Genomic DNA, 57252 nt, shown 5'->3' with positions numbered 1-57252 from the left:
AATTCTCCCTGGGGCGATCGCCTCTTTTGCTACCATGCCTCCTTTCAGGAATTTGTTGCTGAAATGGACGAGCGTTATGACCTCATCATTTCGAACCCACCGTTTTATTCTGAAGCTTATACCTCCAAGCAACCCAGTCGGGATCTGGCGCGATTCGCGGAGGCGCTTCCGTTTCCCGAATTACTAAAAGGAGTTTCCAAACTGCTATCGCCCGACGGACAGTTTGCGACCGTTCTTCCCTCTTCTTCCTTTGATTCGTTTGTAAAACTCGCTGAAGCACACTTACTTTTTCCGAAGCGCATCTGCTATGTAAAGGGTAACGCCAAGGCCGATGTGAAACGCTGTTTATTGGAGCTTTCCTTTCAGAAGGCAACTCCTACGATAGAACATCTTACTATTGAAATAGAACGCCACCACTACACCCCTGCATACATCGCCCTGGTCAAAGATTTTTATTTGAAAATGTAGTGAAGTGCCAAGCTGTTTGGTAACGGCTATCTCACCATGAGTTTTGTTATCTGGGTGGCCTTGGCGGTATGCATCTGCACAAAATAGATTCCTGAAGACAGCGATGTTATGTCATACGAGGATGCCCGCTCCTGAAAGGTTTTGACCACCGTACCGTTAAGGTCATACACGGTTATGGTTTCTATAGCAGCCTCTCCTATTACTGAAAAATAGCTGTTGGCGGGATTGGGGAACAATTGGAGGTTTTGGCGGGTGTTATCATTAACGGCCAGATCCTTACACTCGGCTTCGGTAGCCACAAAGGTGGTGGCAGGGTCTACATCAGTCCAATTAGCAGTGCTGTACGTAGGATCATCTACAAACACACAGCGAAGCTCAGGATTCCCCCGGGTGTCATATACCGTAACATTCTCATTATTGCCGTTTCGCATATCTAAAAAACTCAAGTTTGCATTTTGTGCTCTAAGTCTCACAAGCTGTATTGCATTACTTAAATTTAAAGAATCCACTAGGGTTGTGCTACATTCAAGCCATTCGAGCTGTGTATTCCCAGTCAGGTCTAAAGCAGAAATGGGATTGTCACTTAACGTCAAATTTCGTAATTCTACATTATTGGAGATATCAAGTTCGGAAAAAGCGCACCTTGGCAAGAATAAATTAGTAATATTTGGGCATTGGGTGATATCCAAGCTCTCTAAAAAGGGACTATCGAGAAATTGTACAAAGACCAAATCGGGCTTGGCCCCTAAATCAATACTGCTACCTCTAAAATTTCCGATCCCCAGATATTCCAAAGCGATAAAATCTTCTATCCCGCTAAGATCCGCAATATTATGGCCGGTACCGTTAGGGTCTACCCGGTCGACCATCTGGGCATCGGCGGTAAGTATTTGGCCGTCTAAAACCCCTTCACTATCATGGCTTGCATCAATAAGAAACTGCTCAAAATTAGGGTCGGGTATTGCGGTGTATTGGGCAATTAGTGAACATTGACACCCCAACATTAAGAATATTAGAAGCGCGCGCAGCTTGAAAATGCAACAGAAAGAATTCGATGATTGGTACACTGGTTCAAAATACAAAAATTACGGTCAAGTATAACCTTCCTATTTCTTCCGGGATTGTTTTTACGCTGTGGTGCTCCTAAATGTACAGACTTGGTCTATCATTTCCGATAGCCAAAAAACAATAAATATAGAAGCGAAGCCTATAAGAATTTTTGACGAAAATAGTACCTTTGCACACAAACCAAACTCCTATGAAGCCCGATCTTTTTGAAGCGCCCGATTACTACCAATTAGACGACCTCCTAACCGAAGAGCACAAGCTTATTCGTGATGCGGCTCGCAGTTGGGTAAAGCGTGATGTGTCACCAATTATTGAAGAATACGCCCAAAAAGCGGAATTCCCTGAACAAATCATTGGCGGCCTCGCCGAGATTGGTGCGTTTGGCCCTTATATTCCGGAAGAATACGGTGGTGCAGGGATGGATCAAATTGCCTACGGACTCATCATGCAGGAGATCGAACGCGGTGATAGCGGAGTGCGTTCTACGGCTTCGGTGCAATCGTCTTTGGTGATGTATCCCATTTGGAAATACGGTACCGAAGAACAACGTAAAAAATACCTTCCGAAACTAGCCAGTGGCGAATGGATGGGGTGTTTCGGGCTTACCGAGCCGGATCACGGAAGCAACCCGGGGGGCATGACCACCAACTTTAAAGACAAAGGCGATCATTACCTGCTCAATGGCGCCAAACTATGGATTAGTAATGCACCTTTTGCACAAGTAGCAGTGGTCTGGGCGAAGAACGAGGAAGGACGTATTCACGGACTAATCGTAGAACGCGGTATGGAAGGTTTTTCTACTCCGGAAACTCATAATAAATGGTCATTACGCGCTTCGGCTACGGGCGAATTGATCTTTGACAACGTAAAAGTTCCGAAGGAAAACTTATTACCGAACAAATCAGGCTTGGGTGCACCCCTTGGGTGTTTAGATTCGGCGCGCTTCGGAATTGCCTGGGGAGCGATTGGTGCCGCGATGGACTGTTATGATACGGCTTTGCGCTATTCCAAAGAACGCATGCAATTTGGAAAACCTATCGGAAGCTTCCAATTGCAACAGAAAAAATTAGCCGAAATGATCACGGAGATCACAAAAGCGCAACTTTTGGCATGGCGACTAGGCGTCCTTCGGAATGAAGGGAAAGCCACTAGCGCACAGATCTCGATGGCGAAACGAAACAATGTGGATATGGCGATCAACATCGCGCGAGAAGCACGACAAATTTTAGGCGGAATGGGCATCACCGGTGAGTACAGTATCATGCGTCACAGCATGAACTTAGAAAGCGTGATCACCTACGAGGGTACTCACGATATACATTTGTTGATCACCGGCTTGGATATCACCGGACTCAATGCTTTCAAATAAAAAATACCTTCGTATCGTAAATCCATACCCAAGGCTTCATCGTATATATGAAGCCTTTGATTTATAAAAAAAGACCATGATTGCACAGATCGAAAAAAAGATTGCACCCTACCGCGACACCTTATTACAACACCCATTATACTCTGAAATAAAAACACCTGAGCACTTACGGCTCTTTATGGAATACCATGTGTTTGCGGTTTGGGATTTTATGTCACTTCTGAAAGCCTTACAGCACAATTTAACGTGCACTCAAGTGCCGTGGAAACCTAAAGGCAATCCGGAAACCCGTTATTTGATCAATGAAATTGTCTTGGCAGAAGAAACCGACATCAATCGGTTCGGCCAGCGCCAAAGTCATTTTGAGATGTACCTTGATGCCATGCATAAGGCGGGTGCGGCTACCAAAGGCATCGAACAACTTCTTGAGCGACTGGAACGAAACGATATCGAAACCGCCATCAAAGAAGCACCCTTGCCCGAAGCAGTAAAAAAATTCCTATCGTTTACCTTCACCACCATTTCCGAAGGAAAAAACCACAAGATCGCAGCGGCCTTTACTTTTGGCAGGGAAGACCTTATCCCTGATATGTTTTCTGAAATCATTAAAAACATTCAGCAAAACTTTCCGCAGGAAGACCTTACTGACTTCAAATACTATTTTGACCGTCATATTGAGCTGGATGGCGATGAACACGGCCCTATGGCCTTGGCTATGATCGAACAGCTTTGTGGAAAGGATTCGGCGAAATGGCGAGAGGTAGAACAAACCGTAGTGGCTTCTTTAGAAGCTAGAGAACACTTATGGGAAGGCGTGCTTTCGGAAATTTTAGCCTCGCAACCCGCCTAAAAACACCGCTTATTGTATCTTTAGGGAAAGATTTTCCATGTCTTCCCAACGCAGGATCACAAAGGCTTACGAGACGGCACGCCGAATTCCGTTCAACGATCACTCGAAACTGATCATTTTTAGTGATTGTCATCGTGGAGACAATAGCTTTGCCGATGATTTTGCGAACAACCGAAACACCTATTTTCATGCCCTTCAACACTACTACAAAGAAGGTTTTACCTATTGCGAACTGGGCGACGGTGATGAGTTATGGGAGAATCTAAAGTTTTCATCGATCTTAGAAGCGCATAAAAATGTCTTCATGTTGATGAAGCGTTTTTTTGAAGAGCATCGCTTATATCGCGTGTTGGGAAATCACGACATGGTATACCGTGACGAACAGTATGTCGCAAAACATCTTCACACCTATTTCAATAAGGTTACCGGAAAAGAAGATCCTTTGTTTCCCTGTATCGAATTTTCAGAAGGACTCGTTTTTGAACATGAAGAAACAGGGCAAGAGATCTTTATGTTACATGGGCATCAAGCCGAGTGGATGAACTACCGCGGTTGGAAATGGAATCGCTTTATGGTACGGGCGCTTTGGCGACAATTACAGGTCTTTGGAATAGGCGATCCTACAAGTCCGGCGAAGAACTATCTAGAACTGCTAAAGGTAGAACGCCGATTTAAGAAGTGGATCCTGGAGCACCACAATATGTTGACGATTATTGGACATACACATCGGCCTCGATTTCCAGAACCCAACGAAATACCGTTGTTTAACGATGGTAGTTGTGTGCACCCCAGAAGCATTACCGGAATTGAAATTGAGAACGGCGCCATCTCGTTGATCAAATGGCAAATTGCCTCTACCGAAAATGGAATGCTTCAGATTATTAGAGTATTATTAGAAGGGCCGCAACCGCTTCACAAGTATCATCAGTAGCCCTAACAGAAGGTAGCTCGCTTAGCTTTCCGGAGCCAACTGAATTTGGAGTCCGTCTAAGGCCTCATGAATATGAATCTGACAGCCGAGTCGGCTATTCTCCTGCACGTGAAATGCTTCCGCTAACATGGCATCTTCATCGTAGCTCATTTCGGGTAATTCATGATCGCTTAGGACGTAACACTGACATGAGGCGCACATGGCCATACCACCGCACACCCCAATGGTTCCTTCCGGAGCCAATTCGTAGGAACGCACCAGTTCCATGAGATTCATATTCATATCGGTTGGAGCGTCTACCGTATGGGCATGTCCTTCCCTGTCGATGATGGTTATTTTAATATCCTGTTGCATTATTAGTTGATGGCTTTCACCACAGCTTTAGGTGCCTCTTTCTTGCTACCGTCGAATCCTTCTACCCCACCCACGGTGGTATATTTCATCACATAACGTTTATCGGGAAAGATTCGCTGGTAAGCACTTTGACACATTAAGGTGGCCTCGTGGAATCCGCAAAGAATGAGCTTTAGTTTACCGGGATAGGTATTCACATCGCCAATCGCGTAAATACCGGGAATGTTGGTTTGATAATCTAAGGTGTTATCGACTTTAATAGCGTTCTTTTCGATCTCCAGTCCCCAATCGGCTATAGGACCTAATTTTGGCGCCAATCCGAATAGGGGAATAAAATGATCGCAATCATGGTTAGACACCTCGGCTCCTCGCTTGATGGACACGCCTTCCAAACGACCTTCACCGTACACATCCACGACTTCGGCCGGAGTCACCAGCTTTATTTTTCCCTGATCTTTTAAATCCTGTACTTTTTCTACGCTGTCTAGGGCGCCACGGAACTCATTTCTGCGATGCACCAACGTGACACTTTTAGCAACGTCGGTTAAGAAAATAGACCAATCTAAGGCCGAATCGCCTCCACCGGCAATCACCACATCTTTGTCGCAGTACATTTCGGGCTCCCGAATCATGTATTCAACGCCGCGATCTTCAAAGTCTTTTATCGCCGTAATTGGTGGCTTTCGCGGCTCGAAACTTCCCAGTCCGCCTGCAATGGCAACCACCGGAGCCTGATGCCGTGTACCTTTGTTAGTGGTTACGATGAATCTTCCATCGTCTTGCTTTTCAATGGTCTCTGCCCGTTCTCCCAAGGTAAACCCAGGTTGAAAAGGTTCAATCTGCTTCATAAGATTATCCACAAGATCTCCTGCCAACACTTCTGGAAACGCGGGGATGTCGTAGATAGGTTTTTTTGGATAGATTTCCGCACATTGGCCACCTGGCTGCGGAAGCGCGTCGATGAGATGGCATTTTAGCTTTAATAATCCTGCTTCAAAAACGGTGAAAAGCCCCGTAGGGCCCGCTCCAATAATAAGTATATCTGTAGTAATCATGACTCTTTCTCTGTAGTTTCTATTGCAAATGTAAGAAGGGTAATGGTCTGAAAAACTGATCTTTGTCAGTTGCTAGGCTTCCACATTAATGACCTGTTCGATTTGTGGAGCATGTTTTTTTATGGTCATTTCAACGCCACTTTTTAGGGTCATTTGATTGACCGTACACCCCACGCAAGCACCCTGCAGTTGAACACGCACTACGGTACCGTTGTCGATAGACAATAACAAGATATCCCCTCCATCACTTTGAAGAAAAGGCCTGATCTCATCCAGTGCGATCATCACTTTTTGTTCTAATTCGTTTTCTGTCATATTATTTCTTTACAGCACTACAACCGGCCATTGTAGTAATTTTTATTGCTTCGGTAGGCGGTAAGTCTTCATTGCGACGTACCGTTTCCTCTACGACTCTCTTGGTCACTTCTTCGAACGCTTCCTCGGTAGGAGTAGCTGTTTGCAGGGCGGCAGGTCTTCCAACATCGCCTGCTTCCCGAATGCTCTGAACCAATGGAATTTCGCCTAGATAGGGTATTTCAAGATCTTCTGAAAGGTTTTTCGCACCTTCTTTTCCGAAGATATAATACTTGTTATCAGGCAATTCTTCCGGCGTAAAATACGCCATGTTCTCAATAACCCCTAACACAGGCACCTGAATGCTTTCCTGACGGAACATTGCCACTCCTTTGCGCGCATCCGCCAGCGCTACGGTTTGTGGCGTACTCACGATGACCGATCCGGTGATGGGCAGGGACTGCATTATACTCAAATGTATATCTCCCGTACCCGGAGGTAAATCGACCAACATAAAATCAAGTTCTCCCCAGTCGGCATCAAAGATCAATTGATTGAGCGCCTTCGCCGCCATAGGACCACGCCAAATTACCGCCTGATTAGGTTGGGTAAAGAACCCGATTGACAGCACTTTGACCCCGTAGTTCTCAATGGGCTTCATTTTGCTCTTACCATTGACGTTCACAGACAAGGGGCGTTCTGAAAAAACATCGAACATCATAGGAATGGAAGGCCCGTAGATATCGGCATCCAAGACTCCTACCTTAAAGCCCATCTTTGAAAGGGTTACCGCCATATTCGCCGTAACCGTAGATTTCCCTACGCCTCCTTTTCCAGAAGCAACGGCAATAATATTCTTGATGCCCGGAATGGGTTTTCCTTTGATAAGGTTTGCGGTATTCTTTTGAGGTGCCTCCACTTTAATATTTACTTCTACCTGTGCTTCGGCTGAAATTTTTTCTTGGATGGCCTGTTTGATATCTGCCTCCGCCCGCTTCTTAATATGCATCGCCGGCGTGCCGAGTACAACATCAACGATAATTTCATCGGCAAAGGTCACCACGTTCTTTATGGCACCACTTTCTACCATGTTCTTTCCTTCACCCGCTACCGAAATAGTCGCTAATGCCTCTAGTATCTCCTGCTTCTTAAACTTCATAAAACGCTGCCAAAATTTAGATTGATTCTAAAGTACAAATATAGCGGTTAATCTTCGGAAAACGAAGTCCCTCCATTGAAATGATAGATGTATTAATTGATAGAAATTATTTGAAACAATCTATTGAAATTCCTGGGGTAGCCCTTCCGAAGGATCCCAAAAGATGGTCTCAAAATCCTGAATCTGATGTTCGATCACAACGACTCCTTCACTTTCCAATAATTGCTGCATTAGGTTAGTACCCTCAAAGTGATGCTTTCCGGTGAGGAGGCCTTTTCGATTTACTACTCTATGCGCCGGAACATCCTCATGTTTTCCACTGGCGTTCATGGCCCAACCCACCATTCGGGCACTGCCTGCCTGTCCCAAAAATCGGGCGATCGCTCCATAACTGGTGACGCGACCATACGGAATCTCACGCGCTACCCGATACACACGATCAAAAAAAGACGGCTCTTGCTTCATCCAAAAATTTTAAAGGCTGTAATAACAGAAATGATGGCTGTGATCCCGCCAATAATATAGTTCATGTTGACGCCCCAGCGACTTTGATCTTCTTTTCTACGGAAAAACTGTACGTATAGCATCAACATGGCGAAGGTTCCAATTCCGGAAGCAATGACGGTGGCCCACAAGGCTGGCTGTTGAAAAGTAAACCAACCAAATCCAGCAAACGTAATGCTAATATACACCCAGTATGGCAAGGGAAGAAGGTTAAGGGCCCCCAATAGCATGCCGTTGAAAAACCGACTGGTTTTTGACTTTTCGAAGCCCTCTGGAATAGGACGACGCGTATCTTTCGCGATAAAGAAAAAATAGAGCGTGATACAGATAAAAATACCCAGCGCCACTTCTTGTAGGCGATCTACATACTCGGGATGTTGGTCTAACAAACGTGCGAAAAGCAGCGCGACATAGGTTTGAATACAGACCGTGACACACACTCCAATAGAAAAGAGGACGCCTTTCTTACGCCCTTCCTTCATGCTAATCTTCGCCGCAGACATATTGAGAAGTCCGGGAGGAATTACTCCCACGAAGGCTGCTAAAAATCCGATAACGAAATTGAGTACTACCGACATGAATACGTCTTAGAGGGTCATCACAAATGTACTTATTTGAAGCGAAACCGCAGATAGGTAATTTTTTTGTCGGTTTCCAAATACTGTTGTTCGTAAAAGGTTTGTATGCTGGTGACCGCTTTTGGGGAATGAGGATTGCCATACACATCGTGATGCGCATAGTCTATTTCGTACCCTTTCCCTTGTAGTAATCCTAAGGTGTACCCATGCATAAACTCACTGTCTGTCTTGAGGTGAACCGTACCGCCAGGAATCAACACATGCTCGTACTTTTCGAGAAACTCTGGGTTGGTTAATCGATGTTTGGTACGCTTGTACTTGATTTGTGGATCGGGAAAGGTGATCCAAATTTCACTCACTTCATTTTCAGCAAATAAATAGGGGAGCAATTCGATTTGTGTCCGTAAAAAACCCACGTTGTGAAGTCCTTCTTCCAGGGCCGTCTTCGCTCCGCGCCACAGCCGAGCTCCTTTGATATCAATTCCCAAGAAGTTCTTTTCGGGATAGGTCCTTGCCAGGCTCACCGTGTATTCGCCTTTGCCACATCCCAATTCTAAAACGATAGGGTGATCGTTCTTGAAGAATTGTTTCCCCCAATTTCCTTTCAGATCAAAGGTATTTTCGAATACTTCTTCACGCGTTGGCTGAATGACATTTTCAAAGGTCTCATTTTCGCGAAACCGCTTCAATTTATTCTTGCTTCCCACAGAAATAATAGGTTATTAAATTTTAGGTAAAAGTAAGGAAATATTCTAGCGACGCTAGTTTCCGTACCTTTGTTTTTACCCAACAAAAAACCTAACAAATCGCTTGAACACACCAAAAACCATACTCGTTGCTCCACTTCATTGGGGGCTGGGTCACGCCACGCGATGCATCCCTATTATCCGCGCGCTTCTGGAACGAAGGTATCGGGTTGTTTTGGCTTCCGATGGGGAAGCGTTGACCTTGCTTCGGAAGGAATTCCCCGAACTTAAAGCAATTGAATTACCGGCGTATAACATCTCGTATACGAAAAAGGGAGGTTGGTTTAAATTCAAAATGCTGCTGAAGCTACCCCATCTGCGCCGCACGATTAAAGCGGAACGAAAAGTGATCAAGCAGCTCATTTCTTCCGAAGGAATCAACGGCATCATAAGCGACAATAGATTGGGGGTTCGGGACAAACGAGTGCCATCGGTATTCATCACACATCAATTACAGGTGCTTTCCGGTAGTACTTCGTTCGCAACCACAAAAATCCATCAAAAATACATTCGTAAGTTCGATCAATGTTGGGTGCCGGATGCCGCCGGGCCATATAACCTCAGCGGAACCTTAGGACATGTAACAAATCCCTCGTTTCCGGTGATCTATATGGGGCCCTTAAGCCGAATGAAGGCCGAAAAACGCCCACAAAAATACGACTACATTGCGGTACTTTCGGGGCCCGAACCACAACGAACCCTTCTCGAAGAAAAATTGATATCGGTTTTTAAAGATACCGATCACTCGTTGTTGCTGGTGCAGGGAAAGGTAGCCCAGGAACAGGCATTACTCAAAAAGAGCAATATTCGCGTTGTCAATTATTTACAGACCCAAGCGCTCGAAAAGGCAATCAACGAAAGTGCCTGTGTAATTGCGCGTTCGGGCTATACTACCATCATGGATTTGGCATCCTTGCGAAAAGACGCCTTTCTCATTCCCACGCCGGGACAATACGAACAAAAATATCTGGCCAAACAGTTGCGTCAAAAAGGAATGGTTCCTTCCTGTTCTCAAGATAAGTTTTCTTTGAAACAATTGAATCAGGTTGCCGTGTACAAAGGTTTTCATCAGACTTTTCCCGACCCCGATTTCGATGTGTTATTTGGCCTTTTCAAGGGTAAATGAGAATTCGGAGCCAACTTCAAACTGACTTTCTACATAGATCTTTTCGTTATGCGCCTCAACGATGTGCTTTACAATCGACAATCCTAGTCCGCTGCCACCCACTTTACGCGATCCGCTTTTATCCACTCTAAAAAAGCGCTCGAACAGTCGCGGTATGTGTTCTTCTTTAATTCCTTCTCCATTGTCGGATATACGCACGATCACCTTATTTTTAATGAGGTCTTCAATGCTTACTTCAGTAGTGCCCCCGGTCACTCCATATTTGATGGAATTTTCCACCAGATTCGTGAGCACCTGCTGCATCCGCTCTCTATCGGCGTTCACAAAAATGCTGTCTTCATATTCGATGTCGAATGTCAAGGAAATGTTCTTTTTCGCCGCCTTCATTTCCAGGAGATCAAAAACATTTTGCACCAATTCGATAATATTAAAATCTTCTCGGTTGAGATGGAGACCGCCCGCTTCCAACTTGGTGATCATGTCCAGATCTTTGATGATGTAGATGAGGCGTTCTACTCCTTTATTAGCACGCTGTAAGTATTTCTTCCGAACCGCTTTGTCTTTATATGCCCCTTCCAGCAAGGTCAAAATATATCCTTGAACAGTAAAGAGCGGCGTCTTTAGTTCGTGCGAAACATTCCCAATAAATTCTTTTCGGTAGTTCTCCCGAATTTTAAGGGTTTCGATCTCCAGTTTCTTGTTTTCAGCAAAGCGCTCCACCTGCTTGGTAAGCGTTTCCATATCGGTCGTGATCTGTTGCGGAGAAAAGGTGGTGGCATCTAGCAGCTTTACATCGTTGTAGATTTTCTGAATGCGTTTGTAGATGAATTTCTCCACCCGATTCTGGATGATAAAAAAGGAGAAGATATAACTGATGCTAAAAAACAGAAACAGCCACCAATACGACATGGTTCCTTCCACGTAAAAAAAAACACCCATGATGAGTGTTAAGAATAGCGTGATATACGTAGAGGTATAAGCAGCGAACTTATACGTTTTCTTAAAACTTTTTTTGGCCATTTACACGACGAACTTGTATCCTACTCCTTTCACTGTTTTAAAACGGTCGTCTCCTAATTTTTCGCGTAGTTTTCGGATATGAACATCAATGGTTCTACCGCCTACAACGACTTCATTTCCCCAGACGCGATCTAAAATATCTTCACGTTTAAACACTTTTCCAGGCTTGGAGGCCAATAAAGATAGCAATTCAAATTCTTTTCTGGGCAGCACCATTTCTTCTTTTCCCATCACGATTTTGTATTCCTCGCGATTGATGGTTAGGTTGCCCAATTTTATCTTACTCTCTTGCGTATCGCTTTCTTTAAAACGTCGCAGCAATGCCTTCACTTTGCTAACGAGCACTTTTGGCTTGATAGGTTTGGTGATATAATCGTCGGCTCCGGCGTCAAAACCAGCTACTTGCGAGTAATCTTCGCCTCTTGCGGTTAGGAAGGTGATCACGGTTTCGGCAAGCTCAGGAACTTCTCTAATTTTCTCACAGGCTTCGATCCCGTCCATTTCGGGCATCATAACGTCGAGTATGATGAGATGCGGTTTGTGCTTCTTTGCTTTTGAGATCGCCTCCACACCATTGTCGGCTGTAATGACCTCATATCCTTCCGAAGACAGATTATAACCCACAATTTCCAAAATATCCGGTTCGTCATCCACTAAAAGAATCCGCGTGTCTTTTTTCTTCATAAGAACTACTTTTCATGCGAGTCTAAAGATACTATATAAATTCCTTTGGGGTCTGAATTACCTGTTATTGTTAACGATTCGGTAACATACTGGCACCCGATTAACAATCTTGGTACGATTGTGGATGTTATGTTTACGTTAAACACGCATTAGAGTTGATAAAACCTCAACTATTTTGTATTTTTGCACTTTCACAAAATTAAAAAAACAGGAATGAAAAAAATTACTCTTATAGCAGCCTTGTTCGTAAGTGTTGCTTCTTTTGCACAATTTGCAGGCACCAGTTTTGAGGAGCCTGGACTTTTCGGAGTTCAGTACGTGGATACTGGGGATCCTAGCGTGGCGCACGATTTGGTAAACAATACAGATGAGCCATTCGTAGATTTCGCCGCTACAGGTGATGAGATTGGATATGACGCAAGCTATGCGCCTTACGATACTCCCGATGTTGGATTGACCGACGGAGATTTTGTAGGGGTTACCGATTTTCAACCCACCGCTGATGATCCTTACACCGATGGTACACAAGGATACCAGATTAGTGATGTTGATGGAAACTATACGTTAGAATTTGATGTAGTTGACCTAACGGGTGCTACTTCAGCAACGGTTTCTATCGATTATTTCCTTTCGGAAACAGGTTATGAAGGTGATGGAACTGTAAACGAATCTGGCTCTGACCGTCTTCGTATCTATGTTCGCGACCTTACCAACAGCACTGAGATCGACATTTTAGATACCACCGGAAGTGATATCAACGACCTTGGGATCGAAGGAGCATGGATCACCGGAACGGCTACCGTGTTAGCGAACACTGAAGTACAGTTGGTAATCGAAGCGCGCACGAATGCTGGGTCTGAAGCTTTTTTCTTCGACAATGTAGTAGTAGATGCGTCTTTCGGAATCAACGATCAAACAGCAAACAACTTTTCAATTTATCCAAATCCTGCGACGAGCACCATCAACATCACTTCTGCACTTAGCGGTGATATGAACGTTGCAATTTTCGACGTATTAGGAAAGCAAGTAATGAACAACGTGGTTTCTGGTGAGCAGCGCGTGAACATCGAATCTTTAAATAGCGGTGTTTACATTGTACGTGTAACACAAGGAAACGTTACGGAAACTCAAAAATTAGTGGTTCGATAATCACTTTTTAGATACCGGTAAGGAAAAGCCTCTGTTGTTGCAGAGGCTTTTTTTATTTCCTTATTTTTGAAGGGTTCTCTCGATTTGTACCGAATGCAGTATCCTTCCATCTTTTCTATCAAGACCCCTCAACGATTTCAGGAGGCAGCCCTGCGTACGTTTCAGTTCCAGTTTGAACAGGTACCCGTGTACCGAAGATTTTGCGAACTTTTAGGCGTTAAAAAACAGGAGGTTAAAGATATCGATCACATCCCTTTTTTACCTATTGAGCTATTCAAATCGCACCGCATCCATATTGCTTCGGAAGCCCCTCAAATTATCTTCCGAAGCAGCGGAACAACAGGTTCGAGCCCTAGTGAGCATCTGGTAACCGATATTTCCCTTTATGAAGAGAGCTTCAGAACCGCCTTTGCTTCCTTTTACGGCGATCCATCACAATACACCATTCTTGCCCTATTACCCTCGTATTTAGAACGGGGAGACTCTTCCTTGATCTATATGGTTGACCATCTCATTGCAGCGAGTGCTTCGGAACACAGCGGATTTTATTTGAATGACCTTTCTGCCCTAATTGACAAATTAGAATGGTTGGAACGCCAACAAAAACCCACCATTCTCATTGGCGTATCGTATGCTTTACTAGATTTGATTGAACAGAAACAGTTTCAATTACAGCATACGATAGTTATGGAAACCGGCGGCATGAAAGGCCGACGGAAAGAATTGGTGCGAAAAGAGCTCCACGCCCTTTTGAAAAAAGGATTTGGCGTTACCACCATTCATAGTGAATACGGCATGACCGAATTGCTTTCTCAAGCCTATTCTAAAGGGGATGGCATCTTTACCACGCCCCCCTGGATGCGGGTTCGTACTCGAGAAACCGAAGATCCTTTTGCGTACCTTACGCAAAAAACGGGAGGCATTAATGTGATTGATTTAGCCAACCAGAACTCCTGTGCTTTCATTGCAACACAAGACCTGGGGCGGGTTTATGAAAACAACTCGTTTGAGGTTTTAGGGAGGTTTGACCACAGCGATGTGCGCGGTTGTAATTTAATGGTAATGTAATGACGAAACGCCCTAAAGATACTTCCTCAGGATGCATGTGGCCCTTGCTGGTCTGTATTTTTACCTTACTACTGTTTACCGCCTTCCGAGGATTTATCCAGCTCTCCTGGATGCTTGCATTGCCCTTGGCACTCGTATTATCGGTACTTCTCACCCGATTGCTTCTCGGCGCGCCAAGTACCCGCCGCCTTTTCGCGAATGCGGTCATTATTTTGATGGTTTTTGCGGGTGTTTATTGGGGATTTCAACAAATCTTGGGAATCCTGAGAACCTTACATGTTACTCAAAACGAAACCTTTAACGCAGAAGAGGCGGTAGCGCCTTCGCAACTCGTGATCGATAATGATACCATCGTCGTGTATGAGAGTCATCGGTATTGGACCGACAACTATGGAAATAACTATAATGGCTATTTACGCGTACGCGAAGCCGATTATCTGGCATTGAGAAATCATATTGCCAACTATCGTATTCCGCCGGGAAATTTTTGGGGAAACCTATACGATTATATCGATCGCACCGACAGCCCGAAACTAGATCTGTTACTGCAAACGTTTCAGGAAGTAGGAAACACCTACCGTCTCAACCCCAGAGAATTTGCAGAAATGGTGGTAAGCTGCGTACAGGATATTCCGTATTCTTTTGTGTTTGAAGAAGCCTGTTTGCCGCCGCAGCGATACGAATCATCCATTCGCAAAATCCTTTTAGAATGCCCCGAATGTTGCATTGGAAACATTCCCTACGGCATCCAAAATCCGGTTTCCTTTATACAGAATCTGAAAGGAGATTGCGACACGCGAACGGTATTAATTTATTCCATTCTGAAACATTTCAACTATGATGTCGCCATATTGAATAGCGACTTCTATCGGCATTCTATCATCGGTCTCAATCTTCCGGGGAGTGGAAAACATAAAGTTCACAACGGAAAACGCTACTATGTTTGGGAAACCACGGCTCCTTATTTCGAACTTGGTTCTTTACCTTATAATTTTAATGACATTACCCATTGGGATGTGATACTAACCAGTAAATAAAACCTTATGAATACGTCTCTTTTTGTGCTCGCCCTACTAGAAATAGTATTATCCTTGGTCGTTTCGGTGATCATCATCTTTGTATCCTACAAGATTATGAAACGGCTCTTTTTTGCTTCGGAAGATGTAAAAGGTCACAACATGGCCTTTAGTATTTTCACCAGCGGAGTCGTGTTATCGATCGGCATCATCCTCAGTGAAATTTTACCTACGATCACCAACGTAATTCGAGTCGCCACCACCCAACCGGAAGCTGTCGATAGCTTCCAGATCGTTCAATACTCTCTATTGTATTTGGGCATTGGCTTTCTTATAAGCATTTTGATCAATGCCTCGGTATTCTTATTATTCTCCATACTTACCCGAGGCATTAACGAATTTAAGGCCATTCAGCAGAACAATGTAGCGGTGGCCATTCTGGTCACAGCTATTTTGATTAGTATCACCCTGATAATAAAGGATGGCATTTCCTTGTTAATCAGTTCGTTAGTTCCTTATCCTGAAGTTTCAAATTTTCTGTAATATCCTGTAAGGATGAAGGTTGGTAACGGACTAACCCCACATGAAAACACTACAGTTTATTACGGTGGTTGTTAGCCTCGTGTTATCAACGCCCTTAGTTGCCCAAGAAGATCTTGTAAATACCGATGACGGATATGCCGCAGAAGGCTATGACGTGGTAGCGTATTTTGAAGGCGAAGCCGAAAAAGGCAAAAATGACTATAGCGTAACCCATGATGGTGTTAGCTATCGATTTGCGACCAAAGAACGTATGATGACCTTTAAAAAGGAACCTAAAAAATACATCCCTCAATACGGTGGATTTTGCGCCTATGCCATTGCTGATGGAAAGCGCGTGGGGATAAATCCCAAACGCTTTAAAATTCAGGATGGAAGGTTGTATTTGTTCTACGACAGTTGGGGCGCAAACACCTTAAAAAAATGGAATGAAGAAGGCCCTGAGATGCTTCAGAAAAAAGCCGATAAAAACTGGGAAGAAATTACACGAAAACAGAAAATGTAACGTTTCATAATTGGTTGGTTAGTTGATATCCCCCGCATCGTTCGCTTGAATGAGTGGGGGATATTTTATGTTACACCTTCCGAAGTAAGAAATAGTTCTTTTTACCGCGTTGTAAGAGTACATATTGGTCGTTCATCAAGTCTTTGGAAGTAATGGTATATCCTTCGGAAACCTTCTCTTTATTCACTGAAATTGAATTCTCTTTTAAAGCGCGTCTTGCTTCTCCATTCGACTTTAAAAATCCGGTATCTTCCGCTAGTGCCGCAATAATATCGAGTCCGTTTTCAATCGCTTCGGAAGCAATTTCCGCTTGCGGAACCCCATCAAAAACATCTAAAAACGTCGTTTCATCCAACTGTTTTAAGTCGGCTGCCGTCGATTTTCCGAAGAGAATACCCGACGCCTGCACCGCTTTTTCATACTCTTCAGCACCATGAACCGTAGTTGTAACTTCTTCTGCCAAACGCTTTTGAAGCACCCGCATATGTGGCGCTTCCTGATGTTCAGCGACGAGTCCTTCAATGGTTTCGCGATCTAAAAAGGTAAAGATCTTAATATACTTTTCGGCATCTTCATCACTGGTGTTCAACCAATATTGGTAGAATTTATAGGGAGAGGTACGCTTGGCATCCAGCCAGACGTTTCCACCCTCGCTCTTTCCGAATTTACTACCATCACTTTTCGTAATCAAGGGGCAGGTAAGCGCATAGCCTTTGCCGCCTTCGATACGCCGAATCAGTTCGGTTCCGGTGGTAATGTTCCCCCATTGGTCGCTTCCGCCCATTTGCAGCGTACAAGCGTAGTTTTTATACAAATGCATGAAGTCGTATCCTTGCACCAGTTGGTAGGTGAATTCGGTAAACGACATGCCGTCGGTATCCTCGCCTTGAATGCGGTTTTTTACCGAATCTTTGGCCATCATGTAATTGACGGTAATATGTTTTCCGACATCGCGGATAAAGCCCAGAAACGAAAACTCCTTCATCCAGTCGTAATTATTGACCATCACGGCTTGGTTCTCGGTTCCTGAGGAAAAGTCTAGAAATTGCGATAATTGATTGCGTACACATTCTTGGTTATGGCGTAGGGTTTCTTCATCCAACAAATTACGCTCAGAAGATTTCCCCGAAGGATCCCCAATCATTCCCGTGGCACCACCTACCAACGCCACCGGGCGATGCCCGTTGCGTTGAAAAAACGCCAACAACATGATAGGCACTAAATTCCCGATATGCAAGGAGTCGGCAGTAGGGTCAAAGCCCACATAGGCACTTCGCATGGTTTCGAGCAGGTGCTCTTCGGTATCGGGCATGAGGTCGTGGACCATCCCGCGCCATCGTAATTCTTCAACAAAATTGGTGGGCATATCGCTGTTTTTGGCAAAGATACTCAAAAGGAGGCAACCGCAAAAATATTGATGGAAAAAGTATGAAAACCCCTATCTTCACCACATGATATTAGTTACAGGCGCCACGGGTTTGGTGGGTTCTCATTTGTTATACCATCTCCTAGAGAAAGAAGCTTCGGTGATCGCTCTTTTCCGAGAGGGAAGTGATCGAGAACAGGTACGTCAAGTATTTCGGTATTATACGTCAGAAGCAGATGCCTATTTTGATCGTATAGAATGGCGCATGGCTGATATTAATGATGTACCGGCATTGGAAGCAGCGTTTCAGAAGGTGACTCAAGTGTATCATTGTGCAGCCTTGATCAGTTTTGATCCGAAGGATTACAATCTGTTGAAAAAAGTAAATGTCGAAGGCACGGCCAATGTGGTCAATCTTTGTTTGTCGCATCACATACAGAAGCTCTGTTACGTGAGTTCTATTGCCACTTTAGGAACCGCTGTTAAAGGCACTGCTATTTCCGAAGAAACCCATTGGAATTCCGAAGGGGAAAACAGTGTCTACGCCATCGCTAAATACGGCGCCGAAATGGAAGTGTGGCGTGGAAGTCAGGAAGGACTTCAAGTAGTCATCGTAAATCCGGGGGTGATTATCGGGGAAGGTCATTGGGACTCTGCAAGTGCAGCCGTGATTAAAACCGGAACCAGCGGGATCCCCATCTATACTTCGGGAACCCTAGCCCTTGTTGATGTTCAAGATGTGGTTCACGTCATGGTACAATTGATGCACCGCCCCATTTCTCAAGAGCGCTTTTTGCTGGTGGGTGCAACCCTACCCTACCAAGAGCTTCTGTCTTTTACCGCTCAATTGGCGGGCAAAAAACCGCCTCGAATATTTATCGCCCAATGGAAGATGCAACTTATAAGTGCCATCGAAGGCGTATTGCGCTTTATGTTCCGTTGGAAACGCAAACTATCGCCGGCCACGGTACGCAGCATGTATGCCCAAGAAGAATATGATGCTTCCAAAATTAAAGAAACGCTGTCGTTCCGCTTTACCCCTATAAACGAAACGCTACAACGGGTGGTGCGGCGGTATCAGGAATCATCCGATTCTACCGACTGAATCAATTGAACATTTTTTTCTGTAGGCTCTTCTGATTCATTAGTATTTTGTGGAGGTGTGTTTCTTCGACCTCGATTCTGAATGCTGTCTCGCTCGGCAATGTACACACTGTCGGCCACTACTTTCATCGCATTGAGTTTTTGCTCTACCGCCTCGGTAATTTCAATATAGGTATCCAACTGAGAACTGTAATAGGCATTGCTTTGTACGAATTGTGTACTGTCTACCTGATGCTTAGCATATAAAAAGGAATCGAGTTTAATCCCGTTTTGACGTACCTCTCGAATGGCAACACTTTGCGCCGCTGCGCCGAGATAGGTATCTACAAGGATGTCCACCATTTTTTCCTGCGGAATCAAATTGTCTGGTTTTTCGGGACGTTCCACATCCTGACAACCCCAAAGCAGCCAAATTCCTATGAGTATGATAACGCGTTTGATCATCGATTGAAAGTTAAGCGTTCGCCACGACATTCATTCGGAAACTTATGGTTGGCATAGGCCAGTACACCATTTACCCAGGTGTGGGTCACGCGCGACTTAAATACGGTGCCTTCAAACGGAGACCATTTGCATTTGTACAAGGTGTTTTCTCGTGTGACATTCCACGGTGCATTAGGGTCGATCAATACCAAGTCGGCTTTATACCCTCTTCGGATATAGCCACGATCTTTTACATCAAATAGTATAGCCGGGTTGTGAGCCGTTTTCTGAACGATCGTTTCCAAGGGAAGGTCTCCGCGTAAATGCATTTCAAACAAGGCCACCAACGCGTGCTGCACTAGCGGTCCGCCAGACGGGGCTTTGGTGTACACGTTTTCCTTTTCTTCTAAGGTATGCGGAGCATGATCGGTCGCGATCACGTCGATGCGATCGTCTAACAATGCTTTTAGAAGTCCTTTTCGATCTTTAGCTGTTTTTACGGCCGGGTTCCATTTAATTTTGCTTCCCTTCGTTTTATAATCTTCATCAGAGAACCATAGGTGATGGATACAAACCTCGGAGGTGATTTTCTTTTCTGAAAGCGGTACTTTGTTGCTAAACAAATGGGTTTCCTTTTCGGTAGAAAGGTGAAATACATGCAATCGGGCACCCGTTTTCTTTGCGAGTTCGATCGCTTTGGAAGAAGAAATATAGCAGGCTTCTTCGCTTCGGATGATTGGGTGACACTCCATGGGGATGTCATCTCCATATTTCTCTAGGTGTTGTTGAAGGTTCGCCCGTATCGTTCCCTCATCTTCACAATGGGCGGAGATGACCATGTTAGTACTTCGGAAAATTTTCTCCAACACCTCAGGATCGTCTACCAGCATGTTTCCGGTGGAGGAACCTAAAAAGAGTTTGATTCCGGCAACCTCTTTGGGGTCTACCTTAAGGAGTTCCTCAAGATTGTCGTTAGTACCGCCAAACATTAAGGAGTAGTTGGCCCAGGAAGTTTCCGAAGCGGTTTTAAACTTGTCTTCCAAAAGGGCAACGGTAGTCGCTTGCGGAACCGTATTCGGCATTTCGATAAAAGAGGTGATTCCTCCAGCCACTGCCGCCTTACTTTCGGTGGCAATCGTCGCCTTGTGCGTGAGTCCGGGTTCTCTAAAATGCACCTGATCATCAATCATGCCTGGCAACAAATAACAGCCATCGGCGTCAATAACTTCGGTGTCTGATGACTTCACACTGATGGTAGGTCCCACTTCAGCGATTCGATCTTTTTCAATAAGGCAATCTCCCACGAAGATCTTTCCTTCATTGACGATTGTAGCATTCTTTATTAAGTAGCTCTTCATTTAAATTTCATTAAAATCGTGTTTCCCAAACAAGCTTTTCATTTTCATTTTCAGTACGCCAAAGATCGCTTCGGAAATAATTCCTCCACTCATTTTGGACTCTCCGCGCGTCCGATCGGTGAAAATGACCGGCACCTCTACGATCTGAAACTTGGCCAAATATGCCTTAAATTTCATTTCAATTTGAAACGCATATCCCACAAATTGTATTTTATTCAGGTTGATGCGTTCTAATACGGTTCTTCGGTAACACACAAAACCGGCCGTGGTATCATAGATATCCATACGCGTTACCCAGCGCACATATTTAGAGGCCAACCACGATAACAATACTCTGCTCATCGGCCAATTGACCACATTCACCCCCTTAACATAGCGCGAACCGATGGCCATATCGGCCCCGTCTCGATGACATGCGTTGTAGAGGCGAATCAAATCATTGGGGTTATGAGAGAAATCGGCATCCATCTCAAAAATGTATTGATAAGAACGTGCCAAGGCCCATTGAAATCCGGCAATATAGGCTGTTCCTAGCCCTCCCTTTTCTGCTCGCTCTAGTAAGTGTAACGCTTCGGGAAAATCCGTCATAAGCGCACGCACAGCATCGGCAGTACCATCGGGCGAACCGTCATCGACTACCAGCACGTGAAAAGAACGTTGCAGTGAGAAAACATTCCGCAGCAAGCGCTCGATATTCTCAATTTCATTATAGGTGGGTATTACCACGAGGGCACGGGACATACAATACCATAATTTTGAACAAATGTACCCTTTTTTTAACGAACGATTTGTGAAGAAATTGGTAAGAGACTCATTTTTTTCGTGGTATTTTTGACCTACCATAACGCAAACCAACACGATGGAATATCAGCTTCGAACGTGGGAATCGTTTGATTATATCACCCTTATCCTGGTCGGGATACTATTGCTGTTGGCGATCGTTAAATATCGATATCCGAGACGTTTTCAGGAGTTCGTTCTACTGCCCATTACCAATAAGTATTTTTTGATTCAGGGAAAGAACGATGCGATACTTCATCCCTTCAACCTTATGCTGCTGGGAATGCAGGTATTTTCTGTATCGCTCTTTATCTTTTTTGCGCTGCGGGTCTATCAGGTGGAAGGCGCCCTGCAGGGCCCCACCTTGCTCCTACAAATTACCGGCTTGTATACGGTTTTCATCGCTGCAAAATACTGTATTGAAAAGATTATCGGGGTCATCTTTTCCATCGAAAAGCAGGTGAACGAATACCTCTACCAAAAATTGAGTTACCGAAACATGATCGCCCTGTTATTGTTGCTCGCCAATATCTTGTTCGTTTACCGGTACGAACCTTCCAAAGGAGCCATCATCGTACTTGGCGGCCTTGTCTTGCTCATAAATTGTATCAGCTTGTTTTCCAGCTACAAGAATAAGAGAAATTTCATTTTTAAAAATTTCTTCTATTTTATTTTGTATCTTTGCGCACTTGAAATTTCACCTTATGTGATACTCTATCACGTAGCGATATAAGTTTCAAAAAAACAAATAAAACTGCTGTATATGAAAGTGAAGACTATTTTGGTGTCACAACCGGAACCGAAGATTGAAAACTCTCCCTATTTCGATCTTATTGAGCGGCAGAAAGTGAAGATCGATTTTCGACCGTTCATCCATGTGGAAGGAGTTTCAGGAAAGGACGTACGCACCCAAAAAGTCGATTTGTCCAAATACACGGCTATTATTTTAACGAGCCGAAATGCCGTTGACCATTTCTTTCGTATTGCAGAAGAAATGCGCTTTAAAGTGCCGGATACCATGAAGTATTTCTGCCAAAGCGAAGCGGTAGCCTACTACCTTCAGAAATACGTGGTGTACCGTAAAAGAAAGATTTATGTAGGGAAACGTACGTTTCAGGAGCTTTCTCCTCTTATCAAGAAATATAAGAACGAAACCTTCTTACTACCTTCTTCAGATAAATTGAAACCTATGGTGCCTGAGATTCTGGACGAACTAAAGGTTACCTGGAAACAGGCCACTTTTTACAAGACCGTGGTAAGTGATCTATCAGATCTTCGAAATGTTTATTACGATATCCTCGTATTTTTTAGTCCGAGTGGAATTCAGTCGCTCTTGACCAACTTCCCCGACTTTGAACAAAATGATACGCGTATCGCCGTTTTCGGAAACACCACCATCAAAGCGGCGACCGACAACGGACTTCGAGTAGATATTAAAGCACCAACACCCGAAACCCCCTCAATGACGATGGCACTCGAGAAGTACATCAAAGAGGTGAATAAAAAATAAGGCACCTATTGCCAACTAAAAAGCCGATGTTTGAGCATCGGCTTTTTTTATTTTATTCGGGGAACGCGCTGTTAATCTTCTAGCGTTATTTGTGGTGCCCCTGCCATGATCTCATCGTTGGCATAGCTCTCAAACTGTGTAAAGTTCTTCTGAAATGATAAGGCCAACTGTCTTGCTTTGCTGTCGTAGGCCGTTTTATCTTTCCAGGTTTCTCTTGGGTTTAGCACGTCCGAAGGAACATCGGGACATTCCTGAGGCACACTCAATCCAAACACCGGGTGTGTTGCGTATCGCACTGCGTCCAGCTTTCCATCCAACGCAGCAGAAATCATCGCCCGCGTAAACTTTAACTTCATTCGTGAACCAGTTCCGTAAGGGCCGCCAGTCCAACCCGTATTTACAAGCCAAACATTGACGCCTGACGCTTTCATCTTTTCGCTCAACATTTCGGCATAATGCGTGGGGTGCAGCGGCATGAATGGTGCTCCAAAACATGCGGAAAAACTTGGAACAGGTTCATCGATACCCGCTTCGGTACCTGCAACCTTTGCCGTATACCCACTGATAAAGTGATAAGCGGCCTGTCCCGGGGTGAGTCGGGAAATAGGAGGCAACACGCCAAAAGCATCTGCTGTTAAAAAGAATATATTCTTTGGATTCGATCCGATAGAGGGCACCTGAATATTATCAATATGATAGATTGGGTAACTTACCCGCGTATTCTGCGTGATCGAGGTATCACTAAAATCAACCGTACCTTCGGCATCCATAATGACGTTTTCAAGAATCGCCCCGGGCTTAATAGCGTGATAGATATCGGGTTCGTTTTCTTCGGAAAGATTGATCACTTTAGCGTAGCAACCTCCTTCAAAATTAAAGACCGTGTTTTCACGAGTCCAGCCATGCTCATCGTCTCCTATCAATTTTCTATTTGGATCTGCCGAAAGGGTTGTTTTACCCGTTCCTGAGAGTCCGAAAAAGATCGCCGTCTCTCCATCGTCGCCCACGTTGGCTGAGCAGTGCATGGGGAGTGTGTCCTTAAATACTGGGAGGATAAAGTTTAGGGCTGAAAAAATTCCTTTTTTTATTTCTCCTGTATATCCGGTACCGCCAATTAAAGCTACTTTCTTCTTAAAATTAAGAATGGCAAAATTATGTTGACGCGTTCCATCCACCTCAGGATTTGCTTTAAATCCAGGCGCATTGATAATGGTCCATTCCGGATCGAAATGAGCAAGCTCCTCTTCCGTCGGACGCAAAAACATATTGTGCGCAAACATGTTACTCCATGGATATTCATTAATCACACGAATATTCAAACGGTACTTATCATCGGCACAGGCATACGAATCTCGAACGTATACTTCCTTTTCTGAAAGGTATCCGGTTACCTTGGCATACAGCGCATCGAAGTGGGCTGCATCAAACGGAATATTAATGTTTCCCCACCACACTCTATCTTTGGTCACTTCATCCTTCACGATAAAGCGGTCTTGTGGGGATCTTCCTGTAAATTCTCCTGTATTTACTGCCAGAGCACCACTGCTAGCCTCGGTTCCTTGGCCTTTTGTGAGCGTTTCTTGGTGTAATTCTTCAGAAGAGAGTTGGTAAAAAATCGTGGCATTCTCGATTCCGTAAGGTTCTAACGAAATCGTTTTCGTAGTTTGGTTTTTGTCGACCATTACTTTAAGATTGTTGTGGGCTACAAAAATAAAAAATCTAGAAGAGAAAAAGTCCTTATCCGGGAGAATTATCCCGATTCATTGTTAATAACCGAATTCCTAAATACGCCCATCCCGTGATAAGAAGGAGTCCACCAACAGGGGTCACCGGTCCCAGCGCAGAAAGGTCTGCATTCCATACGGTTTGAAAGGTTAACAGGTACAAGGATCCGGAAAAAAAGAGCATCCCTACCACAAAACATCGAACCGTCCATTTTTTAACGGACGGCGGAATAACTCGAGCCAACCCCATGATCACTATCGCCAAAGAATGCACCATTTGATACCGTACGCCAATCTCAAACGTTTCCAGGGAAGCGGCCGAAACCAAGTTCTTTAATCCATGGGCGCCAAACGCGCCGAATCCTATACTGAGCGCCATCAAAAACGCCCCTATGACAAGGGTATTTTTATCTTGTTTCGTCATGTGGTTTGCTTGCAAAATTTGTACTTTCGTTCTAGGTTCAAATTTACGAAAAAGCAATTGATGCGACATATTTTAATCATAGGAGCCGGGCGCTCTGCCTCTAGTCTTGTTCAGTATCTACTCGATAAAAGTGATGCAGAAGATCTCTTTATCACCATCGGAGATCTTTCGGTACAACATGCACAAACCCTCATAGGAGAACATCCCAACGCGAGGGCAATGCCTCTAGATGTTTTCAACGAGACCCAGCGTCGTGAAGCGATTGAGAATAGTGACTTAGTTATTTCGATGCTGCCGGCTCGATATCATATGGAGGCGGCCAAAGATTGCCTCGAATTTGGAAAGCATTTAGTGACGGCCTCGTATGTTAGCAAAGAAATGCATTTACTGGATCCAAAGGTGAAGGCGAAGGGCTTGGTTTTTATGAATGAAATTGGTCTCGACCCGGGTATCGATCATATGAGCGCGATGCAGGTAATTGATCGCATACGCGATGCCGGGGGAAAAATGTTGTTGTTTGAATCCTTTACAGGCGGTCTGGTGGCTCCCGAAAGTGATGATAATCTTTGGCATTATAAATTCACCTGGAATCCACGGAATGTGGTCTTAGCAGGTCAAGGGGGAGCCGCAGAGTTTATTCAGGAAGGCACCTATAAATACATCCCCTACCATCGATTGTTCCGAAGAACCGAATTTTTAGAAGTAGAAGGACACGGTCGATTTGAAGCCTACGCCAACCGAAACTCATTAAAATATAGAAGTGTATATGGGTTGGAAGATGTATTGACCTTATACCGCGGCACCATGCGTCGGGTTGGCTTTAGCAAAGCATGGAATATGTTTGTTCAATTGGGAATGACCGACGATAGTTATACCATTCCAGATTCAGAAAATCTCAGCTATCGAGAGTTTGTCAATTTGTTCCTTCCTTATTCCCCTACCGATTCGGTAGAACTGAAACTGCGCCACTCCTTAAAAATCGATCAGGACGATCTGATGTGGGGAAAATTAGTGGAGCTCGATCTTTTTAATCCGAAGAAGGTACTGGGCATTGAAAATGCTACCCCGGCACAAGCGCTACAGCGCATTTTGGAAGATAAATGGACGCTGCAAGAGAACGAAAAAGACATGATCGTGATGTACCACAAATTTGGGTACGAGCTCAAAGGCGAGAAAAAACAAATAGATAGTAATATGGTGCTTATTGGCGCCAACCAGCGACATACTGCCATGGCAAAAACAGTGGGACTTCCCGTTGCCATTGCCGCCATCAAGATCTTGAATGAGGAAATTACGACCCCCGGTGTGCAACTTCCTATTAAAAAAGAGGTGTACGAACCTATCTTACAAGAACTGAAAGAGCACGGGATCGAATTTCAAGAACACTTTACAGAATACTTGGGTTACAACCCAGATAATGTTATTGGCTAAAAAAAACCCGTTCCTTTCAGAACGGGTTTTTGTTGTTTGATAGCTCTTTTTAGCGTCTTCCTAAAAACAAACTGATAAAGTAAAGCAAGGTCGCTAACGACCCTAAGGCCGCTACCACATAGGTACGGGCCGCCCATTTTAAGGCGTCTTTAGAGCCTTTATATTCTTCAGGAGTAACGATATTATTAGTCTGCAACCAGGCTAAGGCACGTTTACTCGCGTCGTATTCTACCGGAAGCGTGATAAACGAAAAGACGGTCGTCAAGGCAAAAAGTCCGATCCCGATCAAAAAGATCCAGTTTCCGAAGGCCATGCCGGAAAACGCTAATACCAATCCGGCCATGATCACAAAATTGGAAAGCTTACTAGCCACACTTACCGCCGGTACGATGGCAGACCGCATGGTCAACCAGCTATAGGCCGTAGCGTGTTGTACCGCGTGCCCACATTCATGAGCCGCCACTGCCGCCGCAGCCGCGTTGCGTTGCATGTACACAGGTTCACTTAAATTTACCGTCTTATTCGCGGGGTTGTAGTGATCTGTAAGTCGGCCTTGCACCGAAATCACTTCGACATCGTTGATGCCGTGATCGGCGAGCATTCGTTCGGCGATCTCTTTACCGCTCATGCCATTTTGTAAATGGACTTTTGAATATTTCTTGAATTTTCGCTTCAACTGATTGCTTACCAACCAGCTTACTAAAAATATAATTCCTGCAAGGATATAATAGCCTGTCATCTGTTTCTTAATTTAGTAATAAATATAACGAACCTACAGCAAAAATCGCACCTTTTCTTCGCAACTGACAAAAAGAATGTGTGGGTGTTGCTAGCCTACTATATTCACAATCTTTCCGGGTACTACGATCACCTTTTTCGGGGTGCGTCCTTCTAAATACTGCTGCGTCTTTTCATGTGCCAGGACGGCTTCCTCAACCGCATCTTTAGAAAGATCTAAAGATAGTTCTAGCTTAAAACGCATCTTTCCGTTGAACGAAATAGGATACTCCTTGGTGCTTTCAATGAGATATCCTTCATTAAACTCAGGAAAGGGAACTGTTGAAATACTACCGGTGTGCCCCAACCGCTCCCATAGTTCTTCAGCGATGTGTGGAGCGTATGGCGAGATCAACACCACCAATGGTTCAAGGATCTCCCGAGTGTCACATTTTTGAGCAGTAAGTTCGTTGACCGCGATCATAAACGTAGAAACCGATGTATTAAAACTGAAGGCCTCAATGTCTTCCTCCACTTTCTTGATCGTTTTGTGCAGGGTTTTGTAGCTTTCTTTACTCGGATTTTCATCGCTTACGCGGAAACCACTATCGTCGTGATATAAGCGCCAAAGTTTTTTCAAAAAGGAATGTACCCCCGTGATCCCAGCTGTGTTCCAGGGTTTAGCTTGCTCTAACGGCCCGAGGAACATTTCGTACATCCGAAGCGTATCGGCACCGTATTGCTCACATATATCGTCGGGGTTGACGACGTTGAATTTCGACTTCGACATTTTTTCGACTTCTCGAGATACTTTGAAAGTACCGTCCGATTCTGTAATGAACTCTGCATTTTCATATTCGGGACGCCATTGCCTAAAGGCTTGGATATCTAATTCATTAGAATTATTGACAAAAGATACATCTGAGTGGATAGGCTGCGTTTTTTGATCGTTTACTTTTCCTGCGGAAACTAAGATATTTTCACCTTCTACGCGATGAACAAAGGCACTCTCCCCTAGAATCATTCCCTGGTTGATCAATTTCTTAAACGGTTCGTTAACCGGAAGCACACCGCGATCGTACAAGAACTTTACCCAGAATCGGCTATACAATAAGTGCCCAGTAGCGTGTTCACTTCCGCCCACATATAAATCCACATTCTCCCAATAATCCATTGCCACAGGTGAAGCCAAGGCTTCGTCATTTCCGGGATCCATATACCGGAACATATAACAACTACTTCCCGCCCAACCCGGCATGGTGTTCAATTCCAACGGAAACACCGTCTTCTCATCGACCAGCTCATTGGAAACCACTTCTTGAGTTTCGGTATTCCATGCCCAAACATCGGCGCGCCCTAAAGGCGGTTCTCCGGTTTCCGTAGGCAGGTATTTTTCAACATCGGGCAACGTCAATGGTAAGCATTCCCAATCGATCAATTGGGGCAAGCCATTTTTATAATAGACCGGGAAGGGTTCGCCCCAATAGCGTTGCCGACTGAACACGGCATCCCGCAAACGGTAATTAATTTTTCCTTCACCAGCGCCTTTGCGCTCCAAGGCTTCGATCACTTTTGGCATGGCTTCCGCATAAGGAAGTCCGTTTAAGAAGTCGCTATTTGCAAGCGGTGTGGCATCTTTTTCGGCATACGCCTCTTCCGAAATATCAATTCCTTCAAAAATATTAGGGATCTCGAGCTCAAAGTGCTTCGCAAAATCATAATCACGCTGATCGCCACAAGGAACCGCCATCACGGCACCGGTTCCGTAGCCAGCTAAGACGTAATCGCCAATCCAGATTGGGATCTTTTTACCAGAGAACGGATGCAGCGCATACGCACCGGTAAACACACCTGAAATCGACTTTACATCGGCCATGCGTTCGCGTTCGCTGCGCTTTGACGTGGCTTCAATATAGGTTGCTACAGCGTCACGTTGTTCGTCGGTGGTTATTTGAGCTACCAGATCGTGCTCTGGTGCTAAGGTCATGAAACTCACGCCAAAAATGGTGTCAGGACGCGTGGTAAATACATCAATAGATGCGTCATGCCCATCCACTAGAAAGGTAACGCTCGCGCCTTCACTCCTACCTATCCAGTTGGTCTGCGAATCTTTGAGCGGCTGTGGCCAGTCGATGGTAGCGAGTCCGTCGAGCAAGCGCTGCGCATAGGCAGTAATACGCATACTCCATTGTTTCATTTTTTTGCGTACCACGGGATAGCCGCCACGCTCGGAAACGCCATTTACAATCTCGTCGTTCGCTAAGACGGTTCCTAGCTGCGGACACCAATTTACCTCTGTTTCCGCTAAATAAGTAAGCCTATATTTTAATAGAATTTGTTGTTGCTCTTCGGAAGAAAATCCTTTCCAGGTAGTAGCATCGAAGGACTTCACATCGTCATCACAAGCCGCAGAGACTTTTTGATTTCCTTCCGAAGCGAATAAGGCTACCAATTCAGAAATGGCGCGGGCCTTATTTTGGGTTTTATCGTACCAGCTATCGAACAATTGCATAAAGATCCATTGCGTCCATTTGTAGTATTGTGGATCGGAAGTACGTACTTCCCGGCTCCAATCAAAAGAAAATCCAATTTTATCCAACTGTTCGCGGTAGCGTTTAATGTTGACTTCCGTGGTTTTTCTTGGGTGCTGCCCCGTTTGAATGGCGTACTGCTCGGCGGGGAGTCCGAATGAATCATACCCCTGCGGGTGCAACACATTAAACCCTTTATGCCGTTTGTAGCGCGCATATATGTCGCTGGCAATATACCCCAACGGATGCCCCACATGCAGTCCCGCCCCCGAAGGGTACGGAAACATATCAAGTACGTAATATTTTGGCTTCTCGCTGTGATTGTCTGCGTGAAAGGTGCCGTTTTTGGCCCAATACGCTTGCCATTTGTCTTCAATCTCGTTGAAAGAATAGTTGCTCATGTTGCTTCAAATATGGAACGGCAAATTTACGGCTAATGATGGAAATGCCCAGCCACATTACCAAAAACAATCCAAAATGTGAATGACGCGGGAAATCATTCAAAATTGCAAGCGTGGCAAAACAAGAAATACAAAAGTTTTGCGTTGAGACTAGGAAGCCTAAATTTCTCGTATTTTTACGCAAACTAAGCACCAACTATGGCGACCTCTTTTGAAAAATATCAAAAACGACGACTTATTTCTTCCTACTTCTCGGTAGTCATCAGTATTGCCTTGGTGCTATTCTTATTAGGCCTGTTGGGACTCTTGGTATTGAACACCAAGAAAGTAGCCGACCATTTTAAAGAGAAGATCGCGCTAACGGTCTATTTAAAAGACACGGCAAAGGAAGTAGAAATTAATCAATTGGAGCAAAGCCTGGCGATGGCAGAATACACCAAATCGGCTGAATTTATAAGCAAAGAAACCGCCGCCGAAGAACATTCCGAAGCCATTGGAGAAAATTTTATGGACTTCTTGGGGTATAATCCATTGCAGAATAGTATCGATGTTTACCTGTTAGCAGACTATGTGTCGCCCGAAAAACTAGAGGAAATTAGCGGAGAGATCATGACGCGTAATTTTGTAGATGAGGTGGTATACGACAAGCCATTGATCGCCTTGCTTACCGAAAACGTTCGTAAAGTAAGCCTCTGGGTGCTGGTCATTAGTAGCATTTTCTTGTTTATCGCCGTGTTGCTAATCAATAGTTCCATCCGACTCTCAGTATATGCCAAACGCTTTACTATTAAAACCATGCAAATGGTAGGCGCCACTAAAAGTTTTATTCGCAGACCATTTATTTGGAATAGCGTAAAGCTTGGAATCATTGGGGCCCTATTGGCCTTGATAGGAATGGGCGCCGTCTTGTATTCGCTACATCAGAGTTTTCCAGAGTTACAATTATTGGAAGACACGATATTATTAGGAGCCTTGTTTTTAGGGGTGTTTCTTATCGGAATTTTTATCGTATGGCTTAGCACCTTTTTTGCGACACAACGTTTCTTGAACTTGCGCACCGACGAATTGTACTACTAATAATTATACAACCTATGAAAAAAAGTATTTTAACTACGGCCATTGTGATATGCCTTTCGGGATTGTTTTTGCTGAATAGTTGTATCATTTCAGATTCAAAACCAGAACATTGCGAAGTTACAACAGTCAATGTTCAGGCAATTTCTGAAGGAACTTCAAACGACATAACACTCACGGATTCGGAGGGAGCTTCCTACTACATCAATCGCGGACTCGAAAACGGACTCACATTAGCACAATTGAACGAGGATATTTTGAACAAAACCGTTACCTTGCACCTTGCGAAAACCCTCTTGGGCACGAGCGATCATATCGCACAAATCACGGTAAATGAAGCCGTTGTGTATTCAGAATTTTAAAAAGACATGGGCGAAAAGAAACGAAGAGAAGAAGCTAAAAAACAAGAATTTCTATTTGAGCGAAAGAATTATCTCTTTATGCTTATTGGCATTGCCTTTATCGTTCTTGGCTTTGTGCTCATGGCCGGAGGCGGCAGTGACGATCCCAACGTCTTTAATCCGGAGATCTACAGTTGGCGGCGTATTCGGCTGGCCCCTGCCCTAATCTTAGTAGGCTTTGGTGTTGAAGTGTATGCTATCCTCCTCAACCCGAACAAGAACGACTAATCCATGGAGATCTGGGAAGCGATCCTGCTTGGGATCATTCAAGGCCTCACCGAATTTTTACCGGTTTCTTCCAGCGGCCACTTAGAACTGGGAAAAGCGATCCTTGGCGATCAATCGGTGCCTGAAGAAAGTTTGCTATTCACCGTTATTCTACACTTTGCAACCGCGCTGAGTACGCTCGTGGTTTTCCGAAAGGACGTCTGGGAAATTATTCGAGGGCTTCTTCAATTCAAATGGAACGAAGAAACCCGCTTCTCCTTAAAAATCATCATTTCGATGCTTCCGGCGGCACTTATTGGTGTGTTATTTGAAGAACAGCTGGAAGCCTTTTTTGGAGGGGATATCGCCTTTGTGGGCGCTATGCTCATCGTGACTGCCATTCTTCTTTGGTTGGCCGATAGGGCTAAAAATACCGGAAAACCCGTTCGGTATCGCGATGCTTTTATTATCGGAATTTCGCAGGCCGTTGCCATGTTACCGGGAATCTCCCGAAGTGGCGCGACCATTTCTACCTCGGTACTCTTAGGAAATGACAAAGGCAAAGCGGCACGTTTCTCGTTCTTGATGGTGGTTCCTTTGATCTTCGGAAAAATTGCCAAAGACCTTCTCAGCGGGGAGCTCGATCCGCTGCAAGCAAACTACACTTTTCTAGGTGCCGGATTTATCGCTGCCTTTCTGGCGGGGCTTGTTGCTTGTACCTGGATGATCCGTTTGGTAAAACGAAGTAAACTCCGTTATTTCTCTGTGTATTGTTTGATCGTGGGTATCTTGGCCATTATCGTTAGCTTTGCCGCATGACGCTGGAAGACTTTAAAAACGGACAAGTACTATTAATCGACAAGCCGCTGGAATGGACCTCCTTTCAGGTGGTCAATAAGGTACGGTGGTTGATTAAAAAGCGCTTCGGAATAAAAAAAATTAAAGTAGGCCACGCCGGAACGCTAGATCCACTGGCCAGCGGACTCCTCATTCTATGTGCCGGAAAATTCACCAAGAAGATCGAAACGTTTCAAGCGCAAGAAAAGGAGTATGTAGCGACCTTCCAGCTAGGGGCTACTACTCCGAGTTATGATCTGGAAACCGACATAGATCAAACCTTTGATATTTCAGAAATAACCAAAGAAAAAATTCACAATACGGTTCCCAAATTTGTAGGAACCATTGAGCAACAACCACCTATTTTTTCCGCCGTAAAAAAAGACGGAAAACGCTTGTACGAATATGCACGAAAAGGACAAGAGGTAGCGATCCCTACCCGGGAAGTGCAAATTTTAGAATTTGAAATCCTCGATATTTCGCTCCCTTCTATCGAGGTGAGAATCGTATGCAGCAAAGGCACTTACATACGATCCTTGGCGCATGATTTTGGCCGAGCGCTCAATAATGGCGCGTATCTTTCGTCGCTTCGCAGAACCAAAATTGGAGATTTCTCTGTAGAAAATGCCCAGTCTATTGCTGCCGTTGAAGCCCTTCTTTTCCACTAAAACGATTTCGTTTTTACCAAACCGTTAAATTTCTAAATTTTCTTATTTTTATTTGTTCTAAATAAACTTTAGTGTGTAGCTTTGCCCCGAAATTGAAAAACTTCGGATGCAGTTATCTTTTAAAAAGACGATTTTTTTTGCCCTTTTGGCTACGCTGTTTTGCGAAAGCCTCTCTTCCCAAAATGAGCAAGTAAGAGACACCCTTCAGCCTGAACAATTGGAGGAAGTGGTGGTTACCGGACAAATCAATCCACAAGCCGTTAACAAATCGGTGGTGGAAGTAAAAGTGATTAGTAGACGTGACATCGAACGTCAAGCGGCGAACACGCTAGCAGACGTCTTGAACACGACGCTCAACTTGAATATTACACCCAATACCGGCACCGGAAAAAGCGGCGTTAGTTTGTTCGGACTTGACAGTCAGTATTTCAAAGTATTGATCGACAATATTCCGGTGATCAACGAAGAAGGAGTTGGAAACAATATTGACCTTACGCTCATCAACCTAGATGATATAGAGCGCATTGAGATCGTAGAAGGTGCTATGGGCGTTCAATATGGAGCGAATGCCGTTTCGGGAATCATCAATATCATCACAAAGAAGTCTTCTCGAAATGATTGGCATATTACGGCATACGTTCAAGAGGAAACCGTAGGAGACGAGTACGAATGGTTTGACAAGGGTCGGCATATTCAATCGGTTAAAGTCGGACATAATTTTTCGGAAAAATTCTATGCGAATGCGGCGTACTTCAGAAACGACTTTGGTGGATTTTTCAATGACCGCAAAGGAGAAGACTGGCCTTTTGATGATGGGTTACGCGGGCACGAGTGGCTTCCGAAGACACAACAAAATGTAAAGTCGTTGTTGTCTTATGAATCTAGCAACATCTCTCTATTCTATCGGTTTGATTATTTACATGAAAACATAGAACGTTATGGTCAAAATGTAGATCTGAATCCGAATCCCTCAACCGGAACCACCAATCCGTCGGCGCGGGATGAAATGTATACCAACAATCGGTTTTACCATCATTTAAATGCGACAGGACTGGTGTTCAATCAGGTGAACTTTAATGTTTCCCTTTCGTATCAGGAGCAAACCAAGGATCTGGAGCGCTATACGTATCGCTTCCGAACAGGCACTAAAGAAAGTGTCGAATCAGGCGAGTATCAAAGTAGAAGTGCCTTCTTCTCCCGAGGAACGTTCAGCAACTTATTTCGATCCGAAAAAGTAGCCGTCCAAGCCGGATACGAACTCACGTTGGAAGAAGGAACAGGGTCTGCCGCTGCGATCACAATAGCGGCCGGAGATTCCGAAGAACGCCAACAACTTGATTTCTATGATTTCTTTACGAGTACCGAATGGCAAGTCACGCCCCGGTTTTCGTTACGCCCGGGCCTTCGGGTGTCCACGAGCAACCTTTTTGCGCCGCAATATGTAGGTTCCTTAAGCGCCAAGCAAACCGTTGGAGAAGATTGGGAGTTCCGTGCCGTGTTAGGAGCTGCCAATAGGACTCCGAGTTATCAAGAGCTGTTTACGTATTTCGTGGATGTCAATCACGATGTACAAGGAAACCCAAATTTGGTGCCGGAAAAAGGAGTTTCAACATTTCTTCACATCAAGAAGAATTCAACTTTTTCTGACACTTTCAGAATGAAGAACAAACTAAGTTTTAATTATTTGGGGCTGGAAGATCGTATCGAATTGATCGTGGTAAATCAAACGCCACTTGCCTTTCAGTATAACAACATCGATCAATACCGTGCCATTGGATCCTTCTTGGAGAATGAGATCTATTACGAGAATTTCAAGGCAAACATTGGGGTTTCTCTTCAGGGGATCTCGAAGGTCTTGAATAGCGACACACAATCTAATGACGACTTCTTGTTCAACGTTCAGCTAAATTCAAATTTGGCGTACACGGTCCCAAAGTGGCAAACCACATTTTCACTCTATTACAAATACATTGGGAGACAACAACAATTCGTGGAACGCACCAATGAAGCAGGAGACCAAGAATTTCAACGGGGTGAAACCGAGGCCTACAGCTGGTTAGATGCCACGATCAACAAACGCTTTATCGACGGAGCTTTCGTCGCTTCCATTGGAGCCCGAAACCTGTTCGACATTACTGAAGTAAATACTACGGCCTTTCAAGGTGGCGCGCACAATGCCGCACCTACGCAAACTCCCTTAGGATACGGCCGATCCTATTTTATAAGACTTACGTACAATTTAAACCTTTAATATGAAAACGTTACAAACCTTCAAAGCTTTTATCCTTCCCCTGCTCGCTGTGCTTGTTTTGGCAGCTTGTAGTGATGATGATACCACAGTGATAAATGATGGTGAACCCTTTGTAGTCGCCTTTGAAACTCCTTCCGGAAATTTATCCGAGATCGAGAATAATCGTGATATTGCCTTGGTATACTCTGAAACGGCAACTAATATCGGGCAAGTGGTCATTACGATTTCAAGTAGTAACGCGATTTACGGAGAAGATTTCACGACCATTCCTGCTGCCGACGGAAACACAATTCTGCTTACAATCAACGAAGGAGAAACGGGAGCTTCGGTGACGTTCAACAAATTGAACCCATCGCTCGATGAAACCGTGGAGATCCGCTTCAATATTTCTGAAGTATCGTATCCCAATGCGCAAATTCAAGGAAACACGAGTTTCACCTTAAACAGCAGTGCCTCCCTTGGACGTAGTTTCGCACCCACCGTGGGCGGACCCAATGAGCAAAATCAAGTATATATTGACCTCAGCACCGAAAAACAAACCACCTATCAACGTGATGAATGGGACCTAGGATTTTACTCCGGAAGTGAATTTCGCGTGGCCATTAACGGTTCTGTGTATATGGCGGTCGCCGAATTGGAAAGCACCGATATTGATGCAGTTTCTTCAAGCGATGTAGCAGATATTCAAGCGGCCGTGGCTGTTGGAACGTTTGATCCTGCCAACGAAGCCTACGTAGATCATCCTGACGGTGATATCAACAAAACGGCCATTTCAGCAATAAGCAGCAACAATGCCGACAATAAGGTATATCTGTTGAATTTAGGATTTGAAGTAGGCACGGAAACGCCCGAGCCAGGAAGTGTAGCAATTGCCGGAGCTCCTAGAGGGTATCTAAAAATTAGAATTCTCCGTGAAGGAGATTCATACCTATTGCAATATGCCGAATTGGATGCTACGACACATACTGAAGTAACTATTGAAAAATCACCGGGATACAACTTTACATTCTTTAGTTTCAATTCTGATAGTCTGGTAAACGTAGCGCCCGAAAGTGAGCTTTGGGACCTCAACTTTACCGTATTCACAAACCTAATTGATGGTGCAGGGTCTTATGGCTTCTCAGATGGTGTGCTTCATAACCGAAAAGGAGGCGTTGTTTCGTATCAAGTAGAAAGCGATGGCTATGCCGAATTTACTTTTGAAAACGTACAAGCAGCAAACTTTCAGCAAGATCAAAGAGCAATTGGAAGTAACTGGCGCGATGTCCTTGAGGGAACACTAACGCCTGATGTCTTTTATATCATCCAAGATCCTAACGGAAATATTTACAAGCTTCGATTCTTGGCGCTTACCAATGACGACGGTATTCGCGGATATCCTGAATTTGAATACGAACTATTATAACTAACACGCAATTCTATCTTAACATAAACACTTATGAATAAACTATTATCTTTTATCGCGATCGTAACCCTCTCTTTTACCGGTGTTGCGCAGCAGACGATCAACGTCTCTATGGGTGCTGGATATGCTGATGAAGTATACTATAAATTAGATACAGAAACGCAAACGGTTTTTGCCGCCAACAGCTGGGATGTTGCATTCTTACGTATTGATGCCTTTAATCACGGTATTCGCGTTAACGACGGAATTGGAATTTCGGTTTACGAAGCTTCTAACGATCCAAACGATTACAATACCATTGATATTGCTAATGAACCAAGCTGGACTATTCTTTACAACGATGACACCAACTGGGACAATGGCGCCTTTATGCAAGGTTCTGCCACCTATGGCTGGGGAGAATATAACCCGGCAAATCATCATATTGAAGGAACCATTGTCTTTGTATTGAAATATACCGACGGTACCTATCGCAAATTTTTGATCGAAGATTATTTCGGTGAATATACCTTCCGATATGCTACTTGGGACGGAAGTGCTTGGGTAAACGACACCACCTATGTGATCGACAATGATAGCAACCCTGATAATCGCTACAACTACTATTCACTACAGAACGATAGCGAAGTAGTCGCAGAACCGGCCGAAACCGATTGGGATTTTGTGTTCACTAAATACAATACCTATTTGGATCCTCCGGGTTCTTATTACAACGTTTCAGGAGCGCTTCACAATGCGAATCTTACCGTAGCGCAAGTGGAAGAAACGTCAGGAGATCCAGATCCAAACGGTTTGGATTATTCCGAAGAGATCAATATCATTGGGTACGACTGGAAATCCTTTAACGGAAGCGATTACGATGTTAATAGCAACATGACGTATTATGTAAAATATGATGCCAACACGGTGTATCGCGTACACTTTACAGAATTTGAAGGATCAGCTACTGGAAACCTAACCTTTGTTTATGAAGACGTTTCTAATCTTTTAGGGATCGAAACGGTAGCCGAAGGTGTTACTTTTGGTATGTATCCTAATCCATCAACGAACGGAATCGTGGAAATTGTTTACGAACGTAACAATGCCATGGCTAACCTGCACACCGTGAGTGTACACAACATGAACGGAAGCATCGTATACCATACTCAATTGGGGAACGACAACGGATTATTCAATAAGACGTTGGACCTATCGAGCTTGCAAAGTGGAATGTATGTAGTGACGTTTACCTCTGGAGACGCTAGCGTTTCTAAGAAATTAGTCATTCAATAAGCCATACACTTTTCGAGGTTTTTGAAGCCTATAGAACAGTCTTATGCTCCTTTTGCATAGGACTGTTCTTTTTTTACACAGTATCCTATCGGTTCAATAAATTGCTAAATCAGCGTTAATTAGCACGGCAAACGTGCATTTTTCTTACAAAAATACGTACTTGCACCTATGAATTTTCAGTATTCATACCGTGCCTTTTTGATTACTTGCTTACTCTTCGGAATATTATTCTTGACCTTGTTTAGTATTCATCTAGGGGAAGGTACTCCACCCTTTGAGCCTGAATACGATATTGAATATGCCGCAGAACTTCCACCCATACCTGAAGAAGAAACGGCGCTCACGGAACTACCTGAGCAAAATAATCCTTCCGTAGAAACCAATCGAGCCTACAACGAAGCCAGAGAATATCGAAATGAAACAACGACCCTACCCAATGAGGATACCTCGTTAGAAGAGTTGCTAGAGCGTATGGATAAAGCCATGGAAGAGGGTAATGGCACCACAACGGAAGAAGGAATTGCTGCGGCCAAAGAAAAGATTGCTGAAACACAAGATAAAATTCAAGAGAATCAATCTGGATTACCGACACAAGGTAGTGGTGCCAATCGCAACACGACGATCAAATACCGTTTGGTACATCGTTCGGCTTTATCACTGCCAAACCCTGTTTACACCTGTGAGGGCGGCGGTTCGGTGGTGATCAATATTACGGTAAACGATCGCGGACAAGTCGTAAAAACTAGTTACAACGAAAATACCTCAACCACCAACAACGGTTGTTTAATTGATAGCGCCTTGGAGTACGCTCAATCGGCGCGCTTCTCTTCAAAGGCCGGAAAAGATTCACAATTAGGTACGATCACCTATAATTTTCCTGGTCAGCAGTAATCTGTATCTTTACGTATCTATGGAAAAAACACGCTGCGCCTGGTGTGGGGACGACCCCTTATATGTTTCGTATCACGATACCGAATGGGGCGTGCCGATTCGAGATGACAACACCCTTTTTGAGTTTTTACTTTTAGAAACTTTTCAGGCGGGTCTCAGTTGGATCACCGTTTTACGCAAACGCGAGCACTTTAGAGCGGCTTTTGATCAGTTTGACTATCACACAATTGCGCTCTATTCCGAAGAAAAAATTCAAGAACTGTTGCAAAACCCTAACATTATTCGGAACCAATTAAAAATTAGGGCTACGGTCACCAACGCACAGGCCTTCCTAAAGGTACAGCAAGAATTTGGAAGTTTTAGCGCGTATATCTGGGGGTTTACGAACGATAATGTCATTCAAAACTCCTTTACCACCTTATCAGAAGTTCCCGCCCAAACCGTCGTGAGTGTTGCCATCAGTAAGGATCTCAAGAAACGAGGCTTTAAATTTGTGGGACCAACCGTGGTATATGCACACATGCAGGCAACTGGCATGGTCAACGACCATGTTACCGATTGTTTCAGACATAAGGAAGTACAACAGTTATGATGCAATATAGATACATCGCGCTCTTTATCATGGTCTCTGGTATTCTTACAGGACAGGTAAAACAAGAATATGAAAAGCGTATTTCGAAGGAAGAAATGCCGAACGAAGCCATCTCTGTTGCGAACCCGTTTTTACAGCAAGCCCGCCGAATTCGCTATTATTATGAAGTCGACGGGGCTTCGGAAAGCTTTGAAATCAAATTCAAAAAAGAAGGGTATCACGTCAGTGCCGAATTCTCAAAAGAAGGGCGTTTGGAAGATATTGAAGTACGTTGGAAGTTTCGTTCGCTGCCGGAAGCGACAAAGAAAGCCATTGAAGCCTACTTAACCGCCGAAACCGATCGATGGCGCATCGAAAAAGTACAACGGCAGTACGTTTCGGAAGGGAACCCTGTTGAGAAATTTAAGGAGGCCTTGCGCCGTTCGGAAGCCAGTGTTTTTAATTATGAATGTATTGTCACCACTAAAAAAGAGGGAATTGTAACACGATATGAGATGCTTTTTGCGAAGGATGGCAGTTGGTTACAGTCTAGAAAAATTTTGAGACGCTCTTATGATTTTATCCTTTTTTAAGCTGCGCTCACTACTGTTGATATTGCTGTTACCTTTGGCAAGTTATGCACAAACGGCAGGTCTTTCGGAAACAGAGGTTGCCTTCAACACCAAGCTCAACCAGCGGTTTGGTCTGAATGTAAATGCCGGATATCGCCTAGCGATGACGTCAGACCTTACTGAATCATGGAGTGCCATGAGTAGGCATCTGCAAGCAGGTGCCAATATTTCCTATAGCGTGGGCTTTTACGGAAAACTGGGAGGTGGCGTCATGTATCGGTGGAATGAGGTGTTCGATGCGTCTGAAGAAAATGAACTTCGATTGAATCAATATTACAGCTGGGCAAAATATCGCAATAGTTTTCGGTGGGTACAACGCCTTCGTATCGACGAGCGCATTCAACCTACTCGAACTCGATTTCGTTTTCGGTATCGATTGTCATTAGATGTTCCGTTGCAGGGCTTATCGCTGGACACGAAGGAATTTTATATTCTAGCTTCTACAGAAAGCTTAGTAACTGTTTCAACGCCATCCCACCCCGAGTGGGACCAACGACTTACAATAGGACTAGGAAATCAATGGCTCGATGCCATGAAAATTCAATTGGAAGCAGAATATCGTTGGGAAGACTATGAACAGAATACAGACCGACGTTTATTTTTGAGACTTTCTTGTATCTACAGTCTTTAGTTTTGCTCTCGAAACGCCACGAGATACTTGTTGTTTTTCAACGGTAATTGGAGCGCCTTCAAGGTTTGTCGATAGCGGTGCGCGGCTGTTTTGGTGGGTGGCTCCACTTCAAACCAGGTTTCGAAATAACGTTTGGCTTTCAGATAGTCGTTTCTGAAGTAATAGCCATTAGCTAATCGGCGATAGATGGTTACGTCGCCATATCCATCCTCCACATATTTTTCATACACCGCCACCACGTCTATGTCGGTATTCACATCTATTGTAGACGTCTCTTGAGCTACCGCGGGAAATACGCTACACACAGGCAGCGCCCCCAGAAGGGATACATAAGATTTCATAATTTGGGGTTTCAAATTATGACCTCAAGATGTACTTTATTTTGCTGAAAAACAAATTTTTACGCCCATCTGCTTTATTTTTTAACAGATGAACGAAATTATTTACAGTTTGATCACTTTTTTAGTGATGGTTCCGAAGTCTCCTGAAAAGGTCACAAATAAAGTCCCTTTCCAGCTATCCTGCAGTTCAATGCGCAAAGCACCATTGGCGGATTCCAGCGGGTAAGCCGCCAGCTCCTGACCCAAAATATTCGAAATACGAACCGACACCGGCCCCTCTATCTGATTCAGTTCAAAATTAACAGCGCCTCTTGTAGGGTTAGGATAGGCCCCAGAGATGTGTTGTGCGGCCCAATCGTTCGCAGAGAAGCTCTCCACATTCATTCGCCAATAGCCTTCTGGAGCCACCAGGGGCCGATTAATGGTTTTCCCGGAATTTGCTTCCGCATGAATATAGTATTCTATATCCCCTGAAGTGCTTGGCACGGTAAAGTCTACCGCCCATAGATCTCCGGAATCAAGTGCCATTGGCACTTCGGTATAATCGGTTTGTCCAACTTCTCTCCAAAACATGGAGGCTGCCGCAATTCCAGATTCGTGCTTTATGGTAGCGGCAACAGGAACAGTACTTCCTTCATTGGCTTCGTCAATTTTTTGATGTACTATCCAAAGCGGCTCCTCTACTCCAATGGTATGCGTTATACAGTGAATTGCCCCAAACAAAGAAATGAGGTTTTCACCCGGGTTGTCCACATCAATCCCAACAATATTGTATCCCGGAAGCATTTCTTCCCACTGGGCTAAGGCCGGATCATCTACTTCGGGCCGATAGGTAGGTACTAAAACCGACTTATTAATAAAAATAGCATTGGTAAAGGTACGATAGTGCCCACCGGTATCTGGGTAGTTCCCAGAAGTGCTAGGAGGCGCGGGTATCCATTTTACGTCATAGGGAGTTCCGAAGGGAGAAACAAAATTATCCAAAACATAATTAATATTCGCTTCAATTTGCGGTCCGTCTGCCACACCCTCAGGATATTCGCTTACCAAGAGCGTTTCCTCATCCAATAACTTCATATGCATATCGATATGGTGAATGGCGTCAAAGGGTAATGTAGGCATCTTGATATAGCTCTCAATTCCCATATAGTCTTCCATAATGGCGTCGATCTCAGCTTCCGATTTTGGGGTTACCCCGTACGGATTCCCCGGCTCGTTTTCATCCAAAATTAATTCGGAAGCAAAGGCATTTCCCAAGCCATCACTCATAAAGTTTCCACCAGTGTTTACGAGATCATTCGTTCCCGAATTCGTGATGTAAATGGGAAGCCCTAATAGGGAAGCATGAGACGCAGGCATCACATCATCGTTGGGTCGCGGACGGTTATAAATCCAATCTACCAAGGCGCGTTCTCCCACATCGTCACTGTAGATGGTATTCCCTGCGTAATCGCGAATCCAGATACTATCCCAGTTTTCGTCCATGAAGGTCACATTGGTCAGATCGATACCATTCGACTGAAGGTAATTCTGAACCGATGTTTCGTTTTGGGTGGTGATAATCACTTGACATTCCTGAACACCTACCGCCACAATCTGACGTAGGATATTTTCAAAATTTGGTTCCCAGGTAATCACTAAGTATTCTACTTCTTCCCATTCGGCCATGGTTCGAACGGGACCCGTAGGGGGTGCCGTGCGTTGCGCATCCCTAAACTGAAAATCTTTCAGAAGGCCTTTTTCCGTTTCCGTGAGACCTTTTGGGAGGACATCGTTGGTCTGCGAATAGGTGGTTCCATAAATTAGACCCACACATAGCAACAACAGGATAGTGTAATATCGTTTCATAGTAATTCCGTGATTTGATTCAAGCAGCACGAAGATACGATTTTTGAAGCACTTTTTCCAGCGATACACTATTCCAAAAATTGTAGAAACTCGGTTCTGGGAATCTCTCGCGCACCCAAACTTGACAGATGTTGGGTATACACCTGGCAGTCGATAAAATGATATTCCATGGCTTCAAGGCGTCCTACCCAGTAATGTAAGGCGATTTTACTGGCGTCACTTACTTTTGAGAACATGCTCTCACCACAAAAGATGCGGGATTCAGGTAAGTCGATTCCGTACAATCCGCCCACCAGTTGCTCTCCGTCCCAAACTTCCACAGAAACAGCATGCCCTTGCTGGTGTAGCTGTACATACGCCTTTTTCATTTCAGACGTGATCCAAGTACCGCTTTGTCCGGTTCGTGAAATATTCGCGCACTGTGATATTACGCTTTCAAAGGCTTGGTTTACGGTGCATCGGAACGGATGGGTGCGCAACCGTTTCCGGAAAGATTTTGAAATTTTAAATTCCTTCGGAATTAAGATCATTCGTGGATCCGGACTCCACCACAAGGGAGGTTGCCCGGCTTCATACCACGGAAAAATCCCACTGCGATACGCCAATAGCAAACGAGCCGCGGACAGATCTCCGCCGAACGCTAACCATCCATCTTCCGAAGCCTCCTCCACCGGAGGGAACCATAGTTTCTCACCTAATGGTATCATCTTGAGTGGGTTTCTTTGTTAAAAAAAGCGTTTCTATTGGTTAAATGAAGAAAAATTCTGAAATTTATACTGTTTTTGACATCCCTAAATTTGTTCATCATTGTTTTTTGAGTTTGTCAAAAATGACCTAATCCACAAAGCTAACCTCGTTGTCATCAACGAGGTTTTTTTATTACCAAATCAATAATCCGATGATAAAAATACTTCCACCCAAAAGCATGATCAGCAAGGTGTAGGGTAAAATTTCTTTGGCTTTTAAGCGCGTAATTCCCAACAAAGGTAAAGCCCAAAACGGCTGTAACATATTCGTTAATTGATCGCCGTAAGCCAACGCCATGATCGCCTTGGGGAGTGGTACGCCTAACTGTTGGGCCGAGTCTATTACAATTGGGCCTTGCACTGCCCATTGCCCGCCGCCGCTAGGCACGAAAATATTTACCAAACCTGCGCTAAAGAAAGTGACAATAGGCAGGGTGATTGGCGTGGCGATAGAGACAAAAAATTCTGAGACCATAACAACCATTCCGCTGTCCTTCATGATGCCCATAATGCCAAAGTACAGCGGAAATTGTATTAAGATTCCCGAAGCCCCTTTAATAGCTTCTTCCAAGGCGGTTAAAAAACGTGCTACCGACCCGTGCAGGATCAAGGCCAGACCTAACATAAAGAAGTTTAACATATTGGGAGTTATGGCTAAGGCCTGTAGATCGTTCCAGTACTGATAAGCAAAGGTTACCAGAAGTAATACACCGATACCTATACCAAAAAGACGCGAACGATCGTAGAAGGTACTCGAAATATCGGCATCACTAGCGCCAGCTCCTTCATACGTAGGCAGTGTAATAGGAGTTGCCGGAAGTCGCCTTCCCAAAACATATAACATAAGTGGTACCGCAATTAACACCACCGAAAAGATGAGCAGATTGGAAGTGCTAAAAACAGTTTCCGCATAGGTGATTTGAGACGGGAGGGAATTCGCTGTACTCCTGCCTATTCCTTGCATGAGGCTCGCTAAATGTCCTGATTCTGCCACTTTCGACGGTGCCGAACCGCTAATTCCGCCGTGCCAGATCATAAAACCCCCATAGCCCGCTGCTCCCACCAAGGGATAATTTATAGGAAATCCGTTCTTCTGGGCTGATTCAGCAATCTTTCTCGCGAGAATAGCCCCGAATATGAGTCCGAGTCCCCAATTAAAAAACGCCACTAACATGGTGGTAACGCTTACCAAGACTACAGCGGTGCCTGTGTTTCGCACCCCTGTTGTAATTTTTTCAATTAGTTGGTTCATCGGCGCACTCAACACAAGGATATGTCCTAGCACCAGGATAAGGATCATTTGATAGGCAAAGACAAGCAAGGCATTGTTCCAAATTCCTTGCTCCCAATACGATAAGATGGTCAAAAGATGCGCGTCGGTTCCGGGTGCTTCGGTAAAGAGCAACGCCAATATAATGGTTATTACCGTTAGCAATAAGGCAATAGCGAAAGGAGAAGGCATAAACCTACTAAAAAATGCTTCGATACCTCGCGTGAGCTTCATGTCGTAAAAATATAAAAAGCCCGCCCAAGTAAGGACAGGCTTTTAAATTCTATGGGGTTTCCATTAGAAAGGCAAGTCGTCGTGGTCGTCTTCGTTTAAGTCGTTTACAGGCTCAAAAGCATCTGCCGGTGGTACTGGAGGCATGTTAGAACCTCCACCTGCTTCCAGGTTTTCGATGCGCCAGCCTTGAATAGAGTTGAAATATTTCGTTTCGCCCTGGGGATTGACCCATTCTCTACCGCGCAAATTAATACTGATCTTTACCTGCTGCCCCACTTGAAAATTATTGAGCAGATCGGTTTTGTCCTGCACAAATTCGATCATCAAATGTTGTGGATATTGTTCTTCGGTAGTAACGACCACTTCCCGCTTACGGAATCCGTTGGATCCGTAGGTTTTGGTTTCGTCAATCATTTTAATCTTTCCTTGTACTTCCATCGTTCTATTATTTTATTCTGAATGATTCGTTTTCATTGCTGCCATGAGCAGTAACCATGCTTCCGACACCTTTCCGTCTCCTAACAATCGCTGCGCCTCTTCATGTACTTCTTTATTCGTTCCGGAGGTGATCAGGTACTGATAGCTTTCCGAAGCGGTTTCTTTAAAAGTGGAGATAGCCTGCGCTGCCGGCAACGCTTCTACATTCCCTAACATTCCAAGATCATTTCCGGTAAGGTACGCACTGGTGCGTATGGTCTCGGGCAAGGCATCGACACCAATTCCCAAGGTAGATAGGGGTTTGGGCACTTCGAACATGCCTTCTTTCGCTCTGGAATACCAATTTCCTCCCATACGGGCGACGGTATCTATTTTCTGGGGATCAATCCCTCCTGCGTCATCTAAGATAGCCTCCTTAACATGCAGGCGCACCACTTCAGCCAAAATCAGGTTTCCTGCTCCTCCATCAGTCCCCGTTGCGATCACTTCGGTCACTTTACATTCAAACTGCACCGGCGCTTCGGCAACCCGCGGCGGAGCAACCACTTCCGAGGGAGCTTCCGTAAAACCCGCTTTGATAAATTCGTTGACTCCCTGTGGATATTCGGTAGAAGAAAGAGACATCTGCTGCACCATGGCATAGCTTACGATATTTATAACCACTTCTTTGGTGGTCAAAACATTTTCTAAGGTATGCTTGGTGGTATTGTCTCGCACCCTTCTGGCTGGGGAAAAAATCATGATCGGCGGGTTCGACCCAAATACATTGAAAAAGCTGTAAGGAGCCAGATTCACCCGACCCGATGCGTCTACCGTACTGGCAAAACAAATAGGGCGTGGAGCCACCGCACCTAAAAGGTAGCCGTGTAATTGTTTGGTAGAAATTTCTTTGGGATCAACCGATAACATAGTGGGCAAAGGTATTGAATGCAATTAGTTTCTAAAAATTTGGCAAGGCAATAATATTAACATATTTGCTTTATATTTAACACCCTCGCAATACTACCTTTGACGGTACAAGCGGTACGAGAAATTCTTCTTTATGTATAGCAAGACAGCCTTTATTCGTTGGTTCTTCATTTTTGCTTCCCTCTGTATCATTAGTTTGATTTTATGGAATACCTATGCTTTCTTTAACCAGCTAAAGGATAATGAACGTAATAAGATGAAAATTTGGGCTTTTGCTCAAGAAGAACTTCAGAAGAGTTTGGTAGATGAGGCGAGTTTAGACAACACCAGTGAAATGGTACTGCCAATCCTTCAGAGCAACACCACCACGCCGATGATCCTCTACAGTCATAAGGAAGATCTATACGATTCCAGAAACTTGGATGAACAGGGAGTTTCCGAAGAGAGGCTGCGAGCCTTCCGAGAAAAAATGGCGCAACAATTCTCTCGGGAATATCAACCTATTGAAATTCGATTTCGGGATGATTTGTTGCAGACCATCTACTACGGAAACTCTCCTATTATCAACAAGCTCAAGTACTATCCGGCCGCTTTAATTGTTATCATCCTACTCTTCTTTTTGGCGATCTACCTATTCTATCGCACCTCTAAATCTTCAGAACAAAATCAATTATGGGCCGGAATGGCCAAGGAGACGGCGCATCAAATTGGTACGCCACTTTCGTCTCTGGTAGGGTGGAATGAATTGCTGAAGGCTGAACAGGTGAATCCTGAGTATACCATGGAGATAGAAAAGGATATCGACCGCTTACAAACAATTACCGAGCGGTTTTCTAAAATAGGCTCTGTACCTACCTTAACGCGTCGCGATATTGTCGCTGAAACGGCATCTGCGTATAGTTACCTAAAGAATAGAAGCTCGAAATTGATTGAATTTTCGCTGAAGGTTCCAGACCATCCCGTTCCGGTTGACCTCAACCAGCAATTGTACGCCTGGACCATCGAGAATTTGGTCAAGAACGGTATCGATGCTATGCGGGGCAAGGGAAAGATTACCATCGAAATTCTTCCGAAGGGAAAAAATGTGCATGTTCAAATAAGCGATACGGGAAAAGGAATTCCGAGAAGAAATCAGAAACGTGTCTTTAAACCCGGCTTCACAACGAAAAAGCGCGGATGGGGTCTGGGGCTCTCTCTGGCAAAACGGATTATTAGAGAATACCACAATGGAAAAATTCACGTTTTAAAAAGCACGAAAGGCGTTGGAACCACTATGGAGATCATTTTAAAGCAACAAGCGAACACATGAGGCCTGAAATGCTACATAAAGCGCCCCTCAATAATCATTGTCCGGAATGTTATTCAAAAGAAGGGTTGGAATTGATTTTTACGCAAGAAACCATTTCCCAGAATTGGCTCAGCAAGCGATATGGGCCGGTAGCCGCTACGCTGTATTGCCATACGTGTAACAACGAGATTTATCCGGTATCCTGGGATGATGCGATTGAACGTGCGTATGAGTATCAACAAAAGCGCGTTCATCCGCAAAAAGAGGGCCTACAATTTACGGCTTGGGCATATCTTCTGGTGCTATTTGGCATAGCCGCGATAGGCGTTGTAGTATACGTTCTTTTACCCTTGTAAATATTGTTTGATCGTGGCGGCCAGGTCTGTGAATTCCTCTTCGGTCATCGTTATTTTGTGCTGAAAGGTCATGTCTTTCATTTCATTGATCGGAATAAGATGTACGTGAACATGCGGAACTTCTAAGCCCACGACGCTCATCCCAATCCGTTTACACTCCACTGCTTTTTCCAACGCCTTTGCCACACGACGTGAGAATTGCATCAATTGCAAATACATATGTTCTCCAAGATCAAATAGTTTATCTACTTCTTCTTTAGGAACACACAGGGTATGTCCTTTTGCATTGGGATTGATGTCTAAGAAGGCGATAAAATTTTCATCTTCGAGTATCTTATAACTCGGAATTTCGCCTTCGATGATTTTGGTAAAAACAGTTGCCATACTTTTAAGAGTTGCCTCGGCTAATATCGAGAATTTCAAATTGAACCGTTCCATTGGGAACCTTGATTTCGGCGACATCACCTACCTTTTTTCCCAGCAATCCTTTTCCGATGGGAGAATCGACCGATATTTTTCCACTCTTTAGATCGGCTTCACTTTGCGCGACCAGTTTATAGTTCATTTCCGCTCCATTCGCCTTATTCTTAATCTTTACATTAGAATGCACCAATACTTTAGAGGTGTCTAATTGTGATTCATCTATTAATCGTGCGTTGGCCAGGGTTTCTTCCAGCTTTGAAATGCGCATTTCTAGCAAGCCCTGTGCTTCTTTGGCGGCATCGTATTCGGCATTTTCACTTAAATCGCCTTTGTCTCTGGCTTCCGCAATAGCCTGAGAGGCCTTGGGACGCTCTACATCTTTCAACTGATTGAGCTCAGCGCGCAATTTTTTTAATCCTTCTGCAGTGTAATAAGATACGTTACTCATAACTTCATCGTTTAATATAAACACAAAAAATCCCATACGCGACGGGATTTTGTTAAACAAAGATACGAAAAAATAAGAATCTGGAAATAATTGTACCTTCACACCCTAAAAAATTTGCTATTCATGAAACGGTTATTTTACCTTCTCATCGCCCTGCTCATCTTGGTTTCCTGTAAAGGAGATGATGATGGGTTGCAGGATAATAATCCGAACCTCACCAATCCGGTGATCAATTTGAACTTAAACTTAAATCTACCCGAGTACAGTCCGCTGAACTTCCCTGGAAGCAGTGTGGTGGTTACCCAACAAGGTATTCGCGGTGTTGTTGTTTACTGCGTCAACACCAATATGTACACGGCATTTGAATTGAGCGATCCCAACCACCCACCCAGTTCCTGCTCGCGCATGAACGTTTCGGGAGTCGTCGCTACCTGTCCTTGTGAAGGAGACGACAATAGCTATGATTTATTGACGGGCCAGCATCAAACCGACCCGTCGTCTAACTATCCTATGCAACCATATCGTGTACAACGAGCCGGTGACAATGTGGTGATCACCAACTAAAAACGTGCCGTCACCCCCAAGAGAAAATTGATGGTAGCCGCAGGATAAAAACCGGCACCTTCGATGGTGGTCACCGTGCCCGGGTTGCTAAAATCATCGTCGAATGTAAAGAAATACCCGTTGGGCACGTATTCCACGTTAAACAAATTGTTGACCAACCCAGTGAAGGTAATTGATTCCATAAATCCGAGATCCCGAAGAGTATAATTTATATTAAAATCATTTACAAAATAGCTTTCCAGTAGGGACGTCTCACTATCAATATTACCCAAATATTGTTCTCCCACATACTTCGATAACAACGCCAGTTGCAGATTTTCTAGCGGTAAATACTGAATGATATTCCCGGCGACAATTTCAGGAGAATACGAAATATTAGTGTTTCCCAAATTGACCAATTCTCCATCGATAGAAGCTACAAAATCGACGTTTTTGTTGGTGCTTACCGCAATGTTGGGCATGACCGAAAGATTTTCCGTAATGGGTAATTGGGCATCTATTTCAATCCCGAAGCGATAACTCTTTCCACTGGTGGCACGGATGGGGGCACCCACGTCATCAATGGCTCCCGTAAGCACGAGTTGATTCTGGTAATTCATGTAATAGATGTTGGTATTGACACGTGTATTTTTGTTATTAAAACGCCATCCTAATTCGAAGTCATCGAGGGTTTCCGCCGTAAAGATATCCTGCTCAAAATCGCTTCTTCTCGGTTCTCGATTTGCTCTTCCGTAAGAAAGATACAACTGATGCTGCTCGTTCCAACGATAGGTGGCACCCGCTTTCGGATTAAAGAAAGTGTAGGTTTGATTTTCGTTCAGTTCGATGAGATCTGAGGTAGTTCCTGTGGTTTCGTAATCTACAAAGCGACCTTGTAGGTCTCCAAAAACACTCCATTGATCATTGATACGCCATGTTGCCTTGGCAAAAGCAGTGAACTCGCTTTTATCGCCCGTACCAAAATAATAGCGATCTCCAAATTCGCTGTCGCTAGCAAATCGCGCCCAAATCACCTCACCATAATGATCGCCGGCGTAGTCACTAAAAAAGAGACCTCCAGAGATATCAACGCTATTATCGGTATAGTTCACATTGGCATTAACCGCGTAGAAGTTATTCGCGAGCCAGCGTCTGCGAATGAGATCGGTCGTATTGATTTCTTCTCCTTCAATTACAATAGGCTCAAATCCGTAGGTTGCGAAGTCCTCGTCTTCTCGGTATTGCTCGAAATAACCCCGACCGTAGGTATAATTAAGAGAAACATTGCTACTCCAACGATTGTTGAAGCGCTGGTTCCAGATCAATTGGTAGTGATCTTGCGCGTAATTGTCGACTTCGTTTCCGTAAAAACGAATGTTGCCATCGGCATCGGTGTATAAGCCGGCGGGGTTAAAAGTACGATCGTTGGCTAAGGTTTCTGCATCTATTCCGAAGTAGGCCTGATAGGTTTCTTCCCGCCCTCCGAATGTCAGAAATTTTAATAAGGTGTTATTTTCGGCATAACTGGCTTGAAGAAAATAACTGCTTAGATCGGATGAAGCCCTGTCGATATAACCGTCACTTTGAATATTAGATAATCGCCCCGAAACTTCAAAACGATCCTTTAACAAACCGGTACTGAACTGTACATTGTGTTTTCTAGTGTTGAAAGACCCGTACGAATGGGAGGTTTCGGCATAGGCTTCTTCGGAAATCTCATCAGTCAACAAATTGATGCTGGCACCAAATGCACCCGACCCGTTGGTAGATGTTCCCACACCGCGTTGCAATTGCAAATTTTGAATGGAGGAAGCAAAATCGGGCAGGTTCACCCAAAAGGTACCTTGACTTTCGGCATCGTTGTACGGTATTCCATTTAAGGTTACGTTGACGCGCGATGCATCACTCCCTCGAACGCGAATGTAGGTATACCCTACGCCTGCTCCGGCATCACTCGAAGTGGTTACGGACGGCAAATAGTTGAGCAGAATGGGAATGTCCTGTCCTAAATTGCGTTGATCAATTTCTTCTGCGGAAAGATTAGAGTGGGTTACGGGCGAGTCGGCATCCACGCGCACGTGTTTTAGCAACACCGCTTCCAGGGTTTCAATTTCGGTGGAATCGGTGGCTTGTTCGGTGTCTTGCGCCCATAAGACGCTGCTACTCAGCACCAGGCCGAGGGTAATAAATAACGTTTTCATTCGTACATAAATATTACGAATAAAAGGGGCCATTATTCTATGGTTACTACTTGATTCTATGAAATTACGCGATGTAATTTCAGTCTCCCTAAACAGCATTACCTGTTCTAGGTTCTACGGGTATAATCTCAGCTTTTCCTTTTGGAAATAGCACCCCTTTGAGATGTTCGGCAAAAGTAAGCAAGGTTTTTTTGATAGCCATAGCCTACGCCAAAAAAGAATTTCCCTGCGTTTTGGTATGGCTATATTTAGTACCTTTAATTCAATGAACAAACCGAAGCGTAAATTTCCCTTCAAGGTAATCCTCAGCTACCTCTTACTCGCCGCCATCGCAGTTTTTGTGAGTTATTTTCTGTATGCGGAATATACGACGTATCTCAATGTAGAAAGTGAAGACACCAACGAACGAAAGGTGGTAGAAACAGGGTCACTGATCAATCTCTTATACGAGACAGATAGTTTTTCGCGGCTGGCGTTGCTCACACAAGAGGAAGAAGACCTGCAACGGTACGAGTACAAAAAAGATTCGTTATACCGAAAGATCACCGACTTACAACAACTGGTCACCGATTCGACACAACGTGTCAAATTAGACAGTGTGAATGCTTTGCTGGATCAAAAATTTGATAATATCGAGCAAATTCGGGTACTACAACTTACACGGGGCGAAAGCAAACCGCTAGATGACATTCTTCGTGAATTCAAGAACATGGATGAACGCATCGGCCGTATTTCCGTAGAAAACTTTATTCAACGTCCTGAGCGTCTCTCTCGGAGAGAGTATTCGGTGTTAAAATCGTATGTAGATTACCTCAACGAGAACAGCGGTGTAGATACCACCACGGTGAAATCGGTTACGCTCGACTCTATGATGGCGGCGACTCGATATATAGTGGCGGAAGCAAAACGCTCCAATTCCAGACTACAGCGATCCCTTCAGCAAAAAGAGAACGAACTGATACAGAACGACCTTACCATTTCTAACCAGTTACAGCAGGTTATTACCTCATTAGACAGTGAGATGCTTATGGAGAATGCGGCGGCACTTCGTCAACGGCAGAGCACCCGCAGACGAACGTCTAAGATATTATGGAATTTTGCCGTGGTAGGCGGACTCGCCTTGTTGATCTTTTCGTACATCGTGATCACCGATTTCTTCAAAACCGAACGCTATAAGAAGCGCCTGGAACAGGAAAAGCAATACTCTGAAGATCTTCTAAAAACGCGAGAACAGCTATTAGCTACGGTGAGTCATGATTTGAAAACACCGCTCAATACGATTGTTGGGTATTCTGAGCTCTTTGGACATACCGAGCTCAGTAAAAAACAAAAGAACTACAACCAACAAGTGGCATCAAGCGCACTATTTATTAGCCGTTTGGTAGATGACCTGATGGATTTCTCAAAATTAGAAGCTGGGAAACTCCCCTTAGATCAAGTCACTTTTTCCTTGGCGAATTTACTTCGGAAGATCGGAAAGAATTACAGCGAAACTCATGCTGAGAAACCCATTCAGTTTCAAGTTCACATCAGTGATGCCATTGCGGAAGAATTTTATGAGAGCGATCCTTTTCGGATTCAACAAGTCGTGAACAATTTGGTAGGAAATGCCTTTAAATTCACGCAAAAAGGAAGAATTCAAATTACCACCAGTTTGTTAAAAGAGGCACAGGGGTACCAGTTAGTAGAGATCGCCGTAACCGATACCGGGATTGGTATTTCAAAGGAGAAGCAGGAGCTTATCTTCAAAGAATTTACACAGGCTGAAAGTGACACCTTTAAAAAGTTTGGAGGGAGTGGATTGGGACTCACTATCTCGCAAAAGATCGCCAAGTTGATGGACGGCTCCCTCTCTGTAGAAAGTACCCCTGGAGAAGGAAGTAGCTTTTTCTTTACGTTGCCACTAAAACTTTCGGCCACGAAGAAGCCTCAAAAGACCGAAGACCTCCCGCGCTTGCAGCACGACATGACCGCTGTGGTAATAGACGATGACCCTTCGATGATCGCCATGCTTACGGAAGTTTTCGAGCAATTGAACATTACTTGCTTCGGCTATACCCGATTTGACGACTTTAAAGAGGCAGACGCCCTTAGATTCGACTTTCTTTTAACCGATCTGCAAATGCCGGAAGTAAGCGGGTTTGAAGTATTAGAGACCTTAAAAAGTGGTGCCTTGGAAACCTATCAGGGAGAACCCGTGATCATTATGACCGGAAGCAAGGAGTTTACACGGGAGGCCTTTCTCAAAGCTGGGTTTTCAGAAATGCTTCCAAAGCCTTTTTCAAAACGCCAGCTTCTGAAAGCTCTGGCCCCTTTATTTGGAAGTCCATTTATCATGGCAGATGATTCCGCAGAAAAACGAAACGACGCCCAACCCTCCCATAACACGTTCGAACTTTCCCGCATGCGGTCGTTTGTAGATTCTGAAGAAAGTCTGAAAGAGGTGCTACGCGTTTACTGCGAGCAATCTACAGACGATTTACAATTGCTGGAACACGCATTGAAAAAAGGAGCCGAATCGGACGTAAAAAATATTGCACACAAGATGCTAACGATGAGTCGCCAACTCGATGCGCAAGAGGTTGTGGTCTTACTGGAAAAATTAGAGGACAACGGACTTTCAGAGCAACCTAAAAAAACGTTTGAAACATTGCTTACTGCACATCACAGATTAACCGAAGCCCTGAAATTAGAACTTTCGTTATAATTCTATGTCGTAATGCGCCATCTTATTGTAGAGTGTCTTACGAGTAATTTGAAGCATTTTTGCGGCCTTCGACTTGTTGTTTCCAGCTTCCTTGAGCGCATTGAGGATTAATTGCTTCTCATTCGATTCTTTTGAGAAATCCTTTTTTTCTGAAGTCGAAGTTTTTGGAGTGACTACTTCCCGGGGAATGACTTCTAACGGAATGCTGCTCCCTTCGGTCAACAACACAGAACGTTTAATCACATTCTTCAGTTCTCGTAGATTTCCGGGCCAGTGGTACTTCTTGAAGGCTACTTCCACTTCTTTCGACAGTCCTGAAACTTGTTTCCCCAAAGACTGATTGGCCTGCGCCAGGAAAAACTCCGTAAACAGAAACAAATCGTCTTTGCGCTGTCGCAGTGGGGGAATGTGTATGGAGAATTCGTTGAGCCGGTGATACAGATCCTCCCGAAATCTACCTTCAGCAACCGCCTCTTTTAAATCTTCGTTGGTCGCAGAAATAATACGCACATCTACATTGATCTCTTTACTACCCCCAACGGGCTTCACCTTTCGCTCCTGAAGTACGCGTAGCAATTGAATTTGATTTTCATAGGAAAGATTACCTACCTCATCCAAAAAGAGCGTTCCGCCGTTGGCGGCTTCAAAATGTCCTTTCTTATCTGATATGGCTCCGGTAAAACTCCCCTTAATATGCCCGAAAAATTCGCTAGCCGCAATTTCCTTCGGAATGGTTCCACAGTCCACCGCAATAAAATTAAAGTCCTTTCTATCGCTTTCCAGATGAATCGCCTGTGCAGCCACTTCTTTGCCTGTACCACTCTCTCCCTCAATAAGCACGCACATATCCGTAGGCCCCACTAAGGAGATATAATTGTTAAAACGCTTTGAAGCTTCCCCAATGCCAGAAACAAAAGTTGGTTTGACCTCTGTACTGGGCCCTTGCTTAGACGGTGTTGGCTTCGGACTTGGCAGTTCGGTATCCAGTGCCTGTTCAATGATCATCAACAATTCTTCGGGACGGAAGGGCTTGGTGATATACTCCAAAGCTCCTTTTTTCATGGCTTCCACGGCCGAGGACACATCTCCATGACCTGTGATCACCAAACTTTTAGTCGCTTTGCCCTTGTCGCGCAAGGAATCGAGCAAATCGATTCCTGAGATATCAGGTAGTTTAAGGTCTGTGATGAGCAAGTCGAACGAGGCCTTTTCCATGGCAGAAAGCGCCTCCTCCCCATTATATCGAGTGGTTACATCGTATCCTTTACGTGACAAAAACGATTCAAGCATTCTTGCGAATGCAACATCGTCTTCAGTAATCAGGATGGATGGGGTCATGTTGGGTGTATCAATCGGTAAAAATAGCGAGTATTTATGAGCAGTTTTTTAAATTTTTCATAAAAAAAGGTGCCCCGTAGGGCACCCATGCGAAGTATTGAATCTAAATACCTGCAGCTTACTGCTCTTTAATCCATGTACCGTCTGCGGTTATCACAGCCTTTTTAGAGGTTCCATCCTCATTCGTAATCACGAGACGATATACGTTTTTGTCGTTTTTGAATGCTTGGGTTACGCTGGCATCTTTCATATCGGTGTTAACCGCATTTGTTACCGCTTCCGGTAACTCGGCTACTTTCACCTCTACAAATTTATCCTGAGCGGGAGTCACTTGCGTGGCTTCCAATGTTGGATTTTGTGTGGCATCTGCTGCCGCTACTTCCTGTGCATTCATCGTTGTTAGACTTCCCATAGCAATTGCTACTACAAACATTACCTTTTTCATACTTATTGTTTTTTAGTTATAATTAATTAAACATTTATTGTTGTGTATAAAGAAAAAGATGTGCCTAAAACAAAGAGCCATAAGAAAAATGTACCCACACCTTGTATTTCAACCTGTTATCCCTAATTTTAGGGAAATGGTCGTGGGTCAAATTAGTGTTTACTTGGGATACACAGTATGTACTTCCTACACACTTTCTGGATAATCTCATCGAAAATGAGGCAAAAAAAAGTGCCCACCGTGGGTGGGCACTCTATGAAGTACGGATAGCAATCTGCAGCTTACATCTACTTAACTAACTAGCCTAAATTTCAATTATGGTATTGTTCAATTACCGTTGGCGTGACTCACAAATAAATTGCTCTGTCGGTAAGCGATGTTTCCATCTTCTGAAAACATCAATCTTAGGATCGTCTTTCCGAACTTCAATATGTACATTCTTAACGGATACGGAAGGGGTTTGTTGAGGCATCCTGTAGGTGCACCCGTTAAGAATGATAAGAACTAGTGATGGTTAATGTCCTGACGTCTATTTTACAATACTGTAAGAACGACAACATTCTGTATGTGGGGTAAAAAAATGTTGCTTAACTCTGACTTCCTATAAGAAAATTAAGTGCCAAG

Annotated in this window: 59 protein-coding genes (1 of these 59 running past the window's edge); 30 read left to right on the top strand and 29 right to left on the bottom strand. The window is 44.3% G+C overall.

Features of this window, described 5'->3' with window-relative positions; genetic code table 11:
• On the top strand, window positions 1-468 hold the 3' portion of the coding sequence (locus tag PO830_RS09155; protein WP_272853246.1) for a tRNA1(Val) (adenine(37)-N6)-methyltransferase. 237 nt of this gene lie to the left of the window's left edge; only the last 468 of its 705 coding nucleotides appear in the window; its start codon lies beyond the left edge, outside the window; its stop codon occupies window positions 466-468.
• A gap of 26 nt (window positions 469-494) precedes the next feature.
• Here PO830_RS09155 and PO830_RS09150 read toward each other — a convergent pair whose 3' ends face one another.
• Entirely contained in the window at window positions 495-1472 is a 978-nt protein-coding gene (locus tag PO830_RS09150; protein WP_272853245.1) for a T9SS type A sorting domain-containing protein, read from the bottom strand.
• Window positions 1473-1726: 254 nt separating this feature from the next.
• Here PO830_RS09150 and PO830_RS09145 point away from each other — a divergent pair, with 254 nt between their 5' ends.
• The 3 genes from PO830_RS09145 (at window position 1727) to PO830_RS09135 (ending at window position 4686) form a co-directional block, all read left to right on the top strand.
• Window positions 1727-2905, top strand: a complete 1179-nt coding sequence (locus PO830_RS09145) for an acyl-CoA dehydrogenase family protein (protein WP_272853244.1) — start codon at window positions 1727-1729, stop codon at window positions 2903-2905.
• A gap of 76 nt (window positions 2906-2981) precedes the next feature.
• Complete coding sequence (locus PO830_RS09140) at window positions 2982-3755, top strand: DUF3050 domain-containing protein (protein WP_272853243.1); 774 nt, start codon at window positions 2982-2984, stop codon at window positions 3753-3755.
• A 37-nt stretch (window positions 3756-3792) separates the two neighbouring features.
• Window positions 3793-4686, top strand: a complete 894-nt coding sequence (locus PO830_RS09135; RefSeq protein WP_272853242.1) for a serine/threonine protein phosphatase — start codon at window positions 3793-3795, stop codon at window positions 4684-4686.
• Window positions 4687-4707: 21 nt separating this feature from the next.
• On the opposite strand, the gene PO830_RS09130 is transcribed toward PO830_RS09135, so the two are convergent.
• From PO830_RS09130 to trmB, 7 genes are all read right to left on the bottom strand, one after another.
• Window positions 4708-5040: a 2Fe-2S iron-sulfur cluster-binding protein gene (locus tag PO830_RS09130; RefSeq protein WP_272853241.1), complete on the bottom strand. Its 333-nt coding sequence runs from the start codon at window positions 5038-5040 to the stop codon at window positions 4708-4710.
• 2 nt (window positions 5041-5042) lie between these two features.
• The gene (locus PO830_RS09125) at window positions 5043-6095 is read right to left on the bottom strand and encodes an NAD(P)/FAD-dependent oxidoreductase (RefSeq protein WP_272853240.1); all 1053 of its coding nucleotides are present in this window, start codon (window positions 6093-6095) and stop codon (window positions 5043-5045) included.
• A 72-nt stretch (window positions 6096-6167) separates the two neighbouring features.
• Entirely contained in the window at window positions 6168-6410 is a 243-nt protein-coding gene (locus PO830_RS09120) for a NifU family protein (RefSeq protein ID WP_272853239.1), read from the bottom strand.
• Between the two features lies 1 nt (window position 6411).
• Window positions 6412-7548, bottom strand: a complete 1137-nt coding sequence (locus PO830_RS09115; protein ID WP_272853238.1) for an Mrp/NBP35 family ATP-binding protein — start codon at window positions 7546-7548, stop codon at window positions 6412-6414.
• Window positions 7549-7668: 120 nt separating this feature from the next.
• Window positions 7669-8013 (bottom strand): MGMT family protein, encoded by a 345-nt coding sequence (locus PO830_RS09110; RefSeq protein ID WP_272853237.1) that lies wholly within the window; start codon window positions 8011-8013, stop codon window positions 7669-7671.
• Window positions 8010-8630 carry a lysine transporter LysE gene (locus PO830_RS09105; RefSeq protein ID WP_272853236.1) on the bottom strand — a complete coding sequence of 207 codons (621 nt, stop codon included), beginning with the start codon at window positions 8628-8630 and terminating at the stop codon, window positions 8010-8012. Before PO830_RS09105 ends, PO830_RS09110 begins: the two co-directional genes overlap by 4 nt.
• Window positions 8631-8662: 32 nt before the next feature.
• Window positions 8663-9337 (bottom strand): tRNA (guanosine(46)-N7)-methyltransferase TrmB, encoded by a 675-nt coding sequence (gene trmB, locus PO830_RS09100; RefSeq protein ID WP_272853235.1) that lies wholly within the window; start codon window positions 9335-9337, stop codon window positions 8663-8665.
• A gap of 103 nt (window positions 9338-9440) precedes the next feature.
• On the opposite strand from trmB, the gene PO830_RS09095 reads away from it, so the two are divergent.
• On the top strand, window positions 9441-10502 hold the full coding sequence (locus PO830_RS09095; protein WP_272853234.1) for a glycosyltransferase: 1062 nt from the start codon (window positions 9441-9443) through the stop codon (window positions 10500-10502).
• Here PO830_RS09095 and PO830_RS09090 read toward each other — a convergent pair.
• Window positions 10476-11522: an ATP-binding protein gene (locus tag PO830_RS09090; protein ID WP_272853233.1), complete on the bottom strand. Its 1047-nt coding sequence runs from the start codon at window positions 11520-11522 to the stop codon at window positions 10476-10478. The two genes, PO830_RS09095 and PO830_RS09090, sit on opposite strands and share 27 nt — an antisense overlap.
• Window positions 11523-12206 carry a response regulator transcription factor gene (locus PO830_RS09085; protein WP_272853232.1) on the bottom strand — a complete coding sequence of 228 codons (684 nt, stop codon included), beginning with the start codon at window positions 12204-12206 and terminating at the stop codon, window positions 11523-11525.
• Between the two features lie 213 nt (window positions 12207-12419).
• On the opposite strand from PO830_RS09085, the gene PO830_RS09080 reads away from it, so the two are divergent.
• The 5 genes from PO830_RS09080 (at window position 12420) to PO830_RS09060 (ending at window position 16484) form a co-directional block, all read left to right on the top strand.
• Entirely contained in the window at window positions 12420-13355 is a 936-nt protein-coding gene (locus tag PO830_RS09080; protein ID WP_272853231.1) for a T9SS type A sorting domain-containing protein, read from the top strand.
• Window positions 13356-13448: 93 nt separating this feature from the next.
• Window positions 13449-14423: an acyl transferase gene (locus PO830_RS09075; RefSeq protein WP_272853230.1), complete on the top strand. Its 975-nt coding sequence runs from the start codon at window positions 13449-13451 to the stop codon at window positions 14421-14423.
• The gene (locus tag PO830_RS09070) at window positions 14423-15460 is read left to right on the top strand and encodes a hypothetical protein (protein WP_272853229.1); all 1038 of its coding nucleotides are present in this window, start codon (window positions 14423-14425) and stop codon (window positions 15458-15460) included. The genes PO830_RS09075 and PO830_RS09070 overlap by 1 nt, the downstream gene beginning before the upstream one ends.
• A gap of 6 nt (window positions 15461-15466) precedes the next feature.
• Window positions 15467-15982 (top strand): DUF350 domain-containing protein, encoded by a 516-nt coding sequence (locus tag PO830_RS09065; RefSeq protein WP_272853228.1) that lies wholly within the window; start codon window positions 15467-15469, stop codon window positions 15980-15982.
• 40 nt (window positions 15983-16022) lie between these two features.
• Window positions 16023-16484: a YHS domain-containing (seleno)protein gene (locus PO830_RS09060; protein ID WP_272853227.1), complete on the top strand. Its 462-nt coding sequence runs from the start codon at window positions 16023-16025 to the stop codon at window positions 16482-16484.
• Between the two features lie 70 nt (window positions 16485-16554).
• On the opposite strand, the gene tyrS is transcribed toward PO830_RS09060, so the two are convergent.
• Window positions 16555-17850 (bottom strand): tyrosine--tRNA ligase, encoded by a 1296-nt coding sequence (gene tyrS, locus PO830_RS09055; RefSeq protein ID WP_272853226.1) that lies wholly within the window; start codon window positions 17848-17850, stop codon window positions 16555-16557.
• Window positions 17851-17935: 85 nt separating this feature from the next.
• Between tyrS and PO830_RS09050 the strand changes: the two genes are divergently transcribed.
• Window positions 17936-18955: an NAD-dependent epimerase/dehydratase family protein gene (locus PO830_RS09050; protein ID WP_272853225.1), complete on the top strand. Its 1020-nt coding sequence runs from the start codon at window positions 17936-17938 to the stop codon at window positions 18953-18955.
• Here the strand turns inward: PO830_RS09050 and PO830_RS09045 are convergent.
• Genes PO830_RS09045 through PO830_RS09035 form a run of 3 tightly spaced genes read right to left on the bottom strand, consistent with a single transcriptional unit; the run spans window position 18928 to window position 21476 of the window.
• Window positions 18928-19398, bottom strand: coding sequence for a DUF4296 domain-containing protein (locus PO830_RS09045; protein ID WP_272853224.1), 471 nt, complete (start codon window positions 19396-19398; stop codon window positions 18928-18930). The two genes, PO830_RS09050 and PO830_RS09045, sit on opposite strands and share 28 nt — an antisense overlap.
• On the bottom strand, window positions 19395-20735 hold the full coding sequence (locus tag PO830_RS09040; protein ID WP_272853223.1) for a dihydroorotase: 1341 nt from the start codon (window positions 20733-20735) through the stop codon (window positions 19395-19397). Before PO830_RS09040 ends, PO830_RS09045 begins: the two co-directional genes overlap by 4 nt.
• The gene (locus PO830_RS09035; protein WP_272853222.1) at window positions 20736-21476 is read right to left on the bottom strand and encodes a polyprenol monophosphomannose synthase; all 741 of its coding nucleotides are present in this window, start codon (window positions 21474-21476) and stop codon (window positions 20736-20738) included. It lies immediately after the preceding gene.
• A 118-nt stretch (window positions 21477-21594) separates the two neighbouring features.
• On the opposite strand from PO830_RS09035, the gene PO830_RS09030 reads away from it, so the two are divergent.
• Both PO830_RS09030 and PO830_RS09025 read left to right on the top strand, forming a co-directional pair.
• Window positions 21595-22248, top strand: a complete 654-nt coding sequence (locus PO830_RS09030; protein ID WP_272853221.1) for a DUF4271 domain-containing protein — start codon at window positions 21595-21597, stop codon at window positions 22246-22248.
• 30 nt (window positions 22249-22278) lie between these two features.
• Complete coding sequence (locus tag PO830_RS09025; RefSeq protein WP_272853220.1) at window positions 22279-23025, top strand: uroporphyrinogen-III synthase; 747 nt, start codon at window positions 22279-22281, stop codon at window positions 23023-23025.
• A gap of 71 nt (window positions 23026-23096) precedes the next feature.
• Here the strand turns inward: PO830_RS09025 and pckA are convergent, their stop codons facing one another.
• Both pckA and PO830_RS09015 read right to left on the bottom strand, forming a co-directional pair.
• Window positions 23097-24707, bottom strand: a complete 1611-nt coding sequence (pckA, locus tag PO830_RS09020) for a phosphoenolpyruvate carboxykinase (ATP) (protein ID WP_272853219.1) — start codon at window positions 24705-24707, stop codon at window positions 23097-23099.
• A gap of 55 nt (window positions 24708-24762) precedes the next feature.
• On the bottom strand, window positions 24763-25173 hold the full coding sequence (locus tag PO830_RS09015) for a DUF423 domain-containing protein (RefSeq protein ID WP_272853218.1): 411 nt from the start codon (window positions 25171-25173) through the stop codon (window positions 24763-24765).
• 60 nt (window positions 25174-25233) lie between these two features.
• Between PO830_RS09015 and PO830_RS09010 the strand changes: the two genes are divergently transcribed.
• On the top strand, window positions 25234-26604 hold the full coding sequence (locus PO830_RS09010; RefSeq protein ID WP_272853217.1) for a saccharopine dehydrogenase family protein: 1371 nt from the start codon (window positions 25234-25236) through the stop codon (window positions 26602-26604).
• A gap of 49 nt (window positions 26605-26653) precedes the next feature.
• Here PO830_RS09010 and PO830_RS09005 read toward each other — a convergent pair whose 3' ends face one another.
• On the bottom strand, window positions 26654-27343 hold the full coding sequence (locus PO830_RS09005) for a zinc metallopeptidase (protein ID WP_272853216.1): 690 nt from the start codon (window positions 27341-27343) through the stop codon (window positions 26654-26656).
• 90 nt (window positions 27344-27433) lie between these two features.
• Window positions 27434-30253 carry a leucine--tRNA ligase gene (leuS, locus tag PO830_RS09000; protein WP_272853215.1) on the bottom strand — a complete coding sequence of 940 codons (2820 nt, stop codon included), beginning with the start codon at window positions 30251-30253 and terminating at the stop codon, window positions 27434-27436.
• Window positions 30254-30451: 198 nt separating this feature from the next.
• Here leuS and PO830_RS08995 point away from each other — a divergent pair, with 198 nt between their 5' ends.
• The 12 genes from PO830_RS08995 to PO830_RS08940 all read left to right on the top strand — a co-directional run bounded on the left by PO830_RS08995 (window position 30452) and on the right by PO830_RS08940 (window position 41093).
• Complete coding sequence (locus PO830_RS08995; RefSeq protein ID WP_272853214.1) at window positions 30452-31330, top strand: cell division protein FtsX; 879 nt, start codon at window positions 30452-30454, stop codon at window positions 31328-31330.
• A gap of 14 nt (window positions 31331-31344) precedes the next feature.
• On the top strand, window positions 31345-31689 hold the full coding sequence (locus PO830_RS08990) for a hypothetical protein (RefSeq protein WP_272853213.1): 345 nt from the start codon (window positions 31345-31347) through the stop codon (window positions 31687-31689).
• 6 nt (window positions 31690-31695) lie between these two features.
• Window positions 31696-31956 (top strand): DUF3098 domain-containing protein, encoded by a 261-nt coding sequence (locus PO830_RS08985; protein WP_272853212.1) that lies wholly within the window; start codon window positions 31696-31698, stop codon window positions 31954-31956.
• Between the two features lie 3 nt (window positions 31957-31959).
• Window positions 31960-32754 (top strand): undecaprenyl-diphosphate phosphatase, encoded by a 795-nt coding sequence (locus tag PO830_RS08980; RefSeq protein WP_272853211.1) that lies wholly within the window; start codon window positions 31960-31962, stop codon window positions 32752-32754.
• Window positions 32751-33440 (top strand): tRNA pseudouridine(55) synthase TruB, encoded by a 690-nt coding sequence (gene truB, locus PO830_RS08975; RefSeq protein WP_272853210.1) that lies wholly within the window; start codon window positions 32751-32753, stop codon window positions 33438-33440. Before PO830_RS08980 ends, truB begins: the two co-directional genes overlap by 4 nt.
• Window positions 33441-33546: 106 nt before the next feature.
• A complete protein-coding gene (locus tag PO830_RS08970; protein WP_272853209.1) occupies window positions 33547-35691 on the top strand; it encodes a TonB-dependent receptor plug domain-containing protein in 2145 nt (714 codons plus the stop codon).
• Between the two features lies 1 nt (window position 35692).
• The gene (locus PO830_RS08965) at window positions 35693-37096 is read left to right on the top strand and encodes an HmuY family protein (protein ID WP_272853208.1); all 1404 of its coding nucleotides are present in this window, start codon (window positions 35693-35695) and stop codon (window positions 37094-37096) included.
• Between the two features lie 33 nt (window positions 37097-37129).
• Window positions 37130-38368, top strand: coding sequence for a T9SS type A sorting domain-containing protein (locus PO830_RS08960; protein WP_272853207.1), 1239 nt, complete (start codon window positions 37130-37132; stop codon window positions 38366-38368).
• A gap of 168 nt (window positions 38369-38536) precedes the next feature.
• The gene (locus PO830_RS08955) at window positions 38537-39259 is read left to right on the top strand and encodes a hypothetical protein (RefSeq protein WP_272853206.1); all 723 of its coding nucleotides are present in this window, start codon (window positions 38537-38539) and stop codon (window positions 39257-39259) included.
• A 19-nt stretch (window positions 39260-39278) separates the two neighbouring features.
• Window positions 39279-39851, top strand: a complete 573-nt coding sequence (locus PO830_RS08950; RefSeq protein ID WP_272853205.1) for a DNA-3-methyladenine glycosylase I — start codon at window positions 39279-39281, stop codon at window positions 39849-39851.
• The gene (locus PO830_RS08945) at window positions 39848-40423 is read left to right on the top strand and encodes a hypothetical protein (RefSeq protein WP_272853204.1); all 576 of its coding nucleotides are present in this window, start codon (window positions 39848-39850) and stop codon (window positions 40421-40423) included. Before PO830_RS08950 ends, PO830_RS08945 begins: the two co-directional genes overlap by 4 nt.
• Window positions 40404-41093: a DUF2490 domain-containing protein gene (locus PO830_RS08940; RefSeq protein ID WP_272853203.1), complete on the top strand. Its 690-nt coding sequence runs from the start codon at window positions 40404-40406 to the stop codon at window positions 41091-41093. Before PO830_RS08945 ends, PO830_RS08940 begins: the two co-directional genes overlap by 20 nt.
• Here the strand turns inward: PO830_RS08940 and PO830_RS08935 are convergent.
• From PO830_RS08935 to PO830_RS08910, 6 genes are all read right to left on the bottom strand, one after another.
• Window positions 41090-41434, bottom strand: coding sequence for a hypothetical protein (locus PO830_RS08935; RefSeq protein WP_272853202.1), 345 nt, complete (start codon window positions 41432-41434; stop codon window positions 41090-41092). The genes PO830_RS08940 and PO830_RS08935 overlap by 4 nt on opposite strands.
• Before the next feature lie 102 nt (window positions 41435-41536).
• Window positions 41537-43282, bottom strand: coding sequence for an agmatine deiminase family protein (locus PO830_RS08930; RefSeq protein ID WP_272853201.1), 1746 nt, complete (start codon window positions 43280-43282; stop codon window positions 41537-41539).
• Between the two features lie 68 nt (window positions 43283-43350).
• Window positions 43351-43989 carry a leucyl/phenylalanyl-tRNA--protein transferase gene (gene aat / locus PO830_RS08925; RefSeq protein ID WP_272853200.1) on the bottom strand — a complete coding sequence of 213 codons (639 nt, stop codon included), beginning with the start codon at window positions 43987-43989 and terminating at the stop codon, window positions 43351-43353.
• Window positions 43990-44161: 172 nt separating this feature from the next.
• Window positions 44162-45532: a short-chain fatty acid transporter gene (locus tag PO830_RS08920; RefSeq protein ID WP_272853199.1), complete on the bottom strand. Its 1371-nt coding sequence runs from the start codon at window positions 45530-45532 to the stop codon at window positions 44162-44164.
• Window positions 45533-45595: 63 nt separating this feature from the next.
• Window positions 45596-45970: a DUF3127 domain-containing protein gene (locus PO830_RS08915; RefSeq protein WP_272853198.1), complete on the bottom strand. Its 375-nt coding sequence runs from the start codon at window positions 45968-45970 to the stop codon at window positions 45596-45598.
• A gap of 12 nt (window positions 45971-45982) precedes the next feature.
• Window positions 45983-46879 carry a flavin reductase family protein gene (locus tag PO830_RS08910; RefSeq protein WP_272853197.1) on the bottom strand — a complete coding sequence of 299 codons (897 nt, stop codon included), beginning with the start codon at window positions 46877-46879 and terminating at the stop codon, window positions 45983-45985.
• Between the two features lie 133 nt (window positions 46880-47012).
• Between PO830_RS08910 and PO830_RS08905 the strand changes: the two genes are divergently transcribed.
• Window positions 47013-48188, top strand: coding sequence for a sensor histidine kinase (locus tag PO830_RS08905; protein WP_272853196.1), 1176 nt, complete (start codon window positions 47013-47015; stop codon window positions 48186-48188).
• On the top strand, window positions 48185-48523 hold the full coding sequence (locus tag PO830_RS08900) for a hypothetical protein (RefSeq protein ID WP_272853195.1): 339 nt from the start codon (window positions 48185-48187) through the stop codon (window positions 48521-48523). Before PO830_RS08905 ends, PO830_RS08900 begins: the two co-directional genes overlap by 4 nt.
• Here PO830_RS08900 and PO830_RS08895 read toward each other — a convergent pair.
• Complete coding sequence (locus tag PO830_RS08895) at window positions 48512-48907, bottom strand: HIT family protein (protein WP_272853194.1); 396 nt, start codon at window positions 48905-48907, stop codon at window positions 48512-48514. The genes PO830_RS08900 and PO830_RS08895 overlap by 12 nt on opposite strands.
• Before the next feature lie 4 nt (window positions 48908-48911).
• A complete protein-coding gene (gene greA, locus PO830_RS08890; RefSeq protein WP_272853193.1) occupies window positions 48912-49394 on the bottom strand; it encodes a transcription elongation factor GreA in 483 nt (160 codons plus the stop codon).
• 123 nt (window positions 49395-49517) lie between these two features.
• Here greA and PO830_RS08885 point away from each other — a divergent pair, with 123 nt between their 5' ends.
• Complete coding sequence (locus tag PO830_RS08885; protein ID WP_272853192.1) at window positions 49518-49958, top strand: hypothetical protein; 441 nt, start codon at window positions 49518-49520, stop codon at window positions 49956-49958.
• Here the strand turns inward: PO830_RS08885 and PO830_RS08880 are convergent.
• On the bottom strand, window positions 49955-52138 hold the full coding sequence (locus PO830_RS08880; protein ID WP_272853191.1) for a TonB-dependent receptor: 2184 nt from the start codon (window positions 52136-52138) through the stop codon (window positions 49955-49957). The genes PO830_RS08885 and PO830_RS08880 overlap by 4 nt on opposite strands.
• A gap of 265 nt (window positions 52139-52403) precedes the next feature.
• Between PO830_RS08880 and PO830_RS08875 the strand changes: the two genes are divergently transcribed.
• Window positions 52404-54845: a hybrid sensor histidine kinase/response regulator gene (locus PO830_RS08875; RefSeq protein WP_272853190.1), complete on the top strand. Its 2442-nt coding sequence runs from the start codon at window positions 52404-52406 to the stop codon at window positions 54843-54845.
• Here PO830_RS08875 and PO830_RS08870 read toward each other — a convergent pair.
• Window positions 54840-56183, bottom strand: a complete 1344-nt coding sequence (locus PO830_RS08870) for a sigma-54-dependent transcriptional regulator (protein ID WP_272853189.1) — start codon at window positions 56181-56183, stop codon at window positions 54840-54842. The two genes, PO830_RS08875 and PO830_RS08870, sit on opposite strands and share 6 nt — an antisense overlap.
• A gap of 118 nt (window positions 56184-56301) precedes the next feature.
• Window positions 56302-56628: a hypothetical protein gene (locus PO830_RS08865; protein WP_272853188.1), complete on the bottom strand. Its 327-nt coding sequence runs from the start codon at window positions 56626-56628 to the stop codon at window positions 56302-56304.
• Window positions 56629-57252: the final 624 nt, after the last annotated feature.

This window comes from Altibacter sp. HG106 (assembly GCF_028561755.1).
Classification (GTDB): Bacteria; Bacteroidota; Bacteroidia; order Flavobacteriales; family Flavobacteriaceae; genus DFVG01.
This window is presented reverse-complemented; position numbering and strand designations above follow the sequence as displayed.

Excerpts from the sequence above, each read along its gene's own strand:
- PO830_RS09090 (WP_272853233.1), bottom strand. The coding sequence starts at position 11,522 with ATGGCCAAAAAAAGTTTTAAGAAAACGTATAAGTTCGCTGCTTATACC.
- PO830_RS08905 (WP_272853196.1), top strand. The coding sequence starts at position 47,013 with ATGTATAGCAAGACAGCCTTTATTCGTTGGTTCTTCATTTTTGCTTCC.
- PO830_RS09065 (WP_272853228.1), top strand. The coding sequence starts at position 15,467 with ATGAATACGTCTCTTTTTGTGCTCGCCCTACTAGAAATAGTATTATCC.
- PO830_RS08920 (WP_272853199.1), bottom strand. The coding sequence starts at position 45,532 with ATGAAGCTCACGCGAGGTATCGAAGCATTTTTTAGTAGGTTTATGCCT.
- PO830_RS09105 (WP_272853236.1), bottom strand. The coding sequence starts at position 8,630 with ATGTCGGTAGTACTCAATTTCGTTATCGGATTTTTAGCAGCCTTCGTG.
- PO830_RS09050 (WP_272853225.1), top strand. The coding sequence starts at position 17,936 with ATGATATTAGTTACAGGCGCCACGGGTTTGGTGGGTTCTCATTTGTTA.
- PO830_RS08900 (WP_272853195.1), top strand. The coding sequence starts at position 48,185 with ATGAGGCCTGAAATGCTACATAAAGCGCCCCTCAATAATCATTGTCCG.
- PO830_RS08875 (WP_272853190.1), top strand. The coding sequence starts at position 52,404 with ATGAACAAACCGAAGCGTAAATTTCCCTTCAAGGTAATCCTCAGCTAC.
- PO830_RS09085 (WP_272853232.1), bottom strand. The coding sequence starts at position 12,206 with ATGAAGAAAAAAGACACGCGGATTCTTTTAGTGGATGACGAACCGGAT.
- PO830_RS09060 (WP_272853227.1), top strand. The coding sequence starts at position 16,023 with ATGAAAACACTACAGTTTATTACGGTGGTTGTTAGCCTCGTGTTATCA.
- PO830_RS08995 (WP_272853214.1), top strand. The coding sequence starts at position 30,452 with ATGGCGACCTCTTTTGAAAAATATCAAAAACGACGACTTATTTCTTCC.
- PO830_RS09080 (WP_272853231.1), top strand. The coding sequence starts at position 12,420 with ATGAAAAAAATTACTCTTATAGCAGCCTTGTTCGTAAGTGTTGCTTCT.
- PO830_RS09070 (WP_272853229.1), top strand. The coding sequence starts at position 14,423 with ATGACGAAACGCCCTAAAGATACTTCCTCAGGATGCATGTGGCCCTTG.
- aat (WP_272853200.1), bottom strand. The coding sequence starts at position 43,989 with ATGATACCATTAGGTGAGAAACTATGGTTCCCTCCGGTGGAGGAGGCT.
- PO830_RS08915 (WP_272853198.1), bottom strand. The coding sequence starts at position 45,970 with ATGGAAGTACAAGGAAAGATTAAAATGATTGACGAAACCAAAACCTAC.
- pckA (WP_272853219.1), bottom strand. The coding sequence starts at position 24,707 with ATGGTCGACAAAAACCAAACTACGAAAACGATTTCGTTAGAACCTTAC.
- PO830_RS09145 (WP_272853244.1), top strand. The coding sequence starts at position 1,727 with ATGAAGCCCGATCTTTTTGAAGCGCCCGATTACTACCAATTAGACGAC.
- PO830_RS08870 (WP_272853189.1), bottom strand. The coding sequence starts at position 56,183 with ATGACCCCATCCATCCTGATTACTGAAGACGATGTTGCATTCGCAAGA.
- PO830_RS09110 (WP_272853237.1), bottom strand. The coding sequence starts at position 8,013 with ATGAAGCAAGAGCCGTCTTTTTTTGATCGTGTGTATCGGGTAGCGCGT.
- PO830_RS09015 (WP_272853218.1), bottom strand. The coding sequence starts at position 25,173 with ATGACGAAACAAGATAAAAATACCCTTGTCATAGGGGCGTTTTTGATG.
- PO830_RS09125 (WP_272853240.1), bottom strand. The coding sequence starts at position 6,095 with ATGATTACTACAGATATACTTATTATTGGAGCGGGCCCTACGGGGCTT.
- PO830_RS09135 (WP_272853242.1), top strand. The coding sequence starts at position 3,793 with ATGTCTTCCCAACGCAGGATCACAAAGGCTTACGAGACGGCACGCCGA.
- PO830_RS09150 (WP_272853245.1), bottom strand. The coding sequence starts at position 1,472 with ATGTTGGGGTGTCAATGTTCACTAATTGCCCAATACACCGCAATACCC.
- PO830_RS09030 (WP_272853221.1), top strand. The coding sequence starts at position 21,595 with ATGGAATATCAGCTTCGAACGTGGGAATCGTTTGATTATATCACCCTT.
- leuS (WP_272853215.1), bottom strand. The coding sequence starts at position 30,253 with ATGAGCAACTATTCTTTCAACGAGATTGAAGACAAATGGCAAGCGTAT.
- greA (WP_272853193.1), bottom strand. The coding sequence starts at position 49,394 with ATGAGTAACGTATCTTATTACACTGCAGAAGGATTAAAAAAATTGCGC.
- PO830_RS08910 (WP_272853197.1), bottom strand. The coding sequence starts at position 46,879 with ATGTTATCGGTTGATCCCAAAGAAATTTCTACCAAACAATTACACGGC.
- PO830_RS08930 (WP_272853201.1), bottom strand. The coding sequence starts at position 43,282 with ATGAAACGATATTACACTATCCTGTTGTTGCTATGTGTGGGTCTAATT.
- PO830_RS08970 (WP_272853209.1), top strand. The coding sequence starts at position 33,547 with ATGCAGTTATCTTTTAAAAAGACGATTTTTTTTGCCCTTTTGGCTACG.
- PO830_RS09120 (WP_272853239.1), bottom strand. The coding sequence starts at position 6,410 with ATGACAGAAAACGAATTAGAACAAAAAGTGATGATCGCACTGGATGAG.
- PO830_RS09025 (WP_272853220.1), top strand. The coding sequence starts at position 22,279 with ATGAAAGTGAAGACTATTTTGGTGTCACAACCGGAACCGAAGATTGAA.
- tyrS (WP_272853226.1), bottom strand. The coding sequence starts at position 17,850 with ATGCCCACCAATTTTGTTGAAGAATTACGATGGCGCGGGATGGTCCAC.
- PO830_RS09140 (WP_272853243.1), top strand. The coding sequence starts at position 2,982 with ATGATTGCACAGATCGAAAAAAAGATTGCACCCTACCGCGACACCTTA.
- PO830_RS08895 (WP_272853194.1), bottom strand. The coding sequence starts at position 48,907 with ATGGCAACTGTTTTTACCAAAATCATCGAAGGCGAAATTCCGAGTTAT.
- PO830_RS08885 (WP_272853192.1), top strand. The coding sequence starts at position 49,518 with ATGAAACGGTTATTTTACCTTCTCATCGCCCTGCTCATCTTGGTTTCC.
- PO830_RS08945 (WP_272853204.1), top strand. The coding sequence starts at position 39,848 with ATGATGCAATATAGATACATCGCGCTCTTTATCATGGTCTCTGGTATT.
- PO830_RS09035 (WP_272853222.1), bottom strand. The coding sequence starts at position 21,476 with ATGTCCCGTGCCCTCGTGGTAATACCCACCTATAATGAAATTGAGAAT.
- PO830_RS08955 (WP_272853206.1), top strand. The coding sequence starts at position 38,537 with ATGAATTTTCAGTATTCATACCGTGCCTTTTTGATTACTTGCTTACTC.
- PO830_RS09130 (WP_272853241.1), bottom strand. The coding sequence starts at position 5,040 with ATGCAACAGGATATTAAAATAACCATCATCGACAGGGAAGGACATGCC.
- PO830_RS08990 (WP_272853213.1), top strand. The coding sequence starts at position 31,345 with ATGAAAAAAAGTATTTTAACTACGGCCATTGTGATATGCCTTTCGGGA.
- PO830_RS08880 (WP_272853191.1), bottom strand. The coding sequence starts at position 52,138 with ATGAAAACGTTATTTATTACCCTCGGCCTGGTGCTGAGTAGCAGCGTC.
- PO830_RS09045 (WP_272853224.1), bottom strand. The coding sequence starts at position 19,398 with ATGATCAAACGCGTTATCATACTCATAGGAATTTGGCTGCTTTGGGGT.
- PO830_RS08940 (WP_272853203.1), top strand. The coding sequence starts at position 40,404 with ATGATTTTATCCTTTTTTAAGCTGCGCTCACTACTGTTGATATTGCTG.
- PO830_RS09010 (WP_272853217.1), top strand. The coding sequence starts at position 25,234 with ATGCGACATATTTTAATCATAGGAGCCGGGCGCTCTGCCTCTAGTCTT.
- PO830_RS08960 (WP_272853207.1), top strand. The coding sequence starts at position 37,130 with ATGAATAAACTATTATCTTTTATCGCGATCGTAACCCTCTCTTTTACC.
- PO830_RS09115 (WP_272853238.1), bottom strand. The coding sequence starts at position 7,548 with ATGAAGTTTAAGAAGCAGGAGATACTAGAGGCATTAGCGACTATTTCG.
- PO830_RS08980 (WP_272853211.1), top strand. The coding sequence starts at position 31,960 with ATGGAGATCTGGGAAGCGATCCTGCTTGGGATCATTCAAGGCCTCACC.
- PO830_RS09005 (WP_272853216.1), bottom strand. The coding sequence starts at position 27,343 with ATGACAGGCTATTATATCCTTGCAGGAATTATATTTTTAGTAAGCTGG.
- PO830_RS08950 (WP_272853205.1), top strand. The coding sequence starts at position 39,279 with ATGGAAAAAACACGCTGCGCCTGGTGTGGGGACGACCCCTTATATGTT.
- PO830_RS08865 (WP_272853188.1), bottom strand. The coding sequence starts at position 56,628 with ATGAAAAAGGTAATGTTTGTAGTAGCAATTGCTATGGGAAGTCTAACA.
- PO830_RS09075 (WP_272853230.1), top strand. The coding sequence starts at position 13,449 with ATGCAGTATCCTTCCATCTTTTCTATCAAGACCCCTCAACGATTTCAG.
- PO830_RS08965 (WP_272853208.1), top strand. The coding sequence starts at position 35,693 with ATGAAAACGTTACAAACCTTCAAAGCTTTTATCCTTCCCCTGCTCGCT.
- PO830_RS08985 (WP_272853212.1), top strand. The coding sequence starts at position 31,696 with ATGGGCGAAAAGAAACGAAGAGAAGAAGCTAAAAAACAAGAATTTCTA.
- truB (WP_272853210.1), top strand. The coding sequence starts at position 32,751 with ATGACGCTGGAAGACTTTAAAAACGGACAAGTACTATTAATCGACAAG.
- PO830_RS08935 (WP_272853202.1), bottom strand. The coding sequence starts at position 41,434 with ATGAAATCTTATGTATCCCTTCTGGGGGCGCTGCCTGTGTGTAGCGTA.
- PO830_RS09040 (WP_272853223.1), bottom strand. The coding sequence starts at position 20,735 with ATGAAGAGCTACTTAATAAAGAATGCTACAATCGTCAATGAAGGAAAG.